60 protein-coding genes and 1 tRNA gene (2 of these 61 running past the window's edge) are annotated in these 55,263 nt (G+C 68.8%); 34 read left to right on the forward strand and 27 right to left on the reverse strand.

Annotated elements, in window-relative coordinates; translation table 11 throughout:
* From ABD255_RS32830 to ABD255_RS32845, 4 genes are all read right to left on the reverse strand, one after another.
* A tRNA-Ser gene (locus tag ABD255_RS32830) sits at positions 1-36 on the reverse strand (it extends 55 nt beyond the left edge of the window).
* 13 nt (positions 37-49) lie between these two features.
* A complete protein-coding gene (locus ABD255_RS32835; RefSeq protein ID WP_344220690.1) occupies positions 50-484 on the reverse strand; it encodes a nucleoside deaminase in 435 nt (144 codons plus the stop codon).
* 28 nt (positions 485-512) lie between these two features.
* Positions 513-1,016: a tRNA adenosine deaminase-associated protein gene (locus ABD255_RS32840; RefSeq protein ID WP_344220691.1), complete on the reverse strand. Its 504-nt coding sequence runs from the start codon at positions 1,014-1,016 to the stop codon at positions 513-515.
* Between the two features lie 119 nt (positions 1,017-1,135).
* The gene (locus ABD255_RS32845) at positions 1,136-1,306 is read right to left on the reverse strand and encodes a hypothetical protein (RefSeq protein WP_344220692.1); all 171 of its coding nucleotides are present in this window, start codon (positions 1,304-1,306) and stop codon (positions 1,136-1,138) included.
* Between the two features lie 135 nt (positions 1,307-1,441).
* On the opposite strand from ABD255_RS32845, the gene upp reads away from it, so the two are divergent.
* Complete coding sequence (gene upp, locus ABD255_RS32850) at positions 1,442-2,083, forward strand: uracil phosphoribosyltransferase (protein ID WP_344220693.1); 642 nt, start codon at positions 1,442-1,444, stop codon at positions 2,081-2,083.
* A gap of 25 nt (positions 2,084-2,108) precedes the next feature.
* Here the strand turns inward: upp and ABD255_RS32855 are convergent, their stop codons facing one another.
* The 3 genes from ABD255_RS32855 to ABD255_RS32865 all read right to left on the reverse strand — a co-directional run bounded on the left by ABD255_RS32855 (position 2,109) and on the right by ABD255_RS32865 (position 5,116).
* Positions 2,109-3,080, reverse strand: a complete 972-nt coding sequence (locus ABD255_RS32855) for a phage baseplate protein (RefSeq protein ID WP_344220694.1) — start codon at positions 3,078-3,080, stop codon at positions 2,109-2,111.
* Positions 3,081-3,159: 79 nt separating this feature from the next.
* Positions 3,160-4,074: a 1,4-dihydroxy-2-naphthoyl-CoA synthase gene (locus tag ABD255_RS32860; protein ID WP_344220695.1), complete on the reverse strand. Its 915-nt coding sequence runs from the start codon at positions 4,072-4,074 to the stop codon at positions 3,160-3,162.
* Between the two features lie 28 nt (positions 4,075-4,102).
* The gene (locus ABD255_RS32865; protein WP_344220696.1) at positions 4,103-5,116 is read right to left on the reverse strand and encodes a LacI family DNA-binding transcriptional regulator; all 1,014 of its coding nucleotides are present in this window, start codon (positions 5,114-5,116) and stop codon (positions 4,103-4,105) included.
* A gap of 148 nt (positions 5,117-5,264) precedes the next feature.
* Between ABD255_RS32865 and ABD255_RS32870 the strand changes: the two genes are divergently transcribed.
* Entirely contained in the window at positions 5,265-7,229 is a 1,965-nt protein-coding gene (locus ABD255_RS32870; RefSeq protein WP_344220697.1) for a Xaa-Pro dipeptidyl-peptidase, read from the forward strand.
* 3 nt (positions 7,230-7,232) lie between these two features.
* On the opposite strand, the gene ABD255_RS32875 is transcribed toward ABD255_RS32870, so the two are convergent.
* Complete coding sequence (locus tag ABD255_RS32875; protein WP_344220698.1) at positions 7,233-8,135, reverse strand: NADP-dependent oxidoreductase; 903 nt, start codon at positions 8,133-8,135, stop codon at positions 7,233-7,235.
* Between the two features lie 131 nt (positions 8,136-8,266).
* Between ABD255_RS32875 and ABD255_RS32880 the strand changes: the two genes are divergently transcribed.
* On the forward strand, positions 8,267-9,127 hold the full coding sequence (locus ABD255_RS32880; protein WP_344220699.1) for a helix-turn-helix transcriptional regulator: 861 nt from the start codon (positions 8,267-8,269) through the stop codon (positions 9,125-9,127).
* On the opposite strand, the gene ABD255_RS32885 is transcribed toward ABD255_RS32880, so the two are convergent.
* Positions 9,100-10,032, reverse strand: coding sequence for a helix-turn-helix domain-containing protein (locus ABD255_RS32885; protein WP_344220700.1), 933 nt, complete (start codon positions 10,030-10,032; stop codon positions 9,100-9,102). The two genes, ABD255_RS32880 and ABD255_RS32885, sit on opposite strands and share 28 nt — an antisense overlap.
* Positions 10,033-10,199: 167 nt before the next feature.
* On the opposite strand from ABD255_RS32885, the gene ABD255_RS32890 reads away from it, so the two are divergent.
* Entirely contained in the window at positions 10,200-10,529 is a 330-nt protein-coding gene (locus ABD255_RS32890; RefSeq protein WP_344220701.1) for a PadR family transcriptional regulator, read from the forward strand.
* Entirely contained in the window at positions 10,526-11,749 is a 1,224-nt protein-coding gene (locus tag ABD255_RS32895; protein ID WP_344220703.1) for a DUF1700 domain-containing protein, read from the forward strand. The genes ABD255_RS32890 and ABD255_RS32895 overlap by 4 nt, the downstream gene beginning before the upstream one ends.
* On the opposite strand, the gene ABD255_RS32900 is transcribed toward ABD255_RS32895, so the two are convergent.
* The 3 genes from ABD255_RS32900 to ABD255_RS32910 form a co-directional block, all read right to left on the reverse strand.
* Positions 11,746-12,423 carry a GNAT family N-acetyltransferase gene (locus tag ABD255_RS32900; RefSeq protein WP_344220704.1) on the reverse strand — a complete coding sequence of 226 codons (678 nt, stop codon included), beginning with the start codon at positions 12,421-12,423 and terminating at the stop codon, positions 11,746-11,748. The genes ABD255_RS32895 and ABD255_RS32900 overlap by 4 nt on opposite strands.
* Positions 12,424-12,485: 62 nt before the next feature.
* Positions 12,486-13,541 (reverse strand): adenylate/guanylate cyclase domain-containing protein, encoded by a 1,056-nt coding sequence (locus tag ABD255_RS32905; protein ID WP_344220705.1) that lies wholly within the window; start codon positions 13,539-13,541, stop codon positions 12,486-12,488.
* Complete coding sequence (locus tag ABD255_RS32910; protein ID WP_344220706.1) at positions 13,522-13,929, reverse strand: cyclic nucleotide-binding domain-containing protein; 408 nt, start codon at positions 13,927-13,929, stop codon at positions 13,522-13,524. The genes ABD255_RS32905 and ABD255_RS32910 overlap by 20 nt, the downstream gene beginning before the upstream one ends.
* 220 nt (positions 13,930-14,149) lie before the next feature.
* Here ABD255_RS32910 and ABD255_RS32915 point away from each other — a divergent pair, with 220 nt between their 5' ends.
* Both ABD255_RS32915 and ABD255_RS32920 read left to right on the forward strand, forming a co-directional pair.
* A complete protein-coding gene (locus tag ABD255_RS32915) occupies positions 14,150-15,397 on the forward strand; it encodes a glycosyltransferase (RefSeq protein ID WP_344220707.1) in 1,248 nt (415 codons plus the stop codon).
* A gap of 121 nt (positions 15,398-15,518) precedes the next feature.
* Entirely contained in the window at positions 15,519-17,045 is a 1,527-nt protein-coding gene (locus ABD255_RS32920; protein WP_344220708.1) for a glycoside hydrolase family 183 protein, read from the forward strand.
* A gap of 138 nt (positions 17,046-17,183) precedes the next feature.
* Here the strand turns inward: ABD255_RS32920 and ABD255_RS32925 are convergent, their stop codons facing one another.
* From ABD255_RS32925 to ABD255_RS32940, 4 genes are all read right to left on the reverse strand, one after another.
* A complete protein-coding gene (locus ABD255_RS32925; RefSeq protein WP_344220709.1) occupies positions 17,184-18,188 on the reverse strand; it encodes a cobalamin B12-binding domain-containing protein in 1,005 nt (334 codons plus the stop codon).
* Positions 18,176-19,570, reverse strand: a complete 1,395-nt coding sequence (locus ABD255_RS32930; RefSeq protein WP_344220711.1) for a PP2C family protein-serine/threonine phosphatase — start codon at positions 19,568-19,570, stop codon at positions 18,176-18,178. The genes ABD255_RS32925 and ABD255_RS32930 overlap by 13 nt, the downstream gene beginning before the upstream one ends.
* Positions 19,567-20,025 carry an STAS domain-containing protein gene (locus ABD255_RS32935; protein ID WP_344220712.1) on the reverse strand — a complete coding sequence of 153 codons (459 nt, stop codon included), beginning with the start codon at positions 20,023-20,025 and terminating at the stop codon, positions 19,567-19,569. Before ABD255_RS32935 ends, ABD255_RS32930 begins: the two co-directional genes overlap by 4 nt.
* Before the next feature lie 96 nt (positions 20,026-20,121).
* Positions 20,122-21,786 (reverse strand): threonine/serine exporter family protein, encoded by a 1,665-nt coding sequence (locus ABD255_RS32940; RefSeq protein WP_344220713.1) that lies wholly within the window; start codon positions 21,784-21,786, stop codon positions 20,122-20,124.
* A gap of 408 nt (positions 21,787-22,194) precedes the next feature.
* On the opposite strand from ABD255_RS32940, the gene ABD255_RS32945 reads away from it, so the two are divergent.
* The 6 genes from ABD255_RS32945 to ABD255_RS32970 all read left to right on the forward strand — a co-directional run bounded on the left by ABD255_RS32945 (position 22,195) and on the right by ABD255_RS32970 (position 28,658).
* Positions 22,195-22,935 (forward strand): cupin domain-containing protein, encoded by a 741-nt coding sequence (locus ABD255_RS32945; protein ID WP_344220714.1) that lies wholly within the window; start codon positions 22,195-22,197, stop codon positions 22,933-22,935.
* A gap of 142 nt (positions 22,936-23,077) precedes the next feature.
* Positions 23,078-24,241 (forward strand): Gfo/Idh/MocA family protein, encoded by a 1,164-nt coding sequence (locus ABD255_RS32950; RefSeq protein WP_344220715.1) that lies wholly within the window; start codon positions 23,078-23,080, stop codon positions 24,239-24,241.
* On the forward strand, positions 24,238-25,425 hold the full coding sequence (locus ABD255_RS32955; protein ID WP_344220716.1) for a dihydrodipicolinate synthase family protein: 1,188 nt from the start codon (positions 24,238-24,240) through the stop codon (positions 25,423-25,425). The genes ABD255_RS32950 and ABD255_RS32955 overlap by 4 nt, the downstream gene beginning before the upstream one ends.
* Positions 25,422-26,237, forward strand: a complete 816-nt coding sequence (locus tag ABD255_RS32960; RefSeq protein WP_344220717.1) for a sugar phosphate isomerase/epimerase family protein — start codon at positions 25,422-25,424, stop codon at positions 26,235-26,237. The genes ABD255_RS32955 and ABD255_RS32960 overlap by 4 nt, the downstream gene beginning before the upstream one ends.
* 30 nt (positions 26,238-26,267) lie before the next feature.
* Positions 26,268-27,026: a sugar phosphate isomerase/epimerase family protein gene (locus ABD255_RS32965; protein WP_344220718.1), complete on the forward strand. Its 759-nt coding sequence runs from the start codon at positions 26,268-26,270 to the stop codon at positions 27,024-27,026.
* 207 nt (positions 27,027-27,233) lie between these two features.
* Positions 27,234-28,658, forward strand: coding sequence for a diguanylate cyclase domain-containing protein (locus tag ABD255_RS32970; RefSeq protein WP_344220719.1), 1,425 nt, complete (start codon positions 27,234-27,236; stop codon positions 28,656-28,658).
* Here ABD255_RS32970 and ABD255_RS32975 read toward each other — a convergent pair whose 3' ends face one another.
* Complete coding sequence (locus ABD255_RS32975; protein WP_344220720.1) at positions 28,659-29,126, reverse strand: hypothetical protein; 468 nt, start codon at positions 29,124-29,126, stop codon at positions 28,659-28,661.
* A 39-nt stretch (positions 29,127-29,165) separates the two neighbouring features.
* Here ABD255_RS32975 and ABD255_RS32980 point away from each other — a divergent pair, with 39 nt between their 5' ends.
* On the forward strand, positions 29,166-29,888 hold the full coding sequence (locus tag ABD255_RS32980; protein WP_344220721.1) for a phosphotransferase family protein: 723 nt from the start codon (positions 29,166-29,168) through the stop codon (positions 29,886-29,888).
* On the opposite strand, the gene ABD255_RS32985 is transcribed toward ABD255_RS32980, so the two are convergent.
* Positions 29,853-30,335, reverse strand: coding sequence for a GNAT family N-acetyltransferase (locus tag ABD255_RS32985; protein WP_344220722.1), 483 nt, complete (start codon positions 30,333-30,335; stop codon positions 29,853-29,855). The genes ABD255_RS32980 and ABD255_RS32985 overlap by 36 nt on opposite strands.
* Positions 30,336-30,518: 183 nt before the next feature.
* On the opposite strand from ABD255_RS32985, the gene ABD255_RS32990 reads away from it, so the two are divergent.
* The 10 genes from ABD255_RS32990 (at position 30,519) to ABD255_RS33035 (ending at position 40,898) form a co-directional block, all read left to right on the forward strand.
* Positions 30,519-32,099, forward strand: a complete 1,581-nt coding sequence (locus ABD255_RS32990) for an alkaline phosphatase D family protein (protein WP_344220723.1) — start codon at positions 30,519-30,521, stop codon at positions 32,097-32,099.
* A 151-nt stretch (positions 32,100-32,250) separates the two neighbouring features.
* The gene (locus tag ABD255_RS32995) at positions 32,251-33,126 is read left to right on the forward strand and encodes an aldo/keto reductase (RefSeq protein ID WP_344220724.1); all 876 of its coding nucleotides are present in this window, start codon (positions 32,251-32,253) and stop codon (positions 33,124-33,126) included.
* A gap of 123 nt (positions 33,127-33,249) precedes the next feature.
* On the forward strand, positions 33,250-33,606 hold the full coding sequence (locus ABD255_RS33000) for a tetratricopeptide repeat protein (protein ID WP_344220725.1): 357 nt from the start codon (positions 33,250-33,252) through the stop codon (positions 33,604-33,606).
* Between the two features lie 265 nt (positions 33,607-33,871).
* On the forward strand, positions 33,872-35,197 hold the full coding sequence (locus tag ABD255_RS33005) for a M48 family metalloprotease (RefSeq protein ID WP_344220726.1): 1,326 nt from the start codon (positions 33,872-33,874) through the stop codon (positions 35,195-35,197).
* Positions 35,198-35,203: 6 nt separating this feature from the next.
* Positions 35,204-36,580 carry a type IV secretory system conjugative DNA transfer family protein gene (locus ABD255_RS33010; RefSeq protein ID WP_344220727.1) on the forward strand — a complete coding sequence of 459 codons (1,377 nt, stop codon included), beginning with the start codon at positions 35,204-35,206 and terminating at the stop codon, positions 36,578-36,580.
* On the forward strand, positions 36,577-36,726 hold the full coding sequence (locus ABD255_RS33015; RefSeq protein WP_344220728.1) for a hypothetical protein: 150 nt from the start codon (positions 36,577-36,579) through the stop codon (positions 36,724-36,726). Before ABD255_RS33010 ends, ABD255_RS33015 begins: the two co-directional genes overlap by 4 nt.
* Before the next feature lie 49 nt (positions 36,727-36,775).
* Positions 36,776-37,252 carry a hypothetical protein gene (locus ABD255_RS33020; RefSeq protein WP_344220729.1) on the forward strand — a complete coding sequence of 159 codons (477 nt, stop codon included), beginning with the start codon at positions 36,776-36,778 and terminating at the stop codon, positions 37,250-37,252.
* 935 nt (positions 37,253-38,187) lie between these two features.
* The gene (locus tag ABD255_RS33025; protein WP_344220730.1) at positions 38,188-39,495 is read left to right on the forward strand and encodes a hypothetical protein; all 1,308 of its coding nucleotides are present in this window, start codon (positions 38,188-38,190) and stop codon (positions 39,493-39,495) included.
* A 3-nt stretch (positions 39,496-39,498) separates the two neighbouring features.
* Positions 39,499-39,909: a hypothetical protein gene (locus ABD255_RS33030; protein ID WP_344220731.1), complete on the forward strand. Its 411-nt coding sequence runs from the start codon at positions 39,499-39,501 to the stop codon at positions 39,907-39,909.
* Positions 39,906-40,898: a hypothetical protein gene (locus ABD255_RS33035; protein WP_344220732.1), complete on the forward strand. Its 993-nt coding sequence runs from the start codon at positions 39,906-39,908 to the stop codon at positions 40,896-40,898. Before ABD255_RS33030 ends, ABD255_RS33035 begins: the two co-directional genes overlap by 4 nt.
* 4 nt (positions 40,899-40,902) lie before the next feature.
* Here the strand turns inward: ABD255_RS33035 and ABD255_RS33040 are convergent, their stop codons facing one another.
* Entirely contained in the window at positions 40,903-41,592 is a 690-nt protein-coding gene (locus ABD255_RS33040) for a hypothetical protein (RefSeq protein WP_344220733.1), read from the reverse strand.
* 156 nt (positions 41,593-41,748) lie between these two features.
* On the opposite strand from ABD255_RS33040, the gene ABD255_RS33045 reads away from it, so the two are divergent.
* On the forward strand, positions 41,749-42,267 hold the full coding sequence (locus tag ABD255_RS33045; protein WP_344220734.1) for a hypothetical protein: 519 nt from the start codon (positions 41,749-41,751) through the stop codon (positions 42,265-42,267).
* 2 nt (positions 42,268-42,269) lie between these two features.
* Here ABD255_RS33045 and ABD255_RS33050 read toward each other — a convergent pair whose 3' ends face one another.
* The gene (locus ABD255_RS33050; protein WP_344220735.1) at positions 42,270-43,994 is read right to left on the reverse strand and encodes a glycosyl hydrolase family 28-related protein; all 1,725 of its coding nucleotides are present in this window, start codon (positions 43,992-43,994) and stop codon (positions 42,270-42,272) included.
* A 163-nt stretch (positions 43,995-44,157) separates the two neighbouring features.
* On the opposite strand from ABD255_RS33050, the gene ABD255_RS33055 reads away from it, so the two are divergent.
* The 3 genes from ABD255_RS33055 to ABD255_RS33065 all read left to right on the forward strand — a co-directional run bounded on the left by ABD255_RS33055 (position 44,158) and on the right by ABD255_RS33065 (position 46,904).
* Entirely contained in the window at positions 44,158-45,291 is a 1,134-nt protein-coding gene (locus ABD255_RS33055; protein WP_344220736.1) for an LLM class flavin-dependent oxidoreductase, read from the forward strand.
* Entirely contained in the window at positions 45,288-45,890 is a 603-nt protein-coding gene (locus ABD255_RS33060; protein WP_344220737.1) for an FMN reductase, read from the forward strand. The genes ABD255_RS33055 and ABD255_RS33060 overlap by 4 nt, the downstream gene beginning before the upstream one ends.
* Positions 45,891-45,959: 69 nt before the next feature.
* Positions 45,960-46,904, forward strand: coding sequence for an FkbM family methyltransferase (locus ABD255_RS33065; protein WP_344220738.1), 945 nt, complete (start codon positions 45,960-45,962; stop codon positions 46,902-46,904).
* A 1-nt stretch (position 46,905) separates the two neighbouring features.
* Here the strand turns inward: ABD255_RS33065 and ABD255_RS33070 are convergent, their stop codons facing one another.
* The gene (locus ABD255_RS33070; RefSeq protein WP_344220739.1) at positions 46,906-47,673 is read right to left on the reverse strand and encodes an SDR family NAD(P)-dependent oxidoreductase; all 768 of its coding nucleotides are present in this window, start codon (positions 47,671-47,673) and stop codon (positions 46,906-46,908) included.
* A 72-nt stretch (positions 47,674-47,745) separates the two neighbouring features.
* Here ABD255_RS33070 and ABD255_RS33075 point away from each other — a divergent pair, with 72 nt between their 5' ends.
* On the forward strand, positions 47,746-48,285 hold the full coding sequence (locus tag ABD255_RS33075) for a GNAT family N-acetyltransferase (protein WP_344220740.1): 540 nt from the start codon (positions 47,746-47,748) through the stop codon (positions 48,283-48,285).
* A 16-nt stretch (positions 48,286-48,301) separates the two neighbouring features.
* On the opposite strand, the gene ABD255_RS33080 is transcribed toward ABD255_RS33075, so the two are convergent.
* The 5 genes from ABD255_RS33080 to ABD255_RS33100 all read right to left on the reverse strand — a co-directional run bounded on the left by ABD255_RS33080 (position 48,302) and on the right by ABD255_RS33100 (position 51,679).
* Positions 48,302-48,685 carry a VOC family protein gene (locus tag ABD255_RS33080; RefSeq protein ID WP_344220741.1) on the reverse strand — a complete coding sequence of 128 codons (384 nt, stop codon included), beginning with the start codon at positions 48,683-48,685 and terminating at the stop codon, positions 48,302-48,304.
* Between the two features lie 29 nt (positions 48,686-48,714).
* The gene (gene fgd, locus ABD255_RS33085; protein ID WP_344220742.1) at positions 48,715-49,719 is read right to left on the reverse strand and encodes a glucose-6-phosphate dehydrogenase (coenzyme-F420); all 1,005 of its coding nucleotides are present in this window, start codon (positions 49,717-49,719) and stop codon (positions 48,715-48,717) included.
* A 141-nt stretch (positions 49,720-49,860) separates the two neighbouring features.
* Positions 49,861-50,289 (reverse strand): nucleotidyltransferase domain-containing protein, encoded by a 429-nt coding sequence (locus ABD255_RS33090; RefSeq protein WP_344220743.1) that lies wholly within the window; start codon positions 50,287-50,289, stop codon positions 49,861-49,863.
* Complete coding sequence (locus tag ABD255_RS33095) at positions 50,286-51,185, reverse strand: DUF72 domain-containing protein (protein ID WP_344220744.1); 900 nt, start codon at positions 51,183-51,185, stop codon at positions 50,286-50,288. The genes ABD255_RS33090 and ABD255_RS33095 overlap by 4 nt, the downstream gene beginning before the upstream one ends.
* Positions 51,186-51,199: 14 nt before the next feature.
* Positions 51,200-51,679 (reverse strand): hypothetical protein, encoded by a 480-nt coding sequence (locus ABD255_RS33100; RefSeq protein ID WP_344220745.1) that lies wholly within the window; start codon positions 51,677-51,679, stop codon positions 51,200-51,202.
* A 76-nt stretch (positions 51,680-51,755) separates the two neighbouring features.
* Between ABD255_RS33100 and ABD255_RS33105 the strand changes: the two genes are divergently transcribed.
* Genes ABD255_RS33105 through ABD255_RS33125 form a run of 5 tightly spaced genes read left to right on the forward strand, consistent with a single transcriptional unit; the run spans position 51,756 to position 54,577 of the window.
* On the forward strand, positions 51,756-51,890 hold the full coding sequence (locus ABD255_RS33105) for a hypothetical protein (RefSeq protein WP_344220746.1): 135 nt from the start codon (positions 51,756-51,758) through the stop codon (positions 51,888-51,890).
* 55 nt (positions 51,891-51,945) lie between these two features.
* Positions 51,946-52,503, forward strand: coding sequence for a TetR/AcrR family transcriptional regulator (locus ABD255_RS33110; protein ID WP_344220747.1), 558 nt, complete (start codon positions 51,946-51,948; stop codon positions 52,501-52,503).
* A complete protein-coding gene (locus ABD255_RS33115; protein ID WP_344220748.1) occupies positions 52,500-53,696 on the forward strand; it encodes an FAD-dependent oxidoreductase in 1,197 nt (398 codons plus the stop codon). Before ABD255_RS33110 ends, ABD255_RS33115 begins: the two co-directional genes overlap by 4 nt.
* Positions 53,697-53,733: 37 nt before the next feature.
* The gene (locus tag ABD255_RS33120; protein WP_344220749.1) at positions 53,734-54,108 is read left to right on the forward strand and encodes a hypothetical protein; all 375 of its coding nucleotides are present in this window, start codon (positions 53,734-53,736) and stop codon (positions 54,106-54,108) included.
* A 58-nt stretch (positions 54,109-54,166) separates the two neighbouring features.
* Complete coding sequence (locus ABD255_RS33125; protein WP_344220751.1) at positions 54,167-54,577, forward strand: GNAT family N-acetyltransferase; 411 nt, start codon at positions 54,167-54,169, stop codon at positions 54,575-54,577.
* Between the two features lie 144 nt (positions 54,578-54,721).
* Here the strand turns inward: ABD255_RS33125 and ABD255_RS33130 are convergent, their stop codons facing one another.
* On the reverse strand, positions 54,722-55,263 hold the 3' portion of the coding sequence (locus ABD255_RS33130) for a YciI family protein (protein WP_344220752.1). Its footprint extends 10 nt past the window's final position; only the last 542 of its 552 coding nucleotides appear in the window; its start codon lies beyond the right edge, outside the window — the gene reads right to left on this strand; the stop codon is at positions 54,722-54,724.

Below are 55,263 nucleotides of genomic sequence, written 5' to 3' on the forward strand. Positions count from 1 at the left end.
CGAGGCGCGCTCCTTCGGCCGCTCGGACACGCCACCGCCGCAGAGGCTATCAAGACCTGTGCCCGGTGAAGAAATCGCGTAGCCTCGCGCCCGCTTCGTCGGCCATCACGCCGCCGATGACTTCGGGCCGGTGGTTCAGTCTGCGGTCCCTGACGACGTCCCAGAGCGAGCCCACCGCGCCCGCCTTCTCGTCGTACGCGGCGAACACCAACCGGTCCAGCCGGGACAGCACGATCGCGCCCGCGCACATCGTGCAGGGCTCCAGGGTGACCACCAGCGTGCAGCCCGTCAGCCGCCACTCGCCGACGTGTTTCGCCGCGTCCCGGATGGCCAGCACCTCGGCGTGCGCGGTCGGGTCGCCGGTCAACTCGCGCTCGTTGTGGCCGCGCCCGATCACCTGGCCGTCGGCGTCCAGCACCACCGCCCCGATCGGTACGTCGGCGCTGCCGCGGGTCAGTTCGGCCTCGTCCAGCGCCAGCCTCATCAACCGGGCATAGGCGTGGTGTGCGGGGTTAACCAATGGCTTCGATCGCCTCGTGGAACTGGGTGCCGAAGCCGAGCGCCTCGGCGATCTCCTCGAGCATCTCCTCGGGGTACAGGTCGACGTCGTCGATCAGCGCGCCGAGATCCATCGCGCTCATGCCGAGATCGGCGACGATGGCCAGGTCGCCGGCCGGCACCTGCTCGTCGTCGTCATCGGCCAGCGGGATGTCCAGTTCGTCGACCACCTGCTTGGCCAGCGGCCACTCGGTGGCGGCGGTGACGTCGGACAGCAGCAGCCGCGCCCGGCCGCCGATCACCCGGAGCAGGATGAAGAAGTCCTCGTCGACCGAGATCATCCCGATCACGCCGCCGTCGCCTGGATAACGCCGCAGCGCGGAGACGAGCGCGGACAGGTCTGGTTCGCCCCGCAGCGCCAGTGGCGCGACCAGCCAGTCCCCGTCCTCGCTGTACGCGGCGAGCGCGAAGTCGAGCTCGGTGGTGGTGGTCATCGGCCCAGCCGTGGGATCAGACACGGGCTCATCGTCGCAGACTCCCGCCCCGGGCGGGAGTTTCTTCACCCATTCCCCCACAAATCGGTGCCGCGCCGAGATGAGTACGCCGCCCGCCGGCCGCGGGCCGGAGTACGGGTGGGTCAGTGGTGGAAGGTGGCTCGGCGCATGGCGGCGCGGATCTGGCGGACCTTGGCGCGGCGCGGGGCGATCCGGTCCCGGAGCGCGCGGGCTTCCTCCAGTTCCCGGAGGAAGGCGGCCCGGCGGCGGAGCCGGTCGAGTTGCTCGGGTGACTTGCCGGTGGACTCGGGCACGGGCGCCACATCCTCGTCGGTCGGTTCGGGAGAGGCGCCCCGGGGCGGGGGCCGACTGACCTAAATCGACTGCGCAACCACGCTAACAGCGCACTGGCTTCCCGGTGGCGAATCGCCGACGGTACCGTTCCGGCCATGCAGATCCTCGTCGTGGACCACCCGCTCGTCGCCCACAAGCTCACCGCCCTGCGGGACGAGCAGACGGACTCGCCGACCTTCCGGCGGCTGACCGAGGAACTCGTCACCCTGCTCGCCTACGAGGCGACCCGGGACGTCCGGACCGGCCCGATCACCGTCCAGACCCCGGTGGCGGCCGCCGAGGGGATCAAGCTGACCTCGCCGAAGCCGCTGGTGGTGCCGATCCTGCGGGCCGGCCTCGGCATGCTCGAGGGGATGTCCCGGCTGCTTCCGACGGCCGAGGTGGGCTTCCTCGGGATGATCCGGAACGAGGAGACGCTGAGCGCCTCGACGTACGCCGAGCGGCTGCCGGAGGACCTGTCCGGGCGGCAGTGCTACGTGCTCGACCCGATGCTGGCGACGGGTGGCACGCTCGCCGCCGCGATCCAGTTCCTGGTCGACCGCGGCGCCGACCACATCACCGCGATCTGCCTGCTGGCCGCGCCCGAGGGGGTCGAGCGGATCGAGCGCGAACTCGCCGACCTGCATGTCCCCTGCAACCTGGTGATCGCCGGGATGGACTCGCACCTGAACGAGAAGGGCTACATCGTCCCGGGCCTGGGCGACGCCGGTGATCGCCTGTACGGCGTCGCCCAGTAGCTCAAGCAGGTACTCAAGGACCCCGCTAGACCAGGTCGTTGCGGTAGAAGAGGTTCGCCCGGCGGTCACCGGCGACGCCGGAGGCGAACCCGAAGAACAGGCGGGCCGTCGCGTCGGTGGAACCGTAGACGGCCATCCCCTCGGCCTCGCGGTAGGTCAGGCTCTTCCCCGCCAGCGTCAGGAACGAGTCCACGATCTGCCCGGCGTTGATGTCGTAACACCACAGCTTCGAGTTGGCCTTGGTCTCGTCCGGCTCACCGGGATAGGCGCTGCCTTCCCAGAAGTAGGCGTACGAGCCGTAGAGCGCCCAGCCCTGGAACGGCACGCCTGACGTGAGCGAGGGCTGCTTGAAGGTCGCGAGAACGGTCGAGTAGTCCCCGGCCGCGGCGGCCGCGAGGCTGTAGACGTTGATGTGCATCCCGTCCGACAGCGCGTAGCGCACCCCGAGCCGCCCGAACCGCTGGTCGACCGCGGGCGTGAACACACTGCCGTTCGAGACCGGCTTCCACTTCGTCACCGAGGACGACGTCATCGTGGCGCCGTTCCGCCAGGGGAACCGGCAGATCTGCCGGCCCCGCCCGTTCGCGGTGTCGACGTCGGTCTCGGTCCAGATGTACGACGTACTGCCGACGGCCTGGGCGCCGATCGAGACGGCGTGCCCGAAGCCGGTCAGGTACATGTGACCGAGCACCGTGCCGGAGAAGCTCAACTGGCTCAGCGTGATGTCACCGCTGTTCTCGGCGGTCTCCGATCGCAACTGGCCGGTGAACAACCGGTTGTTCGGGGTGTCGAAGGCGAAGGACTGCATCACGCGCGGTCCCCACAACGGCTTGTGCCGGAAGAACTCGTTGGTCGTCGCGCTCATCTTGAACCGCTTGGTGGCGGGCAGCGCGGCAGTACGGACAGGGCGGGCGGAGGCGGTGGGGGCTCCGAGAGAGCCGGCGGCGAGGATCGCGCCGGCTCCCGTGAGCAGCCCACGGCGGGAGAGATTGTCCATACCGAGCGACGGTAAGAGATTAACCGCGCACTGTCAGTAGTACGAACAATTATTTCTGAGAACTGCTCATGGATTGACGTTAAAAAGCGTACGGGTACGCCGACCAGTCGGCCGGGCGCTTCTCCAGGAACGAGTCGCGGCCCTCGGCGGCCTCGTCGGTGCCGTAGGCCAGCCGGGTCGCCTCGCCGGCGAAGATCTGCTGGCCGACCAAGCCGTCGTCGATCAGGTTGAACGAGTACTTCAGCATCCGCTGCGCGGTCGGGGACTTGGCGCAGACCTTCCGGCCCCACTCCAGCGCGACCTGCTCGAGTTCGGCATGCGGGACGACCTTGTTGACCATGCCCATCCGGTAGGCGTCCTCGGCCGAGTACTCGTCGCCCAGGAAGAAGATCTCGCGGGCGAACTTCTGCCCGACCTGCCGGGCCAGGTACGCCGAACCGAAGCCGCCGTCGAACGACGCCACGTCCGCGTCGGTCTGCTTGAACCGCGCGTGCTCGGCCGAGGCCAGCGTCAGGTCGCACACCACGTGCAGGCTGTGCCCACCACCCGCGGCCCAGCCCGGCACCACGCAGATGACCACCTTCGACATGAAGCGGATCTGCCGCTGCACCTCGAGAATGTGGAGCCGCCCGGCCCGCGCCGGGTCGATCGTGTCGGCCGTGGTGCCCTCGGCGTACTTGTAGCCGTCCTTGCCGCGGATCCGCTGGTCGCCGCCCGAGCAGAAGGCCCAGCCGCCGTCGCGCGGCGACGGGCCGTTGCCGGTGATCAGTACGCAGCCGACGTCCGAGGACATCCGCGCGTGGTCGAGCACCCGGTACAACTCGTCGACGGTCTGCGGCCGGAAGGCGTTGCGTACCTCGGGCCGGTTGAAGGCGATCCGGACCACACCGGCGTCCACCGCCCGGTGGTACGTGATGTCGGTCAGGTCGAAACCGTCGACCTGCTTCCAGGCCGACGGGTCGAAGAGGTCGGAGACGTGCGCGGGCTCGGTCACCCGCCGAGCATATTTCAGCGCTGCCAGGTCAGCGTTGGGGCGTGCTCTCCCGCAGTACGACCTCGGCCTTGAAGGTCTCGGTCTCCGGGTCGCCGCCCTCGATCGCCAACTCCAGGGCGCGCCGGCCCATCTGCTCCAGCGGCAGCCGCACGGTGGTCAGCCCCGGCCAGACGTCTCGCAGGGTGGCGATGTCGTCGAACCCGGCGACCGCCAACTCACCCGGTACGTCGACCCCGCGGCCCCGCAGCGCGGACATCGCACCGACGGCCATCACGTCGTTCACCGCGAACAGGCAGTCGAGATCGGCCTGCGAGTCCAGGAGTTCCAGCGCCGCGGCATGCCCGCCGTCGCGGGTGAACTCACCGGCCTGCACCGCCACCGGCTCCAAGCCGGACTCGGCCAGGCCGTCGATGAATCCGTCCCGCCGATCGCGCGCGGTGGCCAGCGCCTCCGGCCCTGCCAGTACGCCGAACTTCCGCAAGCCGAGTCCCACCAGGCGGCGGGCCAGCTCCGCGGCGCCGGCGCGGTTGGCCGGCTCGATCGTGTGCGCGGGCATGCCGGACTGGCTGACCAGCGCGAGACCGGCACCGGAGTTGAGGAACGCCTCGATCTCGGTCGCCGTCCGGGCCAGCCCCTCGGCATCGGTGCGGCGGGAGCCGATCATCACGGCCGCCCGGGCCCGCTGGGCGCGCAATGACGACAAGTAAGCAATCTCACGGTCGGCGTCACGGAACGTGCTGGCCATCATCACCAGCAGGCCGCGCTCGTCGGCCGCCCGCATCACGCCGTTGGCGATCGCGGCGAAGTACGGGTCCTCGATGTCGTGGACGAGGATCCCGACCACGTTGGTGGACGACTTCGCCAGCGCCTGCGCCTGCGCGTTCGGCGTGTAGCCGAGGGCCGCGGCGGCGTCCCGGACGCGTTCCTGCAGTTCCGGGCGCGGTACCCGGTCGCCGCCGTTCAGGACGCGCGAGGCGGTCGCGACGGAGACGCCCGCACGCTGGGCGACATCGAGCAGTGTGACCGGTGCTCGAAGATTCATTTCGGGTACCCACCTTCCGTACAGCTCCCCCTGGGTGGCGGTCACACTATCGGAAGGCAGGGCATCATCACGCTCCGTGCCGGACAAGAGCCTGGGAATGTTCCCAGAGCCTGGCATTGCGGCCCGGGGTTGACTAGCCTTCCCGGTCATGACGACCGTCCGCGCCAGGGTGACACTCCTGGTCTCGTCCACCGTGCTCTGCCTGGGAAGCGCCACCGGTGCTGCTTCGGCTGCCCGGATCCCGGACGGCCCGGAGAACAAGGCCGGCGCCACCCGGGAGAGCGCCGTCGCCGGCACCCCGCCGCACGTCGATCCCCGCACCCGGAGCACCAAGCCGGTCTACGACTACGCGGACGCGATCCGTGAGTCCGTCTACGTCGACACGACGATGGACTCCGACTCCGACGGCAGCAACGACGTGATCGCGGTGGACATCGTCCGGCCGCGCGAGACCGCCGCCGCGGGCCGGCGGATCCCGGTCGTGATGGACGCCTCGCCGTACTACTCCTGCTGCGGACGCGGCAACGAGAGCGAGCGGAAGACCTACGACGAGAGCGGCGTCATCGAGAAGATGCCGTTGTTCTACGACAACTACTTCGTCCCGCGCGGCTACGCGATGGTCGGTGTCGACATCGTCGGGACCAACCGCTCGACCGGCTGCGGTGACGTCGGCGGCAAGGACGAGATCGACTCGGTGGTCGCGGTGATCGACTGGCTGAACGGCCGGAACACCGCGCACACCGGCGACGGCACCGCGATCACCGCCGACTGGACCAACGGCGCCGTCGGCATGATCGGCAAGTCGTACGACGGAACGCTCGCGAACGGGGTCGCCGCCACCGGGGTCGACGGGCTGAAGACGATCGTCCCGATCTCGGCGATCTCATCCTGGTACGACTACACCCGCTCCGGCGGCGTGCCGTACTCGATCGACTACATGCCCTGGCTCGGCGGCTACATCGGTCACGACACGCCCGCCTGCGACGCGGTGCGGGCGGACATGGGTGAGCAGGACGACGACGAGACCGGGGACTACACCTCCTTCTGGGCCGAGCGGGACTACCTCAAGGACGCCCGCAAGGTGAAGGCGTCGGTCTTCGTGACGCACGGGCTGAGCGACTACAACGTGCAGACCAACCACTTCGCGCAGTGGTGGGACGCGTTGGCCGAGAACAAGGTCCCGCGCAAGATCTGGCTCGGCCTCGAGGACCACGTCGACCCGTTCGAGTTCCGCCGCGACGCGTGGGTGGACGAGTTGCACCAGTGGTTCGACTACTGGCTGCAGGGCCTGCAGAACAACGTGATGCGCGAGCCGATGGCGACCGTCGAGACCGCGCCGGACCAGTGGAAGAACTACAGCACCTGGCCCGCCTCGCCGAAGACCGTGCCGGTGGCGCTGGCCGCCGGCAAACTCGGTGCCTTCGGCAACGGAACGGTTACCGTCACGGACGACCCGACGCTGACCGAGGACACCATCGTGGCCACGCCGGCCGAGGTGATCGCGGGCCGGCAGATGTTCCTGTCCGCGCCGCTGAAGGCGCCGATCCGGGTCAGCGGCACGCCGACCGTGACGTTGCGGATCAAGGCCGACTCGGCGACCACCCCGATCACCGCGCGCCTGGTCGAGTACGGCGAGGCCGAGCGGTACGCCGGCATCCGGACCCTCACCGACGACGATCCCGAGGACCCGGCCAACTGCCACGGCGAGAGTTCGGACTTCGACGACGCCTGCTACTACCCGATCGAGAAGCTGACCGAGCGCAGCGACCACGGCATCGTCAGCCGCGGCTGGATCGACGCGGCGCACAGCGGCTCGCTGAGCAAGCCGAAGCCGCTGACGCCGGGCAAGTGGAGCACCGTCACGGTCCCGCTCCGGGCCCAGGACCAGGTCATCCCCAAGGGCCGCGTCCTCGGCCTCGCGGTGACCTTGAGCGACACCGAGTGGACGACGCCGAACGACACCGGCGCCTCCATCGACATCGACCTGGCCCAGAGCAAGCTCAACCTGCCGATCACGGTCGGCAAGGTCGACCCGCCGGCCAAGGCTCCGGCTCTCGACGTCGACATCACCAACCCGACCGAGCGTCCCGACCTGCACGACGGGTCCCGCTGACCCCTACGGCTCAAGCACGATCTTGCCGCGGGTGTGCCGCTGTTCGAGCACCTCGTAGGCCTGTCGTACTTCGTCGAAGGAGTAGGTCGCCGCGATCGGGACCTCCACTTCACCCTTGTCCACCAGGGCTGCCAGCTCGGCCAGCGCCTGCGTGGTACCGGCTGCTTGGTTGCCGTCAGCATGCGTCCCGTACTGCGCCGCGGCGGCGAAGTCGATCACGGTGTTGATCCGTTCGGGTGCCACGCCCAGCTCGATCGCCAGCTTCACGTAGCCATCGCCGACGGTGTCGATGAACGCGGTCGGTGTCTTCAGCCGCATGTCCTTGCCGTAAGCAACAGGTGTCACTCCGTGCGATTCCAGCCAGACGTGGTTGCGCGCACTGGCGATCCCGACCACCTTCGCGCCGGCTCGCCGAGCCAGCTGGACCGCGATCGATCCGACGCCACCAGCGGCTCCGGCGATGACGACAGTCTCGCCCGGCTGTGGTCCGACTGCCCGAACGGACGCGTAGGCCGCAGTACCGGCGGTGTAGAGCCCGCCGGCCACCGTCCATCCGACCCCAGCCGGCTTGCGGACCATTTGATTGACCGGAGCAACGATGTACTCCGCTTGCGCATGCCCCGGCGGCAGCAGGAACCCCAGCACCTCGTCACCAGCAGCGAGCTCCACCACCTTCGGCCCGACACCCTCGACGACTCCGGCGAAGTCGAGCCCCTGGCCACTCGGATACGCGGCGACCGGGTAGACGCTCTGCACATACCCCTCGCGGATCGTCGAGTCCAGCAGGTTGATCGCAGCTGCGCGCACCGCCACCAGTACCTCACCCGGTCCCGGCTCGGGCCGGGCCGCGTCAACCACCTGCAAGACGTCGATGCCACCGTGCTGCTCGAATCTGACTGCCTTCATCACGTTGCTCCCATCGGTTTGTGTGTCACCGACGAAAGTGCCGGCGGTTCGGCCGGGCCACGAGCGGACCGCTTTCCCTAGGATCCGCAGTCCCAGTGTTCTTCTTGCGAGGGCGAGCCATGATGGATCCCATGGACCGCCGCCGGCTCGCCGACTTCCTCCGCCGCTCCCGCGAACGGATCAGCCCGGAGGAGGCAGGCCTCCCCGGCGGACCACGACGCCGTACTCCGGGCCTGCGGCGCGAGGAGGTCTCCCAGCTCGCCGGGATGTCCGCGGACTACTACATGCGGCTCGAACAGGCCCGTAGTCCGCAGCCGTCGACCCAACTCCTCGGCGCCTTGGCCCGGGCGCTCCGGCTGACCGACGAGGAGCGTGACCACCTCTACCTGCTCGCCGGGCACCGCCCACCGCCGGCTCGACCGGGCGGCGTCCACATTCGGCCGGGGCTGCTCCGCGTCCTCGACGAACTGACGGACAGTCCCGCGCAGATCATGAACGACATGGGCGATGTCCTGGCGCAGAACGTGATGGCCGACGCCCTCCTCGGCACGATCTGCTCGGTCCGCGAGGGCGAGCGCAACTTCGTCTGGCGCTGGTTCACCGAGGAGGCGATGCGCGCTCCCTATCCGGCGGACGAGCTCGACGACATCGACCACTACCAGGCCGCCAGCCTCCGAGCCGCCGCCACCCGGCGCGGAAACGACACTCCGTCCACCGAACTGATCCGCCGCCTCCACGCCGCCAGCCCCCGCTTCGCCGAGCTCTGGAAGCTCCACGAGGTGGCCTTCCGGCAGAGCTCCTTCCTCCGGGTCGCCCATCCGGTGATCGGCCCGATCTCGCTGGAGTGGGAGATTCTGCTGACTCCCAGCGAGGACCAGCGCCTGATGATCTACACCCCCAGCACCGGTTCCGAGGACGTCACCCGGTTGGCCATGCTGCGCGTCCTCGGTAGCTCCCAGTTCGCCTATCTGGGAGCTCCCTCCGCGACGTAGTGCATCGGGTCGCCGAAGCCGAGGTCGGTGATGCCGGCGCTGTGGAAGGCGCCGACCAGCAGGGACCGCCGGTGGGCCGCGAAGGTGAGCACGTGCGCGACCATGCCGCCGTACGTGAAGACCCGCGGGGGTTCGCAGGTGGTGTCGACGAAGCTGTCGTCGAACCGGCCCTCCTCGTTCAGCCGCTGCACCAGCGCGACGAACCGGGAGCCGGCCGAGGCGTGCCGCTCGCGCAACTCGGAGATCGGCGTGGTCACCTCCCGCCCGCACTCGGGCACCTGGAACGGCTGGTCCTCGACCGAGGCCAGCCACATCTCCTCCTGCCAGACCAGCCGGTCCAGCAGGTACCGGATCGACACGTCGTCGTCGATCCCCTCCACCGACAACTCGATCGGCTTGTCCAGCGCGGCGGCGTCCAGCCGGGCGCCGCGTTCGATCATCTCGCCGGTGAGCCAGACGTGATGCTCGACCATCCTGACCAGTACGTCCATACCCCTCGCCTCTTTCCTGGACGGCAGGCGCAGGCCTGCCGGTGGCTGAAAGTGAACTCCGCTCGGCGCTTCGAGGAAGAACCTCCGCGACGGCTCCCGCCGCCATTCCCGCGGTGACATCCGGAACGCCCGGCTGAAGGCCCGGGTGAAGGCTTCGTGCGAGCCGTAGCCGGCCTCGATCGCCAACTCGAGCACGCCCGCGTCACAGGCCAGCAACCGGTACGCCGCCCGCTCCAGCAGCAACCGCCGCCGGAACGCGGACGGCGACTCCCCGGCCACGGCAGCCACCACCCGGTCGAAGTGAAACCGGGACAGATGCACCTGCCTGGCCAGGTCACGCCCGGTCGTCTCCGGCTCATCGAGGCTCTCGGCGACCGCGGCGACGAAGCCGGCGAACACATCCGTGGAGTTCATGCCTCCACTCTGCCCGCCTCACCGCCGGCAGACTTGATCGGTTTTGCTCAGGTCCTGTCAAACAGCATTACGTAGTACTCCGCAGTGTGTAGTAGTGTGGTCGGCAGAGCACCGCGAGGCCGGTCTGAGGGGTCCGGTCTCGCGGTGCACGACCGGAGGTGGAGTCGATGGACCCGAGTCAGCTGCTCAAAGGCGTGCTGGACCTTGCTGTTCTGGCGGTGCTGCGCGAGGCGGACGGCTACGGCTATGACGTCCTGCGCCGACTGCGGGCGGCCGGGCTCGAAGACGTCGCGGACGCCTCGGTGTACGGCACGCTGCGGAGGTTGTTCGCGGCCGGCGCGCTGACGTCGTACGTGCAGCCCAGCGAGGAAGGGCCGCACCGCAAGTACTACGGGCTGAACAAGCGGGGTCTCGACCTGCTCGCCGAGTCCACCAAGACGTGGAACCACTTCGCCGACACGATGTCGGTGCTGCTGCTCGAGGAGGATGCGGCATGAACAGCACGCTGACCGGACCCGTCGCGACGTACCTGGCCGAGGTGAGGGCCGAGCTGAGCGATCTGCCGCCGGGCGAGCTCGAGGACGTGCTCGAGGACGTCAGCGGGCACCTGACCGAGGTCGCCGCCGAGTTCGAGGACGAGCCGACCGCCGCGGCCCTCCAGGACCGCCTCGGCACGCCTCGGCAGTACGCCGACGAGTTGCGCACCGCGGCGGGCTACCCGCCCAGGACGCAGACCCCGAAGGAGCGCACCGGCGGCGAGCCGGCCCTGCGCTGGGGAGTGATCGCGTCGACCGTCGGACCGTTCTTCCTGCTGGTCGGGCTGTTCAGCGGGGACAGCGCGGCGACCACCTTCTTCGGCTTCATCGGCCTGGCCACGATCTTCGGCGCCGGGTACCTCGGGGTCCGGGCGCTGCGTGGCAAGGATCCGCGGGTCGTGCTCGACACCGATCGCGGCCGGCGCGGCGCCGAGTCCGTCCGCGGCGTGATCGACCAGATCCCGCCGAACGTCCGGCACGAACTCGTCACCATCGGCCAGCCGGTCTGGTGGGTGGCGCGCGGCATCGTCGGCGGCGGCGGCTTCTTCGCCCTGTTCGGCGCCGGCGCGGTGGCCGTGGTCGGTGCGCTGGCCGGCGCCGCCGTGTCGGTCTGGATCGGCCGCCGCACCCAGCAGGACCGCCGCTGGCTCTGGTACGTCGTACCGCTGAACGTCGTCGCCACGATCATCGTGCCGGCCTGGCTCGCGCTCAGCTTCGTCGGCGGCACCTCGTTCGGTGTGTTCGGTCAGCCTTCCTACGACCGCACCTCCAGCTACAACTACAGCCCGCCCGGCCTGAGCCTCGACGGGACCGGCATCGACAACGTGTACCCGTTCGACGAGCAGGGGCGGCCGGTGAAGGTCCGGCTGTACGACCAGGACGGCAAGCCGATCAACCTGCAGGTGCGGGACTGCGCAGCGCAGTACGGAACGAACGGCAACGAGGACCGGCTGAGCAACGTGTTCCCGATGTCCACGGTCTCGCCGGACGCGGACGGCAACATCGATCCGGAGAACTGTAAGGACTCCGACAAGGCCGACTTCGTACCGCCGCCGGCGCCTGCGACCACTCCGGCCACCCCTACTCCCACCCCACCCGGCAGCAGCTCCACGCCGAGCCCGAACGCCAAGCCGTCAACGCCGAAGCCGGGCGTGACGCTGACCGTCTCGCCGACTCGCTAAGAGCTGGGCTCCACGGACGCGGCGGCAACCCCGCGGTACGTGTAGCCCAGTTTCTCGTAGACGGCGATCGCCGCCGCGTTCCCGGCATCAACCATCAGCGCGCAGGTTCCGTGCCGCTTGACCAACTCGGCCGTGACGAACGCACACACCTGCTGCGAGAGCCCGCGACCGCGCACATCCGGCCTGGTGGCCACTCCGGCCAGGAAGCCCACCTCGGGCGCACTCCACGCATCGGCCGCGATGCTCAGCAGCTCCCCAGCGTCACTCGTGGCAGCAGCCCAGCGCAGTACGCCGGTACGGCCGGGCCAGGCGTAAGAGTCCGGCGAAGCCTCGGCCAGCAACTCCTCGACACCCGAGTCGCCTTGCAGCCAAACAGTTTTGGCCGTCTGAGTCGGCAATGTCGCGGTGTCTGCGGTGTCCATCCAGCCGAAGGTCGCGGTGAACGACATCCCCGGAACCCGCTCGGCCAGCTCCCGGATCACCTGCTCGTCGCCGAACGGCCGGAAGCTCGTTCCCACCTCGGCGAGCACGCGCTCGACCAGTGGTGCCAGCTCGGCCACCGGTCCGCGGACCGACAGCCGGTCCCGCTTCGACAGATCCGGCGACGCCACGGCCACCGCGTCCCCGGAGTACCAGGCCCTGACCTGCCGGCCGACCTTTCCCTGGCCGCCCAAACCACCAACGGATCCCCACCAGCGGCCGAAGCCAGCTCCCCTGCCGTCAGAATCTCGCGCACTCAACCATTGTCCGTGGACGCCCGCTGAAGCGCGTACGGGGTCAGGTGGTGGTAGCCGCGGACGGAAACGCGGCGAAGCCTGCGGAGCCGGTACTGCGGGTGGCCGTCGAGGGCGGCGGCCAGTTCGCGATCGGCCAGGACGCGGCCGGGTTTCGCCTCGGAGGTGAGGCGGGAGGCGAGGTTGACGACCTCGCCGTACACGTCGCCGAGGCGGATCAGGACGCTGCCGTACGCAAGTCCGATCCGGAGCTCCGGCAGGTCGTCGGCCTCGGCGACCTTCTCCTGCAGGGCGAGGGCCAACGCGGCGGCCTGGGCCGGGGTGTCGGTGACGAAGAGGACCTCGTCGCCGATCGACTTGATCACCCGGCCGCCGTTCAGCGCGACCACGTCCGCGGCCAGGCCCTCGAACCGCTCGATCAACTGGCCGAGCTCCAACTCCGACAGCCGCCGGGTCAACCGGGTGTAGCTGACGATGTCGGCGAAGCCGACCACCCGGATGCCGCTGGCGAGCTCGCCCGAGCCGGCCACCGCGCGACCGGCGGCCGCGGCCAGGTGGCGACGCCAGACATAGGTCTGCAGGCGCTCCATCGCGGGCAGCAGCAACGAGGCGACCTCGATGGCGTCGTCGGCTGAGAGCTTGGACCCGGCCAGCAGGTCCAGGAACATGGCCGACTGCCAGGACGCCAGCCGGGACTGGGTCTGGCCGAGCTTGCGGGCCAGGGAGGACTCCATCGCCGGGTCGATGAAGCCGTCGTCCTCCAGCGCCGCGACCAGCCGGAGTGCCTCGACATCGCCGTCGGTGAAGGCGATCTCGTCGTCGGGCACGGTCGCGAAGCCGAGCGCGTGCCACATCTGCTCGGCCCGCTCGATCGAGATCCCGGCCCGCTCGGACACCTCGATCCGGGTGAACTTGCGCTCACCCCCGAGCAACGCCTGCTCGAAGTCCTGCTGCAGTACGCCGAGATCGGGCTCGGGTCTCGTGTCCGGCTCGGTCTCCGGCTCGGGTCGGATGCCCGGCTCGGGTCCGGCCTCCGGGTCAGGAGCCGGTCTTGTCACCGCGCCGCTCGGCGATGGTCGCGTCGATGGCGTCGCGGAAGTTCGGCAGCCGGTTGGTCAGGTCGTCGAACTTCTCCCGGGTGAAGTGCAGCAACTGCAGCCGCGACCTCGCCGTGACGGTTGCCGTCCGCAACCGGTTCTGCCGGACCGCGACCTCGCCGGCGATGTCACCCGGGCCGAGCACGGCGATCTCCTCGCCCTTGACCCGGACGGACGCCGTACCGGACAGGATCAGGTACGCCGCGTCCGGTGGGGTCTGTTCCAGGATCAGCGACCAGCCGGCCGGAACCGAGACCTCCTCGCCGGCCCGGAAGATGTCCTTGATCTCCCGGCCGGACAGCTCCGCGAACAGCGGCAGGTCCCGCGGGGACGTCCTACCCAGTGCCACGTCGATCCTCCGAGCCCGCCGGGCCTGACCCAGCGCTAGCAGGTCTATGTTTCCAGTCAGTAACTGTAACGGTTGACTCCGTCTGCCCCTAGTGTCCTGAGTCGGAAGTTCGTGCTTCAGCTCCGGTGTCCAGGTGCGTGCACGAACTTCCGGCTCAGGACACTAGCATCGGGGGTTCCGTCCGCCGGAGCCGCGGCGGACACAGCTCAGGGGTGGGCTCATGCGGATAGTGATGGTGGGAGTGGGGACCCGGGGGGATGCCGAGCCGATGGCGGTCTTCGCCGCGGAACTGGCCGGGCGGGGACACGATGTCACGGTCGGGCTGGCGTCGGACCTGGTCTGGATCGGACAGGCGCTGGGGCTGCGGACGGTCGATCTGCGGGTCAGCGCGCGCGAGTTCCTGCAATCCGAACGCGGCCGGCGCTGGCTGGCGGCCGGGGACTTCCAGTCGTACGTGCACTGGATGCTGGAGTACAAGCGCCAGATCGCGGACCAGTTGCACGAGGACCTGATCGCGCTCGCGGCCGACGCCGACGTACTCATCTCCGGTACTGCGACCGAGCTCGAGCTGGTCGTGATCGCGGAGGCGGCGGGGATCCCGTATCACTCGGTTCACCACGCGCCGCTGCGCAGCAACATCGCTTTTCCGCACCTGCTCGTGTCGACCGACATCTTCTCGCCGGAGCAGAACCTCGAGACCTACGCCCTGATGGACGAGGCCAACTGGCCGATCTTCGAGCCGTTCGTGAACGACCTGCGGACGAAGGTCGGCCTCGTACCGACCACGGAGAACATCTCCACCCGCCTCGCGCGATCCGGTTCGCTGGAGCTGCAGGCCTACAGCCGCCACGTCGTTCCGGAGTTGGCCGAGTGGGACTCGCGGCGTCCGCTGACCGGGTTCCTCGCCCCCACCGCCGACCAGCGCGTGCTGCTCGACAACCCGGTCGAACCCGAGCTGGACCAATGGCTCGACGCCGGCGAACCGCCCGTGTACTTCGGGTTCGGCAGCATGCCCGTACTGGATCCGGACGCCGCGCTGACGATGATCGAGAGGGTCGCGGGTGTCCTCGGAGTACGGGCTCTGGTCAGCATGCAGTCCGGTACTGCGGAGGATTCCGCGGTGCGGGTGGTGAGCAACGTCGCCCACGAGGAGGTGCTTCCGCGCTGCCGGGCGGCCGTCCACCACGGCGGCGCCGGTACTTCGGCCACCTCCCTGCGGGCGGGCCTGCCGACAGTCGTGTGCTCGGTGTTCGCGGACCAGCCCTTCTGGGGCGCGCAACTGCAACGGATGGGCGTCGGCAGCACGCTGCGCTTCACCGATCTGAGCGAGCCCACACTGCTGGCTGCGCTCGAACCGGCCCTCGCCGACGGGTCCCGGCAGCGCGCGGCCGAGCTGGCCGAGCTGCTGAGCGAGGAGAACGCCGCCGCCCAGGCCGCGGACGCGCTCGAGACTGCCCTGGCCGGCTGAACGACGCGCCTCCTTGACTGGGGCTTCGACCCAGGCTTCAGGCGTTGACCTCACAAGCGGTCCTGGCTACGGTGTGAGAAATCGATTTCCCACGCGCCGGACCGCCCCGAGGAGTTTGCGCATGCAGAAGCGATTCGCCCTGATCCTGCCCTTGTTGCTCGGCGCCGCGCTGCTGCCGGCCAATCCACCGCCGGACGCGCAGGCCGCGGCCGTACCGTCTCCCGCCACGCAGGTGGCGAAGCTGACCGGCCCGGGGTCGATCAACGACACCGAGGCCAGGTTCCAACTCAAGGCCACCGACCTCGGGATCCTGTGGGACAACGGGTCCGGCGAGATCCTGACTGCCTTCGGTGACAGCTACGGCAGTGGCTGGACCGGTCCCGGTGGTGGTGCGGGCGACCCGGCGACGATCGACTGGCGGTGCAACCTGCTCTTCCGCAGCAAGGACCGCAACCTGGCCGACGGGATGACCCTGGACAGCGCGGCCGAGGATCGCCCCGGCCACGCCAAGCAGTTCCTGGACTGCAAGAAGGTCGACCGGGACGAGCACACCGTCATCCCGACCGCGGGAATCGCCGTCGGCAACCGGCAGTACGTGCAGTACATGTCGGTCAACTACTGGGGTCCGGCCGGCAGTTGGTTCACCAACTACTCCGGCTTCGCCTACTCCGACGACAACGGCGAGAACTGGACCAAGGATCCGAAGGCCGTCTGGCCGAACACCAAGGCCTGGGACGACAACTTCCAGCTGAACGCCCTGGTCCGCGAAGGCGGCTACGTGTACATGATCGGTACTCCGAACGGCCGGTTCGGCAACGCGCACTTGGCCCGGGTTCCGGAGAAGCAGGTGCTGTCAAAGGCCGCCTGGCGTTACTGGGACGGCAAGACCTGGTCCGGTCGCGTCAGCGCCGCAGTACCGATCGCGATCGGGCCGATCAGCGAGGTCTCCATGCAGTGGAACGCCCATCTCGGCGAGTGGCTGATAATGTACCTCGACGAGCAACGCGCTGCCGTCGTACTGCGCTCTGCCGCGTCGCTCACCGGGCCGTGGTCCGGCGAGCAGGTGGTTGTCCGTGGCACCGACTTCCCCGGGCTCTACGGGACCTACCTGCACCCCTGGTCATCAGGATCGGATCTCTACTTCACGATGTCGCAGTGGGATCCGTACAACGTGTTCCTGATGCACACGAAGCTGACCGATGACGGCGTGCCGACGAACCTGGTCACGGATCCTGGTTTCGAGGAACAGACCGGGACGGCTCCGTCGCCACCCTGGCAGCTGAACGGACGCGGCGGCATCGACAAGACCAACCTCGGCCACAGCGGCGCGAACAACGCGTACCTGCGGGACTCGATCGGGCAGCACCAGGTCCAGCAGAACGTTGCCGTCCGCCCCTACCACCGGTATCGGCTGTCCGCCTGGATCCGGACCGCGGAGAACAACCGCGAGACGATGATCGGCGTCCGGACGTTGCGCGGCAAGGTGCTGGCGGAGAAGACCGGCGGCGCGCATCCGCAGTACACGAAGGTCAGTGTCGAAGTGCAGACCGGGCGTGAGGCACTGATCCAGCTGTATGCGGGCTTCTTCGGTCATGGCCAGGACGTGTGGCTTCAGCTGGACGACGTGGTGCTCGAGGAGATCCGGTGAGGCGTCTGGGGGGTCGTTCTCGGGCTGGCTCTCGCGCTGCTGACGGGTTCCTGGTCACAGCACCGACTGACCGACTCCCGCCGGCCCGGCGGCAACATCCAGCAATGGCACTGCAACAACCTCCAACCGCAGACCTGGCTAGAGCGGCGCTGACGTCGGCCAGGAGGTGGTCAGGAGGCTGTGGGCAAGGGGGTAGTCGCGCAGGTGGATCCTGAGCTGGAGACCGAGGTCGGCGATCAGTTCAGGATCCGCGCCGCGGGCGGCCAGCAGGGCGCTGATCCACTCAGCGGTCTGCGGGATCGGGCGCGGATCGCCGGTGAGGAGAGCTGCCCAGACGGCGTGCAGAGTCTGGGTCACGGCGTCCTCGGCGATCTCCAGGTCCGGATCGGCCCGCCAGTCCGCGAGCACTCGGGCGGCAAGCTCCCGATGGGACAGCTCGAGCGCGGCTTGCTCGGCGACCGCCTCGTCAGGGAGCGGTGGCACCACCTGAACGACGGTCGGAAGGTTGCGGGCGGCCTCGACCGCGCTCGCCGCATCCTGCGCCCAGGCCGTCGCGCCCAGCGCCCGCGCCCGTACGTCGTCCGTCCCGAAGGCGGCGCCGCCGACCACGATGGGGATTCCGGCGGTGGTGCTCGCCTCGATGAAGCGCCTGGTGGTCGGCAACGCTCCGAGCATCGAGCAACTGACCGCCAGTGCGTCCGGCCCGAGATCCTGGAGGTACTGGCCGAGCCGCAGGGGTGGTGTGGAGGCGCCGAGCATGGTCGTGTCCCAGCCGTCCGCCCGCAGTACGCAATCGATGATCATGGCCGGCAACGCATGCCACTCTCGCTCCGCGCACGCGACCAGCACCTTGCCGCGGGTGATCGGAGTCAGCCGGGCTCGCCTGGCCACTGCCTCGGTTGCAGCCGCCGCCACACCCGTCGCCGCGTGCTCCTCGGCGACGGACCAGTCACCGCGCTGCCAGCGCGCTCCTACGTTGCGCTGTGCTGCCGCGATCACCCCGGTGAGCACGTCGACCGGCTCCACCCCGTCGGCCAGCAGGCCCTCGACGACCTCGACGGCCGCAGTACTGTTCACGCCGGCCAGGGCCAATTCGAAGGCGGCGAGCGATTCGTCCAACCGCCGCGCTGTCAGCTCTGCCATCCCGACACTCCTCCGCAACTGATCGCCAGCAACGCGATGTCGTCGTGTGACCGGCCGTCGAGGTGCTCGACGACATCCTGCTCGACCGCCGCGCAAATCGCGTCGGACCCGGCACCGGCGTACTCGCTCAACAGCCGGAGCAATCGATCGAGGCCGTAGAACCCATCGTCCCCGCGGGCCTCCTCGACGCCGTCGGTGAAGAGGAGCAGAGCGTCCCCGTGCTCCAGCCGGACGGTTCTCGTCGGATAGTCGACGTCGGGTATGACGCCGGCGACGGTACCGCCGATCTCCAACTGCTCCACGCGGCCGTCGGCGCGGACCAGGACCGGGCCGGAGTGACCGGCCACCGCGATCTCCACGTCCATCGAGCGACCGTCGTCGGCCGGCCGTAGCCGGAGGCAGACCAGCGTGATGAACCGATCGGACGCGTCGGAGGCGAAGACGGTGTTGAAAGCGGACAGCAACGCGCCCGGCTGCCGCTCGAAGTGCGCGGCGGTCCGGATGGACTGCCTGGCCCGCCCGGTCAGCACCGCGGCGTCGACCCCCTTGCCGCAGACGTCGCCGAGCACCGCAAGCCACTCGTCCCCCGCGGCGAACACGTCATAGAAGTCTCCGCCGATGTCCAGTTGCTCGATCGCCGGCCGGTACCGCGCCGCGAGGTCGGCGCCGGGGACCACGGGCAACGCGCCCGGTACGAGGCTCGCCTGCAAGGCTGCGGCCACCCGGCTGCGCTGTTCGTACAGGCGGGCGGAGTCCAGCGCGAGCGACGCTCTGGCGGCAAGCTTCTCGGCCAGGGCGACGTCGGCCTCGGTGAACCCGCGGCCCTGCCCTCTGACCATCACCAGCGCGCCCAAGGTGGCGCCGCGGGCGGTCAGCCCCAGCCCCAGGACGTCGACCGGCCGCAGCTTCGCAGCCTGGTCGCGGAGGGTCCTGCTCGGGACCATCGTGGCCAGTCCGTCGGCACCGTCGTCGTCCAGGGTGACCTGCAGGAGTTCGGTGCGACCGGAGGCCAGGATCCGTTCCAGCGCCTGTCCGGCCACGGATCGCCGGGAGACCTTCGTGGCGGCCGAGGGATCCTCGCCGCCGAGCAGGGTCAGCCCGCCGGTCCGCGGGTTGGTCAGCACTACCATCGCCCAGTCCGCGATCTCCGGCTGCACGCCGGTCAGCAGTTGCAGGACGCACCGGCGCAGGTTGAGCGAGCCGGTCATCGCGAGTCCGACCTCCTCGACGATTTCCGCTCGTGGTCCGGCCTCGATGAGTGGTTCGGTGCCGGTGTCCATGGACGGCCACGCGAACCCGAGATCGGCCTGGTAGTCACCGGAGACTGCTGCGGCGCCGCCGGGGGCTTCGGAGTACGGGCGTTGCGTCTCCTCCGACGTCACTGGGGGCCACGCTCCGACGGCGGTCCGCTGCCGTCGACCGGGTCCGAGTGGTGGGCGACCTGCGCTTGCGCCAACTCGGCGTTCAGGTCGTCCAGCGTGGGATAGAGGGTGAAGACCTTGTGCAACTTCGTGATGCGCAGGATCTTCTGCACCCGCACCTGGGCACCGACCACGGCCAGCGCGCCACCGGACGCCTCCGACTCCTTGTGTGCGCCGACCAGGACGCCGAGCCCGCTGGAGTCCATGAACTCGACCTCGGTCAGGTCGACCACCAGCAGGTGCGGACCGACCAGCGTCTTCAGCGTCTCGGTCAGTTCCGGCGCCGTCTCCAGGTCCAGATCTCCCCGGACCCGCACCAGCGGCCCTGGACCGGTGGTGTCGACAACGAGGCTGAACTCCGCGTCTTCTTCGAGCAACTCGCTCGACTCCTTCGCTCCGCCGGCGGGATGGATCACCGCAGGCTGAGGCGATGGCTGCTGTCTAAACCATCGAAATCGATTGTCAGGACTATCACCCCCGGGCCGCCGCCGTCCAGCGCTCCGCGACGGCCATTACGAACCTCTGACCTCACCTTGATCTCCGTCACCCCGCGCGTTGTTGCCACGGGAGCGGCGGGAGTGGTTGCGGGAGCGAGGCGTTCGGCGGCGGATCGGGCGGCGCGGACCCACCAGGCGTGGGCCGGCCAGGCGGTCCTCGAGGCGGCGGGCCTCGCGGCGGATGGGCTGGGCGACGTACTCGCCGAGGATGACGCCGGAGGCGATGGCCACGCCGATGGCGACGGCGGTGGCGAGACTGACGATGCCGATCAGGTTGCCGAGGCCCATCAGTTCGTACAGACCTTTGTAGATGGTCAGCCCGGGGAGCAGCGGGACGGTGCCCGAGACGACCACGACGAGCGGCGGTACGCCGGCGCGGCGGCCGAGCGAGTAGCCGCCGAGGCCGACCACGAAGGCGGCCGCCGCGGTCGACCAGGCCGGGCCGAACTCGGCGCGCGCCATCAGCGTGAAGACGAGTGACCCCAGCGCACCGACCACACCGACCGGAAGCAGCCCCCGCAGCGGCGCGTACGACGCGTAGGCGAACGCGACCGCCATCAGGGCACCCGCGCCGGCCATGACCGGCAGGTTCGCGAGCTGGATCGTCTGGGCGTCGATCGCCATCGGGAGGCCGAGCTTGATGCCGAGACTGATGCCGAGCGAGACGCCGGCGATGATTCCGCCGGTCAGCAGCATCGCTTCGAGACTGCGGGCGGCAGCGGTCACGTAGTACCCGGTGATGGCGTCCTGAACGGCACCGGTCAAGGCGATCCCGGCCAGCAGCATGATGATGCCGGCGGCAACTACCAGGGAGGGTTTCACCGGTGCGTCGACGGCGTAGAGAATCAATGCGACCGCGGTCGCGACGAACGCCCCGGCCACCTGCTGGTAGAACGCGGGCAGCCGCTGCCGGTTGAACCAACGGTTGCTCAACTCGATCACGATCGCGGTAAAGACAGCGACCAGCGTGATCAGCCAGCCACCACCGAGCAACAGCGTCGCGCCGCCCGCCATCACACCCCAGGCGAGCACCGAACTCCACCGCGGGAACGGCGGACCGGCCGAAACGATCTTGGCGAGCTCGCGGCTCGCCTCTTCCCGGGTCAGCTCGGCGCGAGCGAACCGGCGTACCAGGCGGTCGACATCGGTCAGCCGGGAGAAGTCCTGGCCGCGATACCGGACCACCCGCATGTGCGTCTCAGGCGCGACGTCGGGCGCGGCCTGGTAGGAGATCGCGATCGAGGTGAACGTGATGTCAACCTCACACCCCCGCAGGCCGCCCGCCGCCGTGACAGCCAGAATCGTCGCGGTCGCGTCCGCAGTACCGGCCCCGCTGGACAGCACCACCTCCCCAACCCTGAGCGCCAGGTCCAGAGTCCGATAGAGCTCCCGCTGCTCATCCCGAGCCCGCTTCTCGTCCTCAGCCCACTCCTCCTCGGCCGAGCCCGTCTCCCCCCGCCGCCGGTCCAACACCCGCCGCTCACCACCCAGCCCACCTTCCCGGGCCTCGCCGTCCCGAACGCCACCCTCCCGGGCATCGCCGTCGCGGGAGTCCTGGCGGGCGCGGCGGCGCCGGGTGCTGGAACTTGTCGGCGCGACTGTCGCGGCGGCGCGTTCGGCGGGGCTCGCTGTCGGGTCGTGGGGGTCGACCTGCGCCCCGTTGCGTGTCCACTCGCTCACCGGCCTACCGCCCTTCGCCACCGTGCTCCTTCCGTCCCCTCCCAACGACGCTAACGCCCACCACCCCGCCGTACCTCACCCACCCATCCAGATGCCCACGCCCAGACCGTGCCACCCACCAACCACGCACTGCCGACCACCTACGCGCGGCGACCGGCTCCGCACCCGTCCAGCATCCGGCGCGGTCGCGAGCACCGGCTCAGGCGGCTCGGAGGTTCTGTGGCTCCGCCTGTCCGGCGACTCCGGCTGTCCGGTTCTGGCCACGTGCCGGCAGGCGGCCACGCGCGCACGGGTGCAATCGCTTTCCGGTGGAGTTTCTCAACAGGTTGACTCGCCGTGACGGCCCACCTAAGGTTGCGGTCACAAGCCTTGGAAAGCCCTTTCCCAGGCGGCGGCGAGGAGGCGAGCATGTGCGAGTACGGCCCCGGCCCGACCGCGGCGCTGCCCGGCGGCATCGGTGTCTCGCTGCTGAAGGTGTACGACATCGAGGCGCCCGACGGACTCGTCGGTGGTACGCCGCACGTGCACCTGGCCTGCTCCGAGGGGTACTACGTGATCGCCGGCTCCGGCGCGGTCCAGACGCTCAACCCCAAGGGATTCGCCGAGACGCCGCTGCAGGCCGGCACGGTGGTCTGGTTCGACCCCGGCACGATCCACCGGCTGATCAACGGCGGCGGACTCCAGATCCTCACCCTCATGTCGAACTCCGGCCTCCCCGAGGCAGGTGACGCCGTCCTCACGCTGCCGCCCGAGCACCTCACGGACCGCGACACCTACCTGAAGGCGACCACCCTCACCGGCGAGGGCGAGGCCCGTACTCCCTCGGCGATGGCGCGCCGCAACCTCGCACTCGAGGGCTTCGCCGTACTGCGTGATGCCTACGACTCCACTGGTCCTTCCGCGCTGGAGCCGTTCTACGAGTCGGCGATCCGCATCGTCCAGCCCCAACTGGCCGACTGGCGCCGCCGCTGGGAGCAGGGCGCCCGCCGCCTGGCAGACGAAACAGGCGCCGCCCTGGACGCCCTAGAGGCCGGCAAAGCCCCGCACCTCCAGTCCGCCGAGCTCCACCAGATCCCCGCCCCCACCGAGCTAGCCCGCCACGGCATGTGCGGCCGCCTCGACGTCTACGACCTAGGCCCCCGCCCATGACCCCCGTGGAGCTTCTGGGTTTCTCCGCGTCAGGTGCCGTGAGAGGTCGCCGCCGCGGGCGTGCGGGGTACCGGCGTAGTGACCTTTTTCTTCCGCCCCGTAGCAGACCAGCGCAGAGGATGCGCCGAAGAGAGGCAGTACAGTGAACGATCGACGCGTCGGCATCGTGATGAACGGCGTCACCGGCCGGATGGGCCTGCGGCAGCACCTGGAGCGCTCCATCGTGGCGATCCGCGAGCAGGGCGGGATTCCCGCGGCGGACGGGTCGATGATCATCCCCGAGCCGATCCTGGTCGGCCGCAACGAACTCAAGCTGCGCCGGATCGCCGACCAGTACGGGCTGACCCGCTGGACCACCGACCTGTCCGAGGCGCTCGCGGAGCCTGACGTCGAGATCTACTTCGACTCCCAGCTCACCCAACTGCGGGAGAAGGGTGTCCGCGCCGCCGTCGAGGCAGGCAAGGCGATCTACTGCGAGAAGCCGATCGCCGAGGGCCTGGAAGCGGCCGTCGACCTAGCCCGGCTGGTCCGCGACTCCGGTCTGAAGAACGGCGTCGTCCAGGACAAGCTGTCACTGCCCGGCCTGCGCAAGCTGAAGCGCCTCGTCGACGGCGGGTTCTTCGGCAAGATCCTCTCCGTCCGCGGCGAGTTCGGCTACTGGGTGTTCGAGGGCGACTGGCAGGAGGCGCAGCGCCCCGCCTGGAACTACAAGAGCGAAGAAGGCGGCGGCATCGTCGTCGACATGTTCTGCCACTGGCGCTACGTGCTCGACCAGATCTTCGGCCCGGTCCAGTCCGTGTACTGCCAGGGCGCCACCCACATCCCGACCCGGTACGACGAGCAGGGGCAGGCGTACACCGCGACCGCCGAGGACGCGGCGTACGGGATCTTCGAGCTCGAGGGCGGGATCGTCGCCCAGCTGAACTCGTCCTGGACCACCCGGGTGTTCCGCGACGAGCTGGTCGAGTTCCAGGTCGACGGCACCGAGGGAAGCGCGGTCGCCGGGCTCCGGAACTGCCGCGCCCAGCACCGTGCGGCCACTCCGAAGCCGGTGTGGAACCCGGATCTCCCGGCCGAGTACTCGTTCCGCGACCAGTGGTCCGACGTGCCGGACAACGAGGTGTTCGACAACGGGTTCAAGGTGCAGTGGGAGATGTTCCTGCGGCACGTCGTCGATGACGCGCCGTTCACCTGGGACTTCGTCGAGGGCGCGAAGGGTGTGCAGCTCGCGGAGCTCGGCCTGCAGTCGTGGCGCGAGGGTCGCAAGCTGGAGGTCCCGGCACTCGACATCGAGGGCCAGGTATGACGCTGTCACTGCGGCTGCCACTCGATGGCGGCTTGGAGACGTACGAGCTGGTCGGTGAACCGGTTGCCCACGGCACTTATGAGCCGGCCCGCAGCAGGCTCGCTTTTGCCGCCGCTCACGTCGTGGCCGATCCCCTGGCGGACAACTCGCCTGGCGCTCCCGCGGTGATCGACTGGGAGCACACGCTCGGCTTCCGCCGACACCTGTGGTCGCTCGGACTGTCGGTCGCCGAGGCGATGGACACCGCACAGCGCGGAATGGGCCTGGACTGGCCCGCGACCCAGGAACTGATCCGCCGCTCGGCCGCCGAGGCACCGACCCGCCCGGCAAGCGCGGCGGGTGGCGAAACGACGAAGCGGATCGCCGTAGGCGTAGGCACTGACCAACTCCCGGCCGGTGTGCATCCATTGGAAGCGGTGATCGGCGCGTACGAGGAGCAGCTCGCGCTGGCTGAAGAGGTCGGCGCGCAGCCGATCCTGATGGCCAGCCGAGCACTGTGCGCCGCAGCCGGCGGACCGGACGACTACCGGAAGGTCTACGACCGGCTCTTGAGCCAGTCGTCGCGACCGGTGATCCTGCACTGGCTCGGCTCCATGTTCGATCCGGCGCTCGACGGTTACTGGGGCAGCGACTCACTCGACACCGCCGCCGACGTGGTCACCGAACTGATCGCCGAGAACACCGGCCGCGTGGACGGCATCAAGGTGTCCCTGCTCGACGACGCGAAGGAGATTGCCCTGCGCAACCGCCTTCCCGAGGGCGTCCGGCTCTACACCGGTGACGACTTCAACTACCCGTCGCTGATCCGTGGCGACGACGAGCGCTACAGCGACGCGCTGCTCGGCATCTTCGCCGCGATCGCCCCCGCCGCCGCTGCCGCGTTGAAGGCGCTCGACGACGGCGACCTGGCGAAGTACGACGAGATCTTCGCGCCGACCGTGCCGCTGGCCCGGCAGATCTTCTCGGCGCCGACCTACTACTACAAGACCGGAATCGCCTTCCTGGCTTGGCTGAACGGCCACCAGCCCGGCTTCGGCATGGTCGGCGGCCTGCAGACCGGACGGTCGTTGCCGCATCTCGCGGAGACGTTCCGCCTGGCCGACGCGGCCGGAGTACTGACGTCGCCCGAGCTGGCGGTGGACCGCTTCCGCAAGCTGCTCGTCGTCGGCGGGATCGACGCATGAACCGCTACAGCTTGAACCAGGCAACGACCAAGTACTGGTCACTCGAAGAAGTCGTTGCCGCCAGCGCCGAAGCCGGCCTGTCCTGGATCGGCCTGTGGCGCGAACCGATCCAGGAGTACGGCGTCGAGCGGTCGGCGAAGCTGGTCGCGGATGCCGGGCTGCGGGTCTCCTCGTTGTGCAGAAGCGGATTCTTCACCTCCACCGACCCCGCCGAGCGGCAGGCCAAGATCAAGGACAACCGCCGCGCGATCGACGAGGCCGCCACAATCGGCACGAACGTCCTCGTGCTCGTGAGCGGCGGACTACCTGCAGGCTCGCGGGACCTCGACGGCGCCCGCGGGATGGTGCGCGACGGCCTGGCCGAGCTGGCGCCGTACGCGGGGGAGCGGGGAGTTCGCCTGGCTGTCGAGCCGCTGCATCCGATCTTCTGCTCCGACCGCTGCGTCGTGTCGTCACTCGGCGGGGCCCTCGACCTGGCCGAGCAGTTCCCGTCGTCACAGGTCGGCGTGATCGTGGACGCCTACCACCTGTGGTGGGACGCCGACGTCTACCGGCAGATCGAGCGGGCCGGTGACCGGATCTGCTCCTACCAGGTGAGCGACTGGGTCGTCCCGCTGCCGGCCGACACCCTGCTGGGTCGCGGCATGATGGGCGACGGGTCGATCGAGCTGCGCCGGCTGCGCGAGGCGTGCGACGCGGCCGGGTACGACGGGCCGGTCGAGGTGGAGATCTTCAACCAGGACCTGTGGGACGCCCCGGGTCAGGAGGTCTTCGACCTGGCGCTGGCGAGGTACCGCGAACACGTTGCCTGACGCACATACCTCCGACGCGAAGGAGCGCCCATGAGCGACCGGACCATTCCCGCCGACGGCATCGGCATGCACCTCTACACGATGCGCGAGCCGCTGGCCGAGGACTATCCGGGCACGCTGAAGCGGCTGGCCGAGATCGGCTACCGGACGGTCGGGGTGAGCGGCCGGTTCGGGCACTCCGCCGAGAAGATCCGCGCCTTCGCCGACGACGCCGGGCTGAAGATCGTGCTCGAGCACGTCGGGTACAACCGGCTGACGGACGACTGGGAAGGTGCGCTGGCCGATGTGCGCACGCTGGGTGGCCAGTGGATCGTCGTCCCTTCGCTGCCGACCGAGTTGCGCACTCCCGAGGGATTCCGGGAGGCCGCTGCCGCGTTCACCGTGGCCGGGCGGGCGGCACGAGAGCAAGGGCTGAAACTGCTCTTCCACAACCACGGGCACGACTTCGACGAGGTCGACGGCCAGGTGCTGTTCGACATCCTGCTCGACGAGGTCGAGCCCGATTTGCTCGGCTTCGAACTCGACCTGTACTGGGTGGTGAACGGCGGCAAGGACCCGATCGCGTACTTCGAGTCGCACCCCGGCCGCTTCCCCGCGCTGCACGTCAAGGACCTGGCCACGGACGGGTCGTTCGCGGACGTCGGAGCGGGCCGGCTCGACTTCCCGGCGATCTTCGCGCAGGCCGAGAGCGGCGGAGTACAGCAGTGGCTGGTCGAGCACGACGCTCCCACCGACCCGTGGGATTCGGCGCTGACGAGCTACCGGTCGCTCGCGGAAATGCGGTACTGAGCGGCCTGAGGGACTACTCTCGTCACTGACTGGATTCGGCCGACTACCGTCCGGCGTACTACGCTGTCGGCCCGGCGTGTCGGAGCGCATCCTCCGGCTGGGCCGATCTGTCACTCTGTAAGGGGCCCTAACCACGGCGGGGTCTCGTGAGGCCGCCGATGCCGTGACGTCGGAGAGACACGCGTGCAGAACGAGCCCACTGTGCGGATGACGGCAGTTCGCCGTCTCTACGAGGTGAGCGCCCGGATGGGCGCCGGGCGGAGCCTGGCCGAAACCCTGCAGGCGGTGGTCGACGGAGTGGTGGACGGCCTTGGTTTCGGCATCGCCGTGCTGAACCTGCGTCAGCCCGACGGCAAGTTCGAGGTGATCGCGGTCTCGGGCTCCCCCGAGGCCAAGGAGGCGCTGCTCGGCACGATCAGCGCCGCGGACATCTTCGACGCCGAGTTCGCGATCGCCGACAACTGGGGTGGGCTGCGGTTCGTGCCGCACGAACGGCTGCCCGAGGGTGAGGTGGTCGGCTGGGTGCCGGACGTACCGGTCTCCGAGGACCCGGCCGCCTGGCATCCGCTGGACGCGCTGTTCGCGCCGCTGCACTCGCCGGAGGGTGAACTGGTCGGCATGCTCTCGGTCGACCTGCCCGAGGACCAGCGGCGTCCCGGTTACATCCACCGAGAGTTGCTGGAGATCTTCGCGACACAGGCCGGACTGGCGATCGACAAAGCCCGGCTGACCGATCAACTGCTGGCCGAGAAGGCGCGGCTGGAGGCCAGCGAGACGACCTTCCGGCTGGTCTTCGAGGGCGCCGGCAACGGGATGGCGACGATCGCCTTCGACGGCCCGGAGGCCGGCCGCATCCTGCGCGTCAACGACGCCTTCTGCCACATCACCGGCTACACGTCGGCGCAACTGGTCGGGACGACCTTCGTCGACTACCTGCGGGACGAGAACTCGGGCCAGACCCAGCGCGAGATCGAGCACCTCACCACCGGGACCGGCCCGTACCGGTTCGAGCGGACCTTCCGGCGGACCGACGGCCACGACATCTGGCTCGGCGGTACGGCCGCGGTCGTTGACCAGGGCAAGGACCAGCCGCGGATCATCCTGATCCAGATCGACGACGTGACCGCCCGCAAGGACGAGGAACGCGAACTGCGCCACCACGCGGCGCACGATCCGCTCACTGGCCTGCCGAACCGGCGACTGCTGCAGCACCGCTTCAGCTCCGCCCTGCAACGGTCACGGCAGAGCGGGCGGCGCGGAGTACTGCTGTTCTGCGATCTGAACCACTTCAAGCAGGTGAACGACAAGTACGGTCACGAGGCCGGCGACAAGGCGCTGCGTGAGATCGCCGACCGGCTGCTGACCGAGGTCCGGCACGGTGACACCGTGGCCCGGCTGGGCGGCGACGAGTTCGCCATCCTGGCCGAGGACATCGACGGCGACGACCTGGACATGCTGATGCGCCGGATCGACGAGGCCATCAGCCGCCCGCTGGAAGACATCGACGTCGCCGTCACCGCCAGCATCGGCACCGCCGTCGTCAGCCCCTACGCCTCGAACCTCGACGAACTCCTCCGCACCGCCGACAACGCCATGTACGAGGCGAAACGCGGCCACCGCGCCCGGCAGTAGTCACTTCCGCCGACGTTGGCGGCGCGGGTTGTTGGGGGTGGGGACCGGCTTGGGGTGGCGTTCTTCGTCCCAGGTCTGCAGTTGCAGGATGCAGAACTGGTTGTAGCGCTCGACCGACGCCAGTTGGCCGATGCCGTAGAACGCGAAGATCGGCGTCCAGCGGCCCTTGCCGGCCTCGGTCGTCCACCGGACCGCCGGGAAGTTCGTGATCCGGACGATCTGGCTCCTGGGAATCCGCCGGCTCAGCAGGATGCCGCGGACCTCGATCCCGTCCGGGCCGTACCGAACGCCCATCCGCTGACTCCGCACCGCCAGCAGCACCCCCAGCGCGAGCGCCAGCCCGGAGATCGCCAGCGGCACCGGCTCGAACCCCTGCGTGTCGATCAGATAGCCGATCACGATCCCGGCCAAGGCCAGCCAGAGCACGGTCTGGGCTATGCGACTGATCAACTGCGGTTTGAGGTCCACCGCTGAATCATCCCTGATGACCCATGACAGAGTTGAGGGGTGGAGGAGAAGCTGGCGGGTGGGTTCGTGAACACGGTCGTCCGGAAGGGCGACACCGTACTGCGAACGCCCGGCGACCGAGCCGAGTTCGTCCACGATCTGCTGGGCTTGCTCGCCGACTGGCCGGGCGCCCCGCGGTACCTCGGGATGGACGGCGACCGCGAGATCCTCAGCTTCCTCGACGGCTACGTGGCGTGGGAAGAACCACGCAAGCCCGCGGTCCACTCGCCCGGCTGCCTGCGCTCCGTCGGCCGCCTGGTCCGCGAGTTCCACGACCTGACCGCCGGTACATCCCTGGCCGGCGACGAGGAAGTCGTCTGCCACAACGACCTCTCCCCGAAAAACACCGTGTACTCCGCCGACGGCACCCGCGCGACCGCCTTCATCGACTGGGACATCGCCGCCCCCGGCCCTCGCATCCACGACTTGGCCTTCATCTGCTGGCAATACGCCGAACCCGGCACCCCGCAGTACGTCGCCTCTCAGTGGCGCGCGCTCCTGGACGGCTATGGCCCAGCCGACACCCAGGGTCTGGTCGACACGATTTTGTGGTGGCAGACCCGCACCTGGCAGGGCATCGAGTCCGCCGCCTCCATTGGCGATTCGGCGATGACCCGCCTGGTCGACCTCGGCGTACCGGCTCAGATCCGTGAGTCGACCGCCTGGATCACCACCCACTCCGCAGTACTAGCTGCCGAGCTTGGTGAGGGCGGTGTCGGTTAGGCGGTAGGTGGTCCATTCGTCTTGGGGGGTGGCGCCGACGGACTTGTAGAAGTCGATGGCGGGAGTGTTCCAGTCGAGGACGGACCACTCGAGGCGTTCGTAGTTGTTGCGGACGCATTCCTGGGCGAGGGCGGTGAGGAGCGCCTTGCCGAGGCCGGAGCCGCGTTGGTCGGGGTGGACGAAGAGGTCTTCGAGGTAGATGCCGTGGACGCCGCGCCAGGTGGAGAAGTTGAGGAACCACAGGGCGCAGCCGACCACCTCGCCGTCGATTTCCGCGACGTGGCAGAACACGGCGGGCGTCGTACCGAACAGGGCGGTGTCCAGTTGGTCGGCCGTCAGCCGGCACTCCTGCGGCGCGCGCTCGTACTCGGCCAGGCCGTAGACCAGGTCGACGATCGCCTTTACGTCGTCCGGCCGGGCCCGTCGAATCCGCTCGTCAGTCAGCATGCGTCCCATCCTGCCCCGGGGATTCACCGGTGACGAACTCTGGTAATTCCACCGATCGTTACTGTTAACTTATCGCACAGGATCGTTAATCTCCGGGACCAGTCACGGCCGTCCCTTGGACACCTGACGACTGAAGGCTGGCAGCGCTTCTCACTCGACCCGCCTGTCGCAGGAGGAACCCTGATGTCTGTCTCCCGTCGTCGTTTCATCGGTTTCGGAGGCGCGGGCACAGCCGCCGTGCTGCTCGGCACCGGCAGTTGGGACGCCTCGACCACCTACGCCGCGCCGTCCGGCAGCGGCAACCCGTTCACGCTCGGCGTCGCCTCGGGCGACCCGCGGTACGACAGCGTCGTCCTGTGGACCCGCCTCGCCACCGACCCGTACGCCGTCGACGGGCGCGGAGGGATGCCGGACAAGCCGATCCGGGTCGAGTACGAGGTCGCCCGGGACGAGCACTTCCGGCACATCGTGCGCCGCTCCAGCGTGGTCGCGACGCCCGAACTCGGCCACTCCATCCACCCCGAGATCGGCGGGCTGGCGCCGAATCACGAGTACTACTACCGCTTCCGCACCGGCGGCGAGATCTCCCGCACCGGCCGAACCCGTACGACGCCGCACCCGCTCGCCTCGCCCCGCGAACTCCGGTTCGCGTTCGCCTCGTGCAACGCGTGGCAGGACGGGTACTTCACGGCGTACGACCACATGGCGGCAGAGGACCTCGACCTGGTCGTGCACCTGGGCGACTACCTCTATGAATCCGGCGTCAGGACCAACAGGCGGGGCGTGGTGACGGATCCTCGCTTCCACACCGAGACGTTCGACCTGGCCCGCTACCGGCTGCAGTACTCGCTCTACAAGTCGGAACTGCCACTGCAGGAGGCGCACGCTCAGCACCCGTGGATCCACACGTTCGACGACCACGAGGTGGAGAACAACTGGGCCGGCGATCTCTCCCAGGCGGACACCGAGCCGGACCAGGACCCGGTGGTGTTCCGGGCTCGGCGGGCGCAGGCGTTCCAGGCGATGTACGAGAACCTGCCGCTGCGGCATGAGCAGATGCCGTCGGGTCCGGACGGGCGGTTCCACCGGCGGATCCCCTACGGGCGGCTGGCCGACTTCACCATCCTCGACACCCGGCAGTACCGGTCGGACCAGCCTTGTGGTGACGGGGCTTCGTCGACCTGCGACGACCGGTTCGACCCCGACAACACGATGCTCGGCGGCAAGCAGCGCCAGTGGCTGCTCGACGGCTTCCGTACGTCGCGCGCCCGCTGGCAGGTGCTCGGCAACCAGGCCCCGATGGGGCAGACCGACTGGACCCCCGGGCCGGAGACGCACGTCTGGCTGGACCCGTGGGACGGATATGTCGCCGAGCGCAACAAGGTGCTGGCGGCCGCGCAGGACAGCGGCGTCCGCAACCTGGTGGTGATCACCGGAGACCGGCACCAGAACTACGCCCTGGAACTCAAGCGCGACTTCGCGAACCCCGATTCCCGCACGGTCGGCACCGAGTTCGTCGGCACCTCCATCACCAGCGGCGGCGACGGCTCCGACACCACTCCCCAGGGCGAGCAGTTCCTGGCCGCGAATCCGCACCTGAAATTCTTCAACTCCCAACGCGGCTACGTCCGAGTCACCGTCGACAACCACCGCTGGCGCTCGGACTTCCGCGTCCTCCCCTACGTCACCAAGCCCGACGCCTCCATCACCACCCGAGCCACCTACGTCGTGGAAGACCGCAACCCCCACGTCCACGTCGCCTGAACCTCTGCTCGTCGATCGGCGCGACGCGACCGGGATTCAGGAGGGAACGGTGCTCACCGACTGACCCTCGGCAGGATTCAGCACCTGAGGTGCTGGCTCTCAGAGATTTTTACTGTTGGAAAACTGGATAGTGGCGGGGGAGGTTGGGGGCATGGCTTCCAACTCCTCCACCACCCGCAGGATCGGCGATGTCGCGGTCAGCGCGATCGGGCTCGGCGGCATGCCGATGTCGATCGAGGGCCGGCCCGACGAGGCGCGGTCGATCGCGACGATCCACGCCGCGCTCGACGCCGGCATCACGCTGATCGACACCGCCGACGCCTACCACCTGGACTCCTCCGACATCGGCCACAACGAGACGCTGATCGCGAAGGCGCTCAACTCGTACGGCGGGGACACGTCCGGGGTACTCGTCGCGACCAAGGGCGGGCACCTCCGTCCCGGTGGTGGCGCCTGGACTCTCGACGGTTCACCCAAGCACCTGAAGCAGGCCGCCGAGGACTCGCTCAAGCGGCTCGGGGTGGACGCGATCGGGCTCTACCAGTTCCACCGCCCGGACCCGAAGACGCCGTACGAGGAGTCGATCGGCGCGATCCGCGACCTGCTCGACGCGGGCAAGATCCGGCTGGCCGGTATCTCCAACGCGAACCCGGACCAGATCCGCCAGGCCAACGACATCCTCGGCGGCCGGCTGGTCTCGGTCCAGAACCAGTTCTCGCCCAAGTTCCGCTCCAGCGAACCCGAGCTCGAGCTGTGCGACGAACTCGGCATCGCCTTCCTGCCGTGGTCCCCGCTCGGCGGCATCTCCAACGCCGGCGACCTCGGCACGAAGCACCCCGCCTTCCACACCCTGTCCGCGGAACTCGGTGTCAGCCCGCAGAAGCTGACGCTCGCCTGGATGCTCGCCAAGTCCCCTGTCGTCATCCCGATCCCAGGCTCCAGCCGCCCGGAAACGATCCGCGACTCCTACTCCGCGATCGACCTCACCCTCACCCCGGAGCAGGTCGCGGCCCTCGACGCCGCCTGATCCGCATCCCTGCGTAGTACGGGCGGAATAACGCCCGTACTGCGGAGCGTTGGGGCTGGCGTTGCCAGTACTGCCGAGACGGAGGTCCCACGACCGGGGTGGTGGGGCAGGGAAGGAATTCAGATGGAAGACATGCGCGCGTTGAGCTACGGCCTCGGCCAGCAGTACTTCGAGGAACGGAACTACCGCGACGCGATCCGAGCCCTGCTCCCGATCGTCGAGGAGACCCCCGGGGACGTCGGTACCAGGCTTCTCCTGGCCCGTGCCTACTTCCACTCCGCCCTCCTCAAGCCGGCCGAGGAGCACCTGGTCGAGATCCTCGACCGCGAGCCCACGGAGTCCTACGCCCACCTCCTGATGGCCCGCACCCTCGAACGCCAGTCCCGCCGCGACGAGGCCACCAAGCACCGCCGAATCGCCGCCGCCCTGACCGGCGACGATTCCCTCCTGGCCTCCCACGGCGTCCGCTCTCAGTCCTGACTGAGCGCCCCCAGCACCCCCGCTGACGTGGTTGTCCACAGCCGGTCAGCTCGCTGACTGCGCCGCAGACCCTTCAAACGGTAGGGTCTGCGGCGGTGTCGCTCCGTCACGCTCCGGTGGCACTGTGCACCCGACCCCGGGTCACTGCAACAGCTGACCAGCCGAGATTGCGGAGGACCAGTTGGGGATCTGTGCCCGCTGCGGGAACCAGCGAGACCCGGCCAGCAGAAGTTGTCCGCACTGTGAAGCGGGCGCAACTCAGGCGGTGAGCATCCGGTCGGTGCCGACCGGATTCCAGGAGGCTCCCGGTCCGCCGACGACGCCCTCCTGGCCGACGGCGAGCACCCTGCCACCTGGGTCTGTGGACGAGGCTGCCGACGCCGACGCGGACGCCGCTGCCGGTCGGCTGCGGCGGCTCAAGGCGGGCATGCGACGGGCCTTCACCAGGCCACCCGGCTACCGGAACGTCTTCGTCTGGTTCGTGACCGGCATGCTGCGGAACAAGCGCGGCCTGGTCGGCGCACTGATCGCCACCTGGTTCAACCTCCCCATCGCCGTGCTCCTCGGCGGTCTGGGCTTGGTGATCGGCGCCATTGCCGGGTATGTCGGAGGCGCGCTCGGCGGCAACAACACCGCGGATTCCTGGCTGAGCGACATCCCGGTGCTGAGCAGCATGCTCAACAGCGCGATGCTGCAGGGCGGCGGGATCCTCGGTCTGCTGGCAGGAGCCGCGGTCGGCGCGCTCGGAGGATTCCTCTTCGGCCTGCTGGTCCCCTGGCTCGCGGTCGCGGCGATCAGCCCGTTCGACGGCATCGGCCGCTTCCTGGCCCAGCTTCTCGTAGCACTCCTGTGCGGGCTGCTCTACACCATCTACGGAGTGATGGCCGAGGGATGGCTCCTCCGGGTGCAAGGAGCGCGGAGGCCGAGCCGGCGGGAGCAGGCACTGATCGATCCCATCATCAAGGACTGTGCGAAGCGGATGGGCCTGTCCTCCGTGCCGCCGTTGCTGATCGACGACGACCGGGCGCCGAACGCCTTCGCGGCCACTCGCCACATCGCCGTGAACCGAGGATTCCTCGACGAGTTCGACTACGACCCCGAGCCGCTGGCCGGAGTCATCTGCCACGAGCTGACGCACTGGCGTAACGCGGACACGATCTCCAATCTCTTCATCCGCGGCGTGGCGCTCCCGCTCTACCTCTCCTACAACGTGTGCACCTGGCTCCTCCAGATCACGCGCGGAACCGCGCAGTTCATCGTCATGCTGACGACGTGGCCGATCCTGGTCTGCATCAGGTACTTCGTGATGCCGCTGCAGGCGGCCGGCAGCCAGGCGGCGGAGTACCAGGCCGATCAGGGCGCCGTGTACGCCGGGCATCGGCAAGGCATCCGGCAGGTCCTGACCAGGTTCCGGGACAGCTTCGACGGTGCACGGAACGGCTGGGACCTGTCCATCCTCGCCTCGCACCCGCCCAACGAGCTGCGGCTGGAGGCGATCGAGGAGTCCGGCGTCGACTACCCGCTGCCGGACGCCGACGGACCCGCGACACCCATGCCGGTGATCATCACCAGCTCGCTGGTCCGGGACTGAGGCCCGATGAACGCTCAGTGGCCGACGATCCCACCGTTCGGCATCGAGCCGCGCCGGCAGGTGTTCCTCGGTTGGGACGCCAGGGGTGGATACAAGCGGTGCTGGAGCGCTCCTGAGGACTCGGTCGGCATCATCGGTCCACCGCGCTATGGCAAGACCTCCGGGCTGATCATCCCGTCGGTGCTCTGGTGGGAGGGACCGCTCGTCTGTACTTCGACCCGTGGCGACATCCTCGCCTTCACCGGGAATCGCCGCCGCGCCCTCGCAGCGCAGTACGGGGGGTCGGTGAAGGTCTACGACCCGTTCGGCAGCGAGTATCCCGAGCTGTCGATGCGGTGGTCGCCGCTGGCGGACTGCGAGAACCCGTCGGTCTGTTACCGGCGGGTGGCGGCGATGACCGCGGTTGCGGGGCAGGGGGTGCAGGACGGTGACCACTGGCGTGGTGGCGCGGCCGCGATCCTGCGCGCCTACTTCCATGCCGCCGCGCTCGAGGGGCTGTCCCTGTCCGTCGTACGGCGCTGGCTGACGAGTCAGGAGGTTCGCGACCCCACGGCGATCCTGCGGCTCTCGTCGAGCCCCGGCGCGATGTGGGCCGACGACCTCGACGCGGTCAAGCTGCTCGGCGATCGGGAGCGCGGCAGCTTCTACTCGGTCGCGCGCAACACCTTGGAGGCAACCTCCGAACCGACCGTACTGGCCTCGTGCGCGGCCAACGATCTCGACATCGACGAGTTCCTGGCCAGCCGGTCCTCGTTGTTCATCATCGGCCCGTCGCATCAGCAGCAGGCGATCGCGCCGTTGATGGCCGGTCTGGTCGACAGCATCGCGCAGCGCGCCTCGGAACTCGCTGCCGCGCAAGGTGGTCGGCTGGACCCGCCGTTGCTGCTGGCCCTGGACGAGATCGCCAACATCGCCCCACTGCAAAGCCTTCCGTCGCTGGTCAGTGAGGGCGGCGGCCGCGGCATCGTCACCATGTGGGCCACCCAAAGCCTCGCCCAACTGCGCAACCGGTACGGCGTAGAGCAGCAGGCGGCGATCCTCGCGGCAACCACGGCCAAGCTGATCTTCGGCGGCTTGTCGAACGGCGAGGACCTGCACAACATCTCTTCCTGGGCAGGCGAGGAGAGGCAGACCGCCACCAGCATGCAAGTCGCGCCGAACACGGGCATGGCGACCGGCCAGGTCGGAGTCGGCGGAGCACTGGGCGGCCAGAACCACACCGTGAGCAACATCTTCCGGCCCGCCCTCCCGGTCAGCGCAATCCAGATGCTCCCGCCCTTCCACGCCTGGCTCTTCTGGCGTAGCGAACCCCACTTCCAAGTAGAAGCCAGACCCGCCGGCGCGATCCAAGAATTCGCCCAGCTGCGGGGATTCACGCCATGAGCTATCAGCACAAGTACCTGGCGAGAGTCCGGCCAGGGGGTACGTTCCGACGCCGGCGATGCCCCGAAATGATCGCCATCGACCGCGAAGCCGCCGAGCAACTGATCCGTGAAACCCGCGGCATCACCGGGACAACCGACCTGTGAACTCTGAAGTGAAGGCCAAGACCCGCAACCAGCTGGAGGGATTCACGAGATGACCGCCGATGACTACGAGTACTTCGCCGAGGTCTGGGGCGAGGAGACGGTGGATCGCCCCGGTGGGCTGTGGCGGCGTCGTGGTGGCGATACGGAGTACCTGTCGCTGATCGATTGGGCGTGGCACCCCGCCGCCGGCATCGACCTGCCGCACCCCGATCTCCTCGTACCGATCGACCACGATCAGGTGCGGACGCTGCTCGGCGACCACCAGCGATTCGCCAAATACTGGGTACTGCGCGAAGCCTCGGAGTCGCCGGAGCCCGAGATCCGGGTGTACAGGCAACTCCCCAGCCCCGAGCGCCTGGTCGAGGAGGTATTCGGCCGGGGCAATACCTGGATCCCCACCAACGCCATCAGAGACTTCCGCACCGGCGGCCCGCACGAGGTCCCCGACCTGGAGCCAATCGACCCGACAACCGCCGAACGCCTGATCCGGGAAACCCGCGACATCTCCGGAGCCACTGAGCTTTGAGTCCACAAGCACAGCCCTGGCGAGGCAAGGGCCACGAATCCGGACTGGAGCTCACCGCCGAGCAGAACGAGGCTGTCGGCGTGGCCCATGAGCGCGCTGTGCGAAGACGGCGCGAACTGGACGACGCGATGGAACAGACCAGGGCGAGCGCCGCCGAATACGGCAGCGAGCTGCGAGGACTGAAGTACTCGCTCAAGGACATCGAGTCGTTTCGTAGCAAGGTCGCCCGCCGAGAGGCCGACAGGACGGCGGAGGAGAGCGCGAACGCCACCGCCGACCTCAACCGCTACACCCTCACGTTTCCCCACGAGCAGTACACGGACGGGGTTCTCAGCAGCTACGAAAGTTTGCGGGAGCAAGGCTTCGTCCTGATCAAGGACCGAAACAGCTGGACCCAACCGGACTACCGGGGCATCAACACAACGTGGGCGGTCGCCGGACCCGACGGAAAAGCGCTGCACAAGTTCGAAGTCCAGTTCCACACCCCGGAGAGCTTCAGCGTCAAAGACGGCCCCAACCATCTGCTGTACGAGTTGCAACGCGCGGACGACCCGGCCAATCCGCGACTGACGCGGAGGGAGGCAATCCGCCATCTTCAAGCTGAGCGTTATGGGGAGATGAAGCCCCCGCCAGGTCATGAGCGGATCTGTCAGCCCGCCGTCGCGCTACCGCTCCGCCCGGTGACCGAGGTCGCCAAGGAGGAGGTACGAGCCGAAGAGCGTGAACTCGCGGAACGCAAAGCCACCGAGAAGGTGCGAGCCAAGCAGGAACAAGAGGCGACGGGCACGCCGACTACGGATCACAACACCGTCGGCCCTGCGCCACCGGAGCTGTTCTCGCGGGGCGGGAGTCGGACCAACCGCGATGTTCTCGACAACGGTGGCGGGGTGCCGCTGACGGCGGAGGCCGTTGACGAGGCGGCTGAGGCCGGCGGCGTGGACCTCACCGGCGTCGAGATCTTCATCATCCGGGAACCCGACGAGATCAGGTATCTCGACAGCGAGAGCGCCTGCGCCTACACACCCGCAGAGCTCGGCGGGGATCAGATTCGACTCGGTCCGGCGAGTTTCGCCGACCGGGAGATGCTGGTGGCGACCCTTGCGCATGAGAAGACCCATGTCGATCAACTCCGGGCCGGCGCCGGCGACGACCTGGGCTCGGAGACCATCAAGAATCTCGAAGAAGAGGCGTCTGCGAGCGAAGCTCCCGCGCTGGAAAGACTGAGGGAATATGACCGCGATCAGGTTCAGCGTGGAGACAACGTTCGATCTCCCGAACAGGGACGGGATCCTGGTTCCGGGCCAGTTGCTGACAGGCGAGATCCGGGGCGGGACGACACTGCTGACGGAGGACACCAACCAGCCGGTCCGGGTCCTGGGAGTGGAGTTCCTGACGCCGGCACAGGTGGGCACGAACAGGTTGACCCTGCGGATCGACCGGAAGGACGCGACGGCGATCAAGCCGGGAACGACGCTGATCAGCCCGTCCTGACCAACCTCGAGGCCGAACAGGACCCGGAACCCGAGCCGGAAGCCGAGCGCGAGGAAGACCCGGATCCCGAGCTAGATCCCGAACCCGAGATCGAGCAGGAGCCCGAGGTCGAGCAGGAGCCCGAGGTTGACGAGGAGCCCGAGGTTGACGGGGAGCCCGAGGTTGAGGGCGACAGTGCGGCCGAGCCGGAGACGGAACCCGACGTCGAGCGCCAGGGTGAGGCCGAGGTCGAGCAGGAACCGACGCCTGAACCCCAGGCAGACCCGGAAGTGGATCCCGAACAGGAGCAGGACCCCGGACCTGAGGGCGAGGAGGCGCCCGAACAGGAACCGGAGGTAGACGCCGAGGTCGAAGAAGAGCCGGCGCCGGAGGCCGACCCTGAGACCGATCCAGAGGTCGAAGACGAGCCCGACCCGGAACTGGAGCCCGATACCGATCCGGAAGTCGAAGACGATCCTGCCCCTGAGCCGGAGCCCGAACCCGAACCCGAACCCGAGCCCGAACCCGAACCCGAACCCGAGCCCGAACCCGAGCCGGAGCCCGAACCCGAACCCGAACCCGAACCCGAACCTGAGGGCGAGGAGGCGGACGCTGAGGCGGTGTCCGGGTCGGAGGCTGGTGGTGGGTATGGGGAGCAGGCTCAGGCCGATGATGAGCGGGTTTCGGAGTCCATGGGGGCTGAGCAGGGTGGCGGCGGCTATGAGGACGACTCGTATGACAGTTCGGCTAGTGCCGGCACGGAGAGGGAGTGACGGATGGCCTCGAAACCGCCGTGGGTCTGGGATGAGCTGACCGAGGAGGTGCGGGAGCAGTCCTGGCAGCGGCTCGCGGAGTGGGTTGGCTGGTTGGAGGACGCCTACTCGCCATGGGTGATGTTGCCGCCATGTTGGCCGGTGCACGAAGGGCTCAGGACCGAGTTGACGATGTTCTGGTACTGGCATCGCTGGCTGACCACCGCGGCCGTCAATCCGATCGACGGTGTGCGTTGGCACAACGATCTGCGGCGGTCCGCGCTTGCCTGGCGCGAGTTGGCGAACTGCAGGCACGAGCCGCCCGTGGCGCACCACAGCCAGATCCTGGCGGCCCGCCGATCCAAGCACCAGGAGTACCTCTCCGAAGCCCAACGAGCCGGCGTACTGCGACGGCCCGAACCAGAGGAAGCATGACGGTGGAGACAAAGCAGCCGGACCGACCCGTCAGCCCGTTCGTCGAGCCGTGGCAGCCGACCCAGCGGGCGGTGATCATCACCGTCGTGGCCGTGACGCTCGTCATCCTGTTGAGCGCCATGACCTTCGTGGTCCAACGGATCTGGTACACCCCGGAGTCCCCGGTCGACGGCTACTTCCGCGCTCTGGCCGACCGCGACGCCGACAAGGCCTCGTCCTATCTGACCGGCGACGACTCGTCCGCCACGGCCGCCATCCTGACGTCGGAGCAGTACGTCGCGCCGACCGACCTGAAGGTGCAGGGCATCGAGGACGACAGCGACGACGGCAAGCGCCGTACCGCGAAGGTCAGCTACGCCATCGGCGACACCAAGAAGACCGGCGAGGTCTCCCTGCGCCGCAGCGAGGAGTTGTCGTTCGGCCTGTTCCGCGGCTGGAGCATCTCGGAGAGTCGCCCGTCGCTCGAGATCACCACGTCGGCGCCGATCGCCGTCCAGGTCAACGGCGCAACGCTGGAGGCCGATCCGGAGCAGTCGCTGCGGGCGACGGTGTTCCCGGGGCGCTACGTCGTCGACGTCGCGGACAACCCGCTGCTGGAGACCGATCCGGTCACCGTCGACGTCGGCTTCGACGACGCCGAGGCGAACCTGGTCACGCGGATCAAGGAGACGGCCCAGGCGGAGGTGGACAAGCAGATCAAGGAGTACCTGAAGGGCTGCCTGGTCGAGGCCACGAAACCGGAGCACAACTGCCCGTTCTCCATGGGCTACAGCGACATCACCCGCCCGGTCTGGCGGATCGACAAGTACCCCACCATCGAACTGAAGCTGGGCTCCAGGGGCCAGATCGTCGCGGAGTCGACCGCCGACGGCCAGGCCACCCTGACCGGCAAGGGGTACGGCGGCACCCCGTACGCCGACAGCACGCCCTTCGACCTCAGCGGCGGGGTCACCGTCGAGCAGGGCAAGGTCGTCTTCCTGCCCGACTAGGGAATCACGGTTTGGTCGAGGTGAGGGCGGTCGTGTAGATCGTCTTCATCTTCGGCCAGGTCGTCACCAGCGCCGAGGCGTACAGGACGTAGTCGACGCCACCAGATCGCCAGTAGACCGAGTTGACGTGTTTGCGGCCGCCTTCGGCGTCGAACTCGAACTCCCAGGTGACGGACTCGTGCCCGCGCCACTTGCCGGGCGTGAGCGCGACCCGCTGGTAGCTGGGGTACCTCGTGATGAACTCCGCCTCGCCGTCCTTCTGGACGTCGAACAGCGGCCGCGACGGGGACGGAGATCCGCCGTACCGCAGGAAACTGGTCGGCTCGGCCGGATCGGTGGCCTGCGTGCTGGTCTGGCCTTCCCGGGGCTTCGCCTGCCAGCCGACGGGGATCAAGGTGGTGACTCCCGCCGGCCCGGAGACTGCCTGGAAGCCCGCCGGTACGCCGGGTTCACCGGCCGGGGGCGTCGAGGTCGCGGGCGCGGAGGTGGCAGGGGTGGAGGTCGTGGGCGTGGTCGGCTCCGACGGGTCGGTCGGAGTAGTGACCGACGCCGACCCTGGTACGCCGGTACTGCTCGGCGCCGGGGTGGATCCCGACTCGGCCGCGTTCGCCTCGCCACCGCCGCCGGAACGCACGACCAGCAACGTGGTGCCGACGATGGCACAGGCCGTCAGGTTGGCGGCGAGCACGATCACGGCCAACTTCCTGGAACTAACCCCAGTACGCGATTGACTCAGCGCTCCCCAGTAGACGTCGTCAACGGCTCGAATCGCCCGGACCGCTAGGCTACCCGGAGCATTCGCAAGCGCACTGTAGGCGACGGCAGGTTGGCCCACAAGGCAGGACTTGAATTGGTTGAGCAACCGGACGAGGAAGCGGCCGCGGCGGTCGAGCGGCTGCAGCAGGAACTGCTCACGAGGCCGGAGGACAACGACCTCCGGACGCAACTGGCGTGGGCGATCAGGCGGCTGACGGAGGAGTCTCTCGCCGTCACCGTCTACGAGGTGCGCGTCATCGCCAGCGACCGGCAGCGTCGGATGGCCCGGGAGGCCTCCGCCCGGATCCTCGAGCTCGCTCCCTGGGACGGCGACCTACGTGCCTTCGCCACCAACCTCTCCGACGAGGTCGAGCGGGGTGGCCGATGGACGTGGGAGAGCAAGGCGCTGGCGCAGACGCTGGCCGCCTGCGTGGCCGTGATCGGCCTGGCGCTGGTGGTCGCGGGTGGGCTCGTCGGCAGCATCCCGCTGATCGTCACGGCGGCACTACTGAGCAGCGCCGGCCTCGCCTGCGTCGTCCTCGGATTCCGCAGAGAGGCCTGGCGCATCACCGCTCGAGAGGCTGAGCCGCTGCTCGAACGCGCCGGGATCTGAGGTCAGCGGCGGGCTCGTTGGGCGGTGTACAGGTCGGCGACAGCTGGCCGTTCGCCTAGTTGGAACGTGCCGTTCTCCAGGTCGCCGGCGAAGTCTCGGGGGAGGCCGCTGGAGTTGGCGGTGAGGCCTTGGAGGCCGACGGTGATGCTTCGCGGGGCGACGTCGGCCAACTGGATGGCGTAGGGAGCGCCGCTGGTGATGCGGATGTTCCAGTGGGCGATGCGGGCGCCGAACAGAGGACCGGAGGCTGCTGAGCCGCCGACTCGGCCGTTGTTCGCCAAGGTGATGTCGGTGCGGGCGTTCTCGAACGGCATCGCGCGGTGGGTGTCGAAGGTGCCTTCGGCCATCGTGCCGCGGCGCCAGACGTTGCCGGCCGACAGACCTTCCAGATTGAGACCGTGATGGAGTGCGCCGGTCGGCAGCGGCTGCGTGAACGGCTCGATCTCGAAGCCCTCGACCAGGTTGTCATGTGATTGCATTCGGCAAGCAAAACTGTGGTGCGCGGAGCGGCCGCCGACCGCGACGTTGGTCAGGGTGACAGCCTTGGTGGTGGTGAAACCGAAGCCCAGGTCGCAGTTCTCCACCCGGACGTCGTCGGCCCAGCAGTCGTGCACCGCCTGGAAACACAGGCCGTTCGCGCCTGGGTGCCGGTTGTGGATCGTCATCGGCCGCAACTCGTTCCGGATCGTCAGCGACTCCACCCCGACGTCGTGCACGGTCGGCCCGATCTCCCGAAGCCGCGACGGCCAGCTCGGCCGCAGGTCGTAGCGCAGCGGCTGGGCCAACCTCACCAGGCGGTCCCCCAGCACTGCCTCGATCCGCACCGGCCACTGCAACGTGGCGTACTGGATGTACTGGCCGGCAGAACCAGTCGTCAACTGCGGCGCCTTCACGGGCCAGTCGTACTGCGTGGTCCCGGCGACATCCCCAGCCACGTGCCGCAGTACGCCGGCATCTGCGGGGTTGTCCGTTTCCAGTACTACGAGGTCGCCCGCGGCCAGGCGGCTCGTATCCGACACCACCAGCGTGCGCTGACCACGGGAGGCGGCACCCACCTCGGCCAACGTGTCGCCGAGCAGCCAGCCTTCGGAGGCGGCGAAGTCCTCGGCTTCGGACTTGGCCTTCCGTTCGGGTGCGATCACCCAGATCTGGCCGCCGGTCCAGGACCATCGGCTCTGCAGGCTGGGCTGCAGGTTCGGGCGGTACGACTCCTCGAGTGGTCGGGTGAAGTGGAGGACCGTGTCGTCGCGGCCCGATCCCCTGAGTACGACGTTCGACCAGTGGATCCAGATCGGCGAGTCCAGGCGGTAGGTGCCGGGCGGGACGAGGATCGTGCCGCCGCCGTGCGTACCGGCGTACTGGACGGCGGCGTTGAAGGCGGGCGCGGCGTCCGCAGTACTGCCTGGGCGGGCTCCGAAGTCGGTGACGCGCGCGATCACCCGCGGGCGGCGTGGGCGTTCCCCGCCGCGGTAGCCGGCGTGGGAGATGTCTGGGATCAGCGGGTGCGTGCCGGGCGCCTCGGCCCACTGGTTGAGGAGTTCCTCGGAGAGGTCGCGCGGTCTGCGGGAAGCTCCCGCGACACCGGCCGACGCGGTACTGGCCGACGCCGTACTGGCTGACGCGGTATCGGCTGGCGCGGGGCCGGCCGTGGCGGGAAGCGCGGAGGTCAGGCCGGCGACGGGGATGGCGGCGGCTCCGCCGAGTAGCAGGCGGCGGCTGAGTGTCATGGGGCTCCTCGGGGCGGTGAGGGTTTCATGTGGCGGGACCTAGTTTCACTGGACGGACCCGGTCTGACAAGACCTCGTGATGGAATGACTCGGCCCGCTGTGGCGTTCATCCAGACAAATAGTTTAATCTTTGATAGTCACTAAACGAGACCAAGGAGCTGAGATGCAGTTCGGTGTGTTCACCGTCGGCGACGTGACGCAGGATCCGACCACCGGCCGGACCCTGAGCGAGGCCGAGCGGATCAAGGCGATGGTCGCGATCGCGCTCAAGGCCGAAGAGGTCGGCCTCGACGTCTTCGCGCAGGGCGAGCACCACAACCCGCCCTTCGTACCGTCCTCACCGACCACGATGCTGGGCTTCATCGCGGCGCAGACCTCGAAGCTGATCCTGTCCACCTCCACGACGCTGATCACCACGAACGACCCGGTGAAGATCGCCGAGGACTACGCGATCCTGCAGCACCTGGCCGACGGCCGGGTCGACCTGATGATGGGTCGCGGCAACACCGGGCCGGTCTACCCGTGGTTCGGGCAGGACATCCGCAACGGGATCGCCCTGGCGGTCGAGAACTACGCCCTGCTGCGCCGGTTGTGGCGCGAGGACGTGGTCGACTGGGAAGGCAAGTTCCGCACCCCGCTGCAGGGCTTCACCTCGACGCCGCGGCCGCTGGACGACGTACCGCCGTTCGTCTGGCACGGCTCGATCCGCAGCCCCGAGATCGCCGAGCAGGCGGCGTACTACGGCGACGGATTCTTCCACAACAACATCTTCTGGCCGATCTCGCACACCAAGCAGATGATCGACCTGTACCGCCGCCGGTTCGAGCACTACGGCCACGGCTCCGCCGACCAGGCGATCGTCGGACTCGGCGGGCAGGTGTTCATGCGGAAGAACTCGCAGGACGCCGTGAACGAGTTCCGGCCGTACTTCGACAACGCGCCGGTCTACGGGCACGGTCCCTCCCTGGAGGACTTCACCCGGGAGACGCCGTTGACGGTGGGTAGCCCGCAGCAGGTGATCGAGCGGACGCTGTCGTTCCGCGAGCACTTCGGCGACTACCAACGGCAGTTGTTCCTGATGGACCACGCCGGGTTGCCGCTGAAGACGGTGCTGGAGCAGCTGGACATCCTGGGCTCCGAGGTGGTTCCCGTGCTGCGCAAGGAGTTCGACTCGTTGCGGCCGGCCCATGTACCGGAGGCGCCGACGCATGCTTCCCTGAAGGCCGCGGCCGAGCGGGCCCGTGCACTGGAGACCGTGAGCCCCGAGGTCGTGGGCCTGGAAGGGACTGCCCGATGAAGGAACGCACCATCGCCGTGGTGAGCGCGGGACTGACGACACCGTCGTCCACCCGCCTCCTCGCCGACCGCCTCACCGCCGCCGTCCGGGACGACCTGGACGGCCGCGGGATCCCTTACCGGGTGGTGGTTGTGGAGCTACGCGACGTCGCGCACGACCTGACGAACAACCTGCTCACGGGCTTCCCGTCGAAGGAACTCGCCGAGGTGCTGGAGTCCGTCGTACGGGCTGATGCGCTGATCGCGGTGACGCCGACGTTCAGTACGTCGTACAACGGGCTGTTCAAGATGTTCTTCGACGTATTGGACGACCAGGCGCTGGCCGGCAAGCCGGTACTGATCGCAGCTACTGGCGGCACCGAACGCCACTCCCTGGTGCTGGACTACGCCCTCCGCCCGCTCTTCACCTACCTGAAGGCCGTCGTGGTCCCCACCGGCGTCTATGCCGCCTCCTCCGATTGGGGCACTGGCGCGGCGAACCTCCACGCTCGGATCGCCCGTGCCGCCACTCAACTAGTAGACCTCCTAGGCAACGATCAGCCCACGGTCGCCGACCCGTACGCCGACCCCATCCCCTTCGAAAACCTCCTGAACAGCTGATTGTCAGTTGTAGGACAATTTCGACGCCGGCTGGGAGTAGGCCGGCGGGAATCCGGGTACGGGGGCTGGATGGACGTGCGGGATGGCGTGGTGCGGCGGGTGCTTTGGGGGCTGCCGCATGGGGTCGAACGGCGGGTTGGTACCGACGCGGCGCGGCGGGTGGCCCGGGTTGTCGGGTCGCTGGAGGGGCGCAGCGATTCCGGTGTGACGCGGGTTGCCAAGCGGATCTCGCCGCGGCTGGCGGATGAGAACCCCGGGCTCGTGAAGATCTCGCCTGCCTGGGTGAGCCCGGCGGTCGAAGTACGCCGGCAAGGGCTGCGGCTCGAGCTGGATCTGCGGGACAACCTGCAAGCCGTCCTGTACTACGCCGGCCGCTACGAGCCCGCCCTGCAACGCTTCCTGCAGGAAGAGATCCGCCCGGACGACGTCGTGCTGGACGTCGGAGCGAACATCGGGCTGCACACGTTGACCGCCGCGAAGCTGCTGCGGGAGTTCGGCGGCGGCCGGGTGATCGCGTTCGAGCCTGCCGAAGACTGCCTCGACAAGCTGCGAACCGCTGCCGAGCGCAACCATCTCGCCAACCTCATCGAGACCGTCCCCGCAGCGCTGGGCGAGTGGAAGCACCAGGCCGAACTGCGGGCCGACAACCGGTATGACGCGGCGGACGTCGGGGTCCGGTCCCTGTACGGCGACGGCCTGGTCGTTCAGCAGGTGCCGGTGATCCGCCTCGACGACTGGGCTCGGGAGAACGGGCTGCAGCGCCTCGACATCGTGAAGCTCGACATCGAGGGCTCGGAATCAGCCGCGCTCGGCGGCGCCACCCGGACGCTGACGCGGCTGCAGCCGCGCGCGGTACTGGTCGAGGACAAGCGCGAGGACCAGCGGCGCCGGCTGTACGACGTACTGGACGGGCTCGGGTACCGCCACAGCGGACGGGTCTTCGACCACAACGCGTTGTTCCGCCCCGACCGCCGGTTGCTCGAGACAACCAGCGGTCGGCACACGGATCGCTGACTCACGGCATCAACTGGCCGCCGTTGACCTCGACGATCTGGCCGGTGACGTAGCTGCTCATGGCGTCGGAGGCCAGGTAGAGGATGGTGCCGACGCATTCGTGCGGCGTACCGGCGCGGCCCATCGGGATGGTGGCGAGCATCGTCTGCAACTGCGGCTCGGCGGTGTGGCGATCGTGAAACGGGGTCTTGATGACGCCCGGTGAGATCGCGTTGACGCGGATGTTGTCCGCGGCGAGCTCTTTCGCCAGGCCGCGGGTAAAGGTGCTGACGGCCCCCTTGCTGGTCGCGTAGACGACCGAGCCGCCCCCTCCGCCGTGCCGGCCGGCGATGGACGTGACGTTGACGATCGCGCCGCCGCCCTGGGCGCGGAACACCGGCACCACCCGGCGGCTCATCGCGAACACCGAGGTCAGGTTCACGTCCAGGATCCGGCGGAACTCCTCGTCCGGTACGTCGACCACGGCCGAGCGCCGGACCAGGTCACCAGCGTTGTTCACCAGTACGTCGATGCGCCCGTGCCGTGCGAGTACTTCGTCGACGAGCGCCGCTGCCGACTCCGGGTCGGCCAGGTCGGCCTGGTGGACGGTCGCAGTACCACCGGCGGTGCTCACGGCGTGCTGCGTGTGCCGGGCGCCGTCCTCGTTGTGGTGGTAGTGCAACGCGACCTGGGCCCCGGCCTCGCCGAACCCCACCGCGGCCGCGGCCCCGATGCCACTGCTCGCCCCGGTGACAAGAACAACCTGATCCGTGAAGTCGAGGAATCTCATGCCCCAACCCTAGTGTCCGCGTACGCGCCGTACGGGGGTTTGCTCGAGCGCGTGCGGCGGTAGCCTCGATGGATGGGGTATGACCTGGCGAGGCTGGATCTGCGGCGTTGGCGCGTGGCGGATGCGTTGCGGTTGACCGACGCGCATCGGGACCCCGACATGGTGAACCAGGGCGGTATCCGCGACACCGCCAGCGCGGTCGACTGGATCGGCCGGGTGGCGGATTTGGACAACGGACACGTGTACGCCGTCGCGGATGCCGACGATCACCCGATCGGGTGCGTCGCGGTGACGAACATCGACCGGCACCAGGTCGGCTGGACCTGGTACTGGACCATCGCCGACGTCCGCGGCCAGGGAGTCGCGCGGGACGCCCTGCGCGCCCTCGTCGACTGGGCCCACCACGACGCGGGCTTGTACCGGCTGGAGCTTGGACACCGCACCAACAACCCGGCGTCCTGCGGCGTGGCAGCCAGCGCCGGCTTCCTCTTCGAGGGCCTGGAACGCCAACGCCTCGCCTACGACGGCACCCGCTTCGACGTCGAACGCCACGCCCGCTTGGTCTCCGACCCCCTCCAGACCCCCCAACGCCCGGTGACCATCACCACCTGATCCCCGCGAGTCCCTTTCACCCGGTGGTAGGAGGCGGTCGGAGGACGCAGAACTCGTTGCCGTCCGGGTCCACCAGCACATGCCACCGCCAGCCGTGCTCGACGACCGGCTCCGAGGTGAGGACCGAAGCACCGCAGGCGACCACCCGCGCGACCTCGGCGTCGAGATCGGCAGTCCGCAGATCGAGATGGAGCCGGTTCTTCCCGTGCTTCGCGTCCTCGGTCTTCTGCAGCAACAGCTCAACCCCTGGTCCGTCGCTATCCGGAACCAAGCTGAGGTACCGACCCGACGCCCACCCTTTCCGCCGATACCCAAGCACCACCGTCCAGAAATCCGCCGCCCGCTCGAGGTCGGCGACGTCCAACACAACGGCAAGCTCCCCGCGCGCATATGGCTGCATGCAAGGAGTGTCCCGTACCGCCCGGATCGTCAGCCGAGCTTGCGGATCAGCGGTAGGACGTCAGCCGTGAACTGGGTGAGGAAGCGCTCCTGGTCGTGGCCCGGGCCGTGGACGACGAGGTGGTTGAAGCCGGCGTCGAGGTACGGCTGCAGTTGCTTGAGCACCTCGTCGGGGTCTGAGGCGACGATCCAGCGCTTCGCGACCTGTTCGATCGGGAGTTCGTCGGCCAGACGCTCCATCTCGGTCGCGCTGTCGACGCTGTGCTTCTGCTCGGGCGTCAGCGACAGCGGGGCCCAGAAGCGGGTGTTCTCCAGCGCGAGCTCCGGGTCACGGTCATAGGAGACCTTGACCTCGAGCATCCGGTCGATGTCCTCGAACGTGCGTTCCGCCTTCTCCGCGCCCTCCCGGACGGCCGGCATCAGCTTGTCGTTGTAGAGCTCCATGCCCTTGCCCGAGGTGGCGATGAACCCGTCCGCCACCCGCCCGGCGTACTTCGCGACGACCGGTCCGCCGGCCGCGACGTACACCTTGATCGGGGTCTCCGGGCGGTCGTACACGTACGCGTCAACGGTCGGGTAGAACGGCCCGTCGGAGCTGACGCCGTCCTTCGTCCACAGGTCGCGGATCAGCCCGACCGCCTCGCGCAGCCGCGCGAACCGCTCCTTGAACTCCGGCCACTCCCGGCCCGAGACGGCGATCTCGTTCAGCGCCTCACCGGTGCCGACACCGAGCATGATCCGGTCCGGGTAGAGCAGGCCCATCGTCGCGAACGCCTGGGCGATCACAGCGGGGTTGTACCGGAAGGTCGGCGTCAGTACGGACGTGCCGATCAGCACCCGGTTCGTCCGCTCGCCGACCGCGGCCATCCAGGCGAGCGCGAACGGAGCGTGCCCGCCTTCGTGCCGCCACGGCAGGAAGTGGTCCGACACCGTCACGCTGTCGAGCCCGAGCTCCTCCGCCCGAACCGCGTACTCCACGAGATCCCTCGGCCCGAACTGCTCCGCGGAGGCCTTGTACCCGACTCGAATGCTCACCCTTGCTCCCAACTCGTCACGACCCGTCCAACCCCACTCTGCCAGCTCAACCTGCTCAACCCCACGACTTGTTCCCCAGGCAGACTTACCCGCTGCGCGAAAGGAATCTCCCGTACTGCGGTACGCCCGGCGCGCGGAGTACTAAAGCTCGGCCAGGGCCTTCGTGAACAGGTTCTGCGGGTCGTGCAGGATCCGGTGGCCGTCGCGGAGAACCCTGGCGGTGCCGGGGTCCAGCGGGAGAGCCAGCCAGGCGGGGGTCGTGATGCCGAGCTCGACCTGCAGACCGCTGGGGAGGCGGATTCGACGCTCGGCCATCGGACCCCACTGCTCAGTACGAATCAGGCGGGGCCGGCGGGCAAAAGAGCCGGTCCAAGCCAGATCGTGGAGGTAGTTGTCAGGCTCGGTTGTGAGGAGGACGAGGTCGACGTCGCTTCCCATCCGCGGTCGGCCGTAGGCGTACGAACCGACCACCGCGAGCCCCACCACATCCTCGCGCTCGCGGACCCACTCGGTCAGGCTCGCGATCACCGCCTCCACCTGGCGTCGTCGTCCCTTCAGGCGTGCGGTCAAAGTTGGTACTCCAGCGGGTGGATGTCCAGCCGCGCGGCGAGCGCCTCGGCGTCGTACGGAGCGCGGACCTTCACGTCATTGTCGAAGTAGACGAAGACGTCTCGCCGCTTGCGTGGCGCCGGGCCGGCCAGGGTGCGGCCGTCCTTCGGGGTGCCGCCGGACTGCCAGGTGCGGATCTTGCCGGCCCACCGGTCCAGCGCGGCGTCGTCGTACCCGCTGACATACAACTCGTCCGCGCCGTGCAGCCGGACGTACACGAAGTCGGACGTGACGTCGTCGAGCATCGGCCACTTGCCGGCGGTGTCCGCGCAGACCAGCGCGATGTCGTGCTTGCGCAGCACCTCGATGAAGGCAGGATCCTCGTACGACGAGTGCCGCACCTCCAGGGCGTGCCGCACCGGAGCGTCGACCGGGCTGGTCAGCAGGGCCCGCCCGTCCATCCGTTCGTCGTGCCCGGCCGCCACCTTCTCCGCCTGGCTCGTTGTCCGCGGCAACAACTCGAAGAACCGCTCGAGCCGGTCCGGATCGAACCCGAGCGTCGGCGGCAACTGCCAGAGGATCGGCCCGAGCTTGTCGCCGAGCGCCAGCACCCCGGAGGCGAAGAAGTTCGCCAGCGGCGCCTCGACGTCGGCCAGCTTCTTCATGTGCGAGATGAACCGCGGCCCCTTCACCGAGTAGACGAAGCCGGCCGGCGTCTCGTCGTACCACTTCTGGTACGACGTCGGCCGGTGCAGCGAGTAGAACGACCCGTTGATCTCGATCGAGTTCAGCCGGTGCGAGGCATACCCGAGCTCGGCGCGCTGCGGCAGCTTCTCCGGATAGAACACCTTCCGCCAGGGCGGATACGTCCACCCCGAGATCCCCACCCTGTACCGCGCAGCCGGCCACCGCTCCATTCCTCCAGCTTGCCTTATCCGCGGCTCGACGGGTTGGTGGGCAGCGGCTCGACCGACCCGGCTTCCAAGGCGACCTCCACCCGATCCACGGCGCCCCTGATCAAGTCGCCGTACGCGTCGTCAGCCAGCACGCCCAGCCGACCACGAGCGAGATCCAAATGCTGCTGCGCCTCCGCGGCCCGGGACAGGCGCCGGTAGTCGTCGGCGAGATTGAGATGCAGCGACGGCGACAGCGCCTCCACCTTCAGCCCGTCGACCTGATCGTCGGTCAACTCATCGGCCGCCTGCAGAGCTCGCAGATCCCACTCCAGTTCGTTCTCGGTCGTCTCCTGCACGTCGGCCAGGTAGTGCGCGACCGTGCAGCGCGCGAACGCGTTCTCCCCCGCATCCCGCCACAGCACTTCGAGCTGCTCACGCGCCGCCTGCCGCTCCCCGTTCTGTCCCAACTCGACGGCGGTCCCGATCTTCTGCATCAACTCTTGCGTCAGCGTCATCCCCTGATGCTCGGCCTTGAAGCCACTCGAAGGTCAACAATCATCCGATACAAAATGATCTGCTACGGTACAATCCATGGCAGATCAAGAGACCGGCGCCCCTCCCCGCGCACTGACCGATGACGACGTCGAGCCTCGCCCGGAGAACCGGCGCCTCACCATCACCATCCCAGCGACCCGCCTCTACGGGACTGCCCTCGACGTCGGTTGAGTCCGCGCGCTAGAATTAGGGCGATCGTACAGGGCGACTGTCCTAGGGAGTGGATATGCCGGAGTCTCCAGCGGCCGCACGAGGGCGCGAGGTGCGTGAGCGCCTGCTTGCCGCGGCGATCGAACTGATTCCTGAGCGCGGCTGGACGGCAGTGAGCACGCGGGTGCTGGCTGAGCGGGCCGGCGTGACACCGAGCGTGGTGCATTACCACTTCCCCTCGGTGACCGCGGTGCTCAACGAAGCCGTCGTCGGGTTCATGCGGCAGGCGCTCGGCGAGGTCGAGGGTGTCCTCGAGAGCGCGGCTACCCCGGTGGAGGCGGTCGACGCGATGTTCGCCTCGGTGGACCGCTACACGGGCGCGGATCCAGCCTCGCTCATCTTCGTCGAGGCATACCTCGCCGCCACCCGCGACGAGCACCTTCGGGACCAGGTCGCGCAGATTCTCGGCGAGTTCCGCGGCCGCTTCGAGAGTTGGCTCGCGGATCACGGAGTTCCCGCGCCGGAGGCGACAGCCGCAGTACTGGCGGCCGCGGTCGACGGAGTACTGCTTCATCGCGGGCTGGGCGGGGATCAACCGTCTTCCGCCGAGGTCCTGCGGAGGTTGGTCGCATGAAGGTCGTCATCTGTGGGGCAGGCATCGCCGGACTGGCGCTGGCGAATCGGTTGGCTGCACTCGGCCACGACGTCGTAGTGCTGGAACGTACGCCGGGACCGCGGCCGCAGGGCTACATGATCGACTTCTTCGGAGCCGGGTACGACGCCGTCGAGGCGATGGGGCTGCTCCCCGCGCTGCGCGAGGTCGCCTACCACCTCGAAGAGGCGACGCTGCTCGACGAACGAGGTCGCCGGCGGGCCCGGATCGACCCGAAGCAGTTCGCCACCGGGCCGCTGCTGAGCATCATGCGCCCGGACCTGGAGCGCGTACTGCGTGAGCACCTGCCCGCCGCGGTTGAGTTGCGGTTCGACACCAGCGTGACCGCGGTGAGCGACCACGGCGACGGAGTACGGGTGACGGCGGCGGACGGGTCGCAGTACGAGGCGGATCTGGTGGTTGGTGCCGACGGCATCCATTCGACCGTTCGCCGGCTGGTGTTCGGGGAGGAGCCGGAGTTCCTTCGCTACTTGGGGTTTCACACCGCGGCGTTCACCTTCGACTCGCCGGAGATCCACGCCACGATCGGCGGCAGGTTCTGCCTGACCGACACCGCCGGGAGGCAGATGGGGTTCTACTCGCTCCGCGACGGACGAGTGGCCGCCTTCACCGTTCACCGTACGGCGAACCCGGTGCTGCCGGCGGATCTCCGGGCGGCCGTGCGCCACTCGTACGGCGGGCTCGGCTGGATCGCACCGGAAGCGCTCGACCGGTGTCCACCTTCGCCGGACATTTACTACGACCAGGTCGCGCAGATCGTGATGCCGCGGTGGAGCACCGGGCGTGTAGTACTGATCGGCGACGCCTGCCACGCGGTGTCGCTGCTCGCCGGTCAGGGGGCTTCGCTCGGCATCGCGGGCGCCTATGTCCTGGCCGACCAACTCACCCGGCCGCAGCCGATCGAGCAGGCGTTGACCAGCTATGAGGAGTTGTGGCGGCCGATCGCCGAGGAGAAGCAGGCGGCAGGTCGCGCGGGCGCGGGGTGGTTCCTGCCTGAGTCACGCCTTCGGCTGGCGCTGCGCCGGCTCATGCTCCGATTCATCGCGCTGCCGATGGTCAAGCGGCGCGCGGCCGCCGTACTGACCGGCAAGTCCACCGCACTGATCAGCAACCTCGCCGATCCAGGTCAGGTACCGGCCGACCGGCGCGCGTAACTGGGCCCGGGGACCCGCGAGCACATACCGTGACGACATGGCGATTTCGAAGGGAAGCCGGGGCGAGACGTTCCTGGCCTGGGTGGTCGGCGGCGGCGCGGCGCTCGGACTGCTGACGCTGACCAGGCGGACCTGGGACGTGTGCCAGGTTGACATCGGCAAGATCGCCAACGGCCCCACCCTGCTCTTCGTGGGCCTGCCGGTGTCCGTGGTGGTGAACGTCCTCCTCTTCCACCTCGTGTACCGCGTGTCCAAGAGCGGCAAGGGGCTGTTCACCCCACTCCTGGCCGCCGCCATCGCGATCGCCATCGCCGACCTGGCGCTGTACTCCTGGGCCGGTACGCCGGCCACCGCGCCGGGCATCTGCCCCGGCAACGTTCCGCCCTGGTGGCCGACCTGGATCCCGACCTGAGGTGCTCGCTCTCTGATCCTCGAACCTCGGCGACGGGCCGGCAGGACATGATGGCCGGATGAGCGTTCGGATTGAGTTGGCCGACCCCGCCTCGATCGAGCGGGCGGTCCGCAAGTTCATGAAGGTCGAGACCGGCGGCGGAGCTTACGCGTCTTCACCCGCCACCATCACCTTCATCGCCTGGGCCGGCCCGGAGATCGCCGGGTGGTGCTGGGGCTATCAACTCGCCCGCCCGGACGACTCGACGATGCTGTATCTGCACCAACTCGAGGTGGACGCCGCGTACCGCCGCCAGGGAATCGGCCGAGACCTCGTCACCGCCTTCCTGAAGGCAGGCGCGGAAACCGGCGCCACCAAGATGTTCCTGACCACGGGCGCGGACAACATCCCCGCCCGCACCCTCTACGAGTCCCTAGGCGGCGACCTCGCCTCCCAGGGACCTACGGTCAACTACTGGTTCCTGCTCTGACCAGCCCTGCCCCGGACCGCCCTCCGCGGGCACCGGCGGCGGATCGAACACCTCGGCCTCGAGCAGCGCGAACTGGAGCGGGTCAGGGTGCTCGAAGGAGAAGGCGGAGTCATCCACCTTCGCTTCCGCGTCCGCCGCTGACGGTCAGCCCTGAGAGGGTCGGCCGCCGAAGTACCAGAGATGGACCTCCGTACGACCGCCGCTGCCGGCCGGCAGTACGGACGCCGCGGCTTCCTGGTCGGGGGCTTCGACGAGCGCAACCCGACCGAGCGGTGCCTCGTCGTCCAGCCCGAGCAGGTCGCCGTACAGAATCACGTGCTTCGACACGACCGGCGCGGCACCGGCCTCACCCATCGAGATCACCAGGTACCGGTTGTAGTCCTCGACTGCATCGGCGAAGTCCCACATCGTGCGGCCCAAGGCGTTGTCGAAGCGACACAACAGCACCGACTCGAACGCCCCGGCCCGGTAGTACGGCTCGTCATAGGCGAACGCGCGAGCAGCCTCGGCATCTACCAACTCCACGATGTGCATACTGCCCGTCGACTCGGCCTCATCACTGTCATCCGTCATCGTGGGGCCACGAGCAACCAACACCTCGCCGTACCCATCCATGAAGCCCCAGTGCTCTTCTTTCAACCTCACCTTGAGCGGAAAGGCCCCCACACGATCACGCCCGTACACGA

Origin of the sequence: Kribbella sancticallisti (genome assembly GCF_039530625.1) — a bacterium.
Classification (GTDB): Bacteria; Actinomycetota; Actinomycetes; order Propionibacteriales; family Kribbellaceae; genus Kribbella; species Kribbella sancticallisti.

Bases quoted from the DNA above. Each gene is read 5' to 3' on its own strand.
- ABD255_RS32835 (WP_344220690.1), bottom strand. From the start codon at position 484: ATGAGGCTGGCGCTGGACGAGGCCGAACTGACCCGCGGCAGCGCCGAC.
- upp (WP_344220693.1), top strand. From the start codon at position 1,442: ATGCAGATCCTCGTCGTGGACCACCCGCTCGTCGCCCACAAGCTCACC.
- ABD255_RS32855 (WP_344220694.1), bottom strand. From the start codon at position 3,080: ATGGACAATCTCTCCCGCCGTGGGCTGCTCACGGGAGCCGGCGCGATC.
- ABD255_RS32865 (WP_344220696.1), bottom strand. From the start codon at position 5,116: ATGAATCTTCGAGCACCGGTCACACTGCTCGATGTCGCCCAGCGTGCG.
- ABD255_RS32870 (WP_344220697.1), top strand. From the start codon at position 5,265: ATGACGACCGTCCGCGCCAGGGTGACACTCCTGGTCTCGTCCACCGTG.
- ABD255_RS32875 (WP_344220698.1), bottom strand. From the start codon at position 8,135: ATGAAGGCAGTCAGATTCGAGCAGCACGGTGGCATCGACGTCTTGCAG.
- ABD255_RS32880 (WP_344220699.1), top strand. From the start codon at position 8,267: ATGGACCGCCGCCGGCTCGCCGACTTCCTCCGCCGCTCCCGCGAACGG.
- ABD255_RS32885 (WP_344220700.1), bottom strand. From the start codon at position 10,032: ATGAACTCCACGGATGTGTTCGCCGGCTTCGTCGCCGCGGTCGCCGAG.
- ABD255_RS32890 (WP_344220701.1), top strand. From the start codon at position 10,200: ATGGACCCGAGTCAGCTGCTCAAAGGCGTGCTGGACCTTGCTGTTCTG.
- ABD255_RS32895 (WP_344220703.1), top strand. From the start codon at position 10,526: ATGAACAGCACGCTGACCGGACCCGTCGCGACGTACCTGGCCGAGGTG.
- ABD255_RS32915 (WP_344220707.1), top strand. From the start codon at position 14,150: ATGCGGATAGTGATGGTGGGAGTGGGGACCCGGGGGGATGCCGAGCCG.
- ABD255_RS32920 (WP_344220708.1), top strand. From the start codon at position 15,519: ATGCAGAAGCGATTCGCCCTGATCCTGCCCTTGTTGCTCGGCGCCGCG.
- ABD255_RS32925 (WP_344220709.1), bottom strand. From the start codon at position 18,188: ATGGCAGAGCTGACAGCGCGGCGGTTGGACGAATCGCTCGCCGCCTTC.
- ABD255_RS32945 (WP_344220714.1), top strand. From the start codon at position 22,195: ATGTGCGAGTACGGCCCCGGCCCGACCGCGGCGCTGCCCGGCGGCATC.
- ABD255_RS32955 (WP_344220716.1), top strand. From the start codon at position 24,238: ATGACGCTGTCACTGCGGCTGCCACTCGATGGCGGCTTGGAGACGTAC.
- ABD255_RS32960 (WP_344220717.1), top strand. From the start codon at position 25,422: ATGAACCGCTACAGCTTGAACCAGGCAACGACCAAGTACTGGTCACTC.
- ABD255_RS32965 (WP_344220718.1), top strand. From the start codon at position 26,268: ATGAGCGACCGGACCATTCCCGCCGACGGCATCGGCATGCACCTCTAC.
- ABD255_RS32970 (WP_344220719.1), top strand. From the start codon at position 27,234: ATGACGGCAGTTCGCCGTCTCTACGAGGTGAGCGCCCGGATGGGCGCC.
- ABD255_RS32985 (WP_344220722.1), bottom strand. From the start codon at position 30,335: ATGCTGACTGACGAGCGGATTCGACGGGCCCGGCCGGACGACGTAAAG.
- ABD255_RS32990 (WP_344220723.1), top strand. From the start codon at position 30,519: ATGTCTGTCTCCCGTCGTCGTTTCATCGGTTTCGGAGGCGCGGGCACA.
- ABD255_RS32995 (WP_344220724.1), top strand. From the start codon at position 32,251: ATGGCTTCCAACTCCTCCACCACCCGCAGGATCGGCGATGTCGCGGTC.
- ABD255_RS33000 (WP_344220725.1), top strand. From the start codon at position 33,250: ATGGAAGACATGCGCGCGTTGAGCTACGGCCTCGGCCAGCAGTACTTC.
- ABD255_RS33010 (WP_344220727.1), top strand. From the start codon at position 35,204: ATGAACGCTCAGTGGCCGACGATCCCACCGTTCGGCATCGAGCCGCGC.
- ABD255_RS33015 (WP_344220728.1), top strand. From the start codon at position 36,577: ATGAGCTATCAGCACAAGTACCTGGCGAGAGTCCGGCCAGGGGGTACG.
- ABD255_RS33020 (WP_344220729.1), top strand. From the start codon at position 36,776: ATGACCGCCGATGACTACGAGTACTTCGCCGAGGTCTGGGGCGAGGAG.
- ABD255_RS33030 (WP_344220731.1), top strand. From the start codon at position 39,499: ATGGCCTCGAAACCGCCGTGGGTCTGGGATGAGCTGACCGAGGAGGTG.
- ABD255_RS33035 (WP_344220732.1), top strand. From the start codon at position 39,906: ATGACGGTGGAGACAAAGCAGCCGGACCGACCCGTCAGCCCGTTCGTC.
- ABD255_RS33050 (WP_344220735.1), bottom strand. From the start codon at position 43,994: ATGACACTCAGCCGCCGCCTGCTACTCGGCGGAGCCGCCGCCATCCCC.
- ABD255_RS33055 (WP_344220736.1), top strand. From the start codon at position 44,158: ATGCAGTTCGGTGTGTTCACCGTCGGCGACGTGACGCAGGATCCGACC.
- ABD255_RS33060 (WP_344220737.1), top strand. From the start codon at position 45,288: ATGAAGGAACGCACCATCGCCGTGGTGAGCGCGGGACTGACGACACCG.
- ABD255_RS33065 (WP_344220738.1), top strand. From the start codon at position 45,960: ATGGACGTGCGGGATGGCGTGGTGCGGCGGGTGCTTTGGGGGCTGCCG.
- ABD255_RS33070 (WP_344220739.1), bottom strand. From the start codon at position 47,673: ATGAGATTCCTCGACTTCACGGATCAGGTTGTTCTTGTCACCGGGGCG.
- ABD255_RS33075 (WP_344220740.1), top strand. From the start codon at position 47,746: ATGGGGTATGACCTGGCGAGGCTGGATCTGCGGCGTTGGCGCGTGGCG.
- ABD255_RS33080 (WP_344220741.1), bottom strand. From the start codon at position 48,685: ATGCAGCCATATGCGCGCGGGGAGCTTGCCGTTGTGTTGGACGTCGCC.
- ABD255_RS33095 (WP_344220744.1), bottom strand. From the start codon at position 51,185: ATGGAGCGGTGGCCGGCTGCGCGGTACAGGGTGGGGATCTCGGGGTGG.
- ABD255_RS33100 (WP_344220745.1), bottom strand. From the start codon at position 51,679: ATGACGCTGACGCAAGAGTTGATGCAGAAGATCGGGACCGCCGTCGAG.
- ABD255_RS33105 (WP_344220746.1), top strand. From the start codon at position 51,756: ATGGCAGATCAAGAGACCGGCGCCCCTCCCCGCGCACTGACCGATGAC.
- ABD255_RS33110 (WP_344220747.1), top strand. From the start codon at position 51,946: ATGCCGGAGTCTCCAGCGGCCGCACGAGGGCGCGAGGTGCGTGAGCGC.
- ABD255_RS33115 (WP_344220748.1), top strand. From the start codon at position 52,500: ATGAAGGTCGTCATCTGTGGGGCAGGCATCGCCGGACTGGCGCTGGCG.
- ABD255_RS33120 (WP_344220749.1), top strand. From the start codon at position 53,734: ATGGCGATTTCGAAGGGAAGCCGGGGCGAGACGTTCCTGGCCTGGGTG.
- ABD255_RS33125 (WP_344220751.1), top strand. From the start codon at position 54,167: ATGAGCGTTCGGATTGAGTTGGCCGACCCCGCCTCGATCGAGCGGGCG.